General features: G+C 72.1%; 59 protein-coding genes and 1 tRNA gene (1 of these 60 only partly in view). 25 read left to right on the forward strand and 35 right to left on the reverse strand.

The window, feature by feature from the left end:
- From HEQ75_RS19680 to HEQ75_RS19695, 4 genes are all read right to left on the reverse strand, one after another.
- Positions 1-371: hypothetical protein (locus HEQ75_RS19680; protein ID WP_407925900.1), on the reverse strand; the 371-nt coding region annotated here is incomplete at its 3' end.
- 5 nt (positions 372-376) lie between these two features.
- Positions 377-799 carry an ExbD/TolR family protein gene (locus HEQ75_RS19685; RefSeq protein ID WP_168033829.1) on the reverse strand — a complete coding sequence of 141 codons (423 nt, stop codon included), beginning with the start codon at positions 797-799 and terminating at the stop codon, positions 377-379.
- 3 nt (positions 800-802) lie between these two features.
- The gene (locus HEQ75_RS19690; protein WP_168033830.1) at positions 803-1,477 is read right to left on the reverse strand and encodes a MotA/TolQ/ExbB proton channel family protein; all 675 of its coding nucleotides are present in this window, start codon (positions 1,475-1,477) and stop codon (positions 803-805) included.
- Between the two features lie 4 nt (positions 1,478-1,481).
- Complete coding sequence (locus HEQ75_RS19695; RefSeq protein WP_235961990.1) at positions 1,482-1,949, reverse strand: Tat pathway signal protein; 468 nt, start codon at positions 1,947-1,949, stop codon at positions 1,482-1,484.
- 213 nt (positions 1,950-2,162) lie between these two features.
- Here HEQ75_RS19695 and ilvD point away from each other — a divergent pair, with 213 nt between their 5' ends.
- Complete coding sequence (gene ilvD / locus HEQ75_RS19700; RefSeq protein WP_168033831.1) at positions 2,163-4,019, forward strand: dihydroxy-acid dehydratase; 1,857 nt, start codon at positions 2,163-2,165, stop codon at positions 4,017-4,019.
- Between the two features lie 169 nt (positions 4,020-4,188).
- On the opposite strand, the gene HEQ75_RS19705 is transcribed toward ilvD, so the two are convergent.
- Positions 4,189-4,401 (reverse strand): hypothetical protein, encoded by a 213-nt coding sequence (locus tag HEQ75_RS19705; RefSeq protein ID WP_168033832.1) that lies wholly within the window; start codon positions 4,399-4,401, stop codon positions 4,189-4,191.
- A gap of 368 nt (positions 4,402-4,769) precedes the next feature.
- Entirely contained in the window at positions 4,770-4,976 is a 207-nt protein-coding gene (locus HEQ75_RS19715; protein ID WP_168033834.1) for a cold-shock protein, read from the reverse strand.
- Between the two features lie 272 nt (positions 4,977-5,248).
- Between HEQ75_RS19715 and HEQ75_RS19720 the strand changes: the two genes are divergently transcribed.
- Positions 5,249-6,535: a hypothetical protein gene (locus HEQ75_RS19720; RefSeq protein ID WP_168033835.1), complete on the forward strand. Its 1,287-nt coding sequence runs from the start codon at positions 5,249-5,251 to the stop codon at positions 6,533-6,535.
- Positions 6,532-7,644, forward strand: a complete 1,113-nt coding sequence (locus HEQ75_RS19725) for a pyridoxal phosphate-dependent aminotransferase (RefSeq protein ID WP_168033836.1) — start codon at positions 6,532-6,534, stop codon at positions 7,642-7,644. The genes HEQ75_RS19720 and HEQ75_RS19725 overlap by 4 nt, the downstream gene beginning before the upstream one ends.
- Before the next feature lie 129 nt (positions 7,645-7,773).
- On the opposite strand, the gene HEQ75_RS19730 is transcribed toward HEQ75_RS19725, so the two are convergent.
- From HEQ75_RS19730 to HEQ75_RS28845, 5 genes are all read right to left on the reverse strand, one after another.
- Complete coding sequence (locus tag HEQ75_RS19730) at positions 7,774-8,964, reverse strand: MFS transporter (RefSeq protein WP_168033837.1); 1,191 nt, start codon at positions 8,962-8,964, stop codon at positions 7,774-7,776.
- 52 nt (positions 8,965-9,016) lie between these two features.
- A complete protein-coding gene (locus tag HEQ75_RS19735) occupies positions 9,017-9,988 on the reverse strand; it encodes a choice-of-anchor A family protein (protein WP_168033838.1) in 972 nt (323 codons plus the stop codon).
- A 140-nt stretch (positions 9,989-10,128) separates the two neighbouring features.
- Positions 10,129-10,626, reverse strand: coding sequence for a TspO/MBR family protein (locus HEQ75_RS19740; RefSeq protein WP_168033839.1), 498 nt, complete (start codon positions 10,624-10,626; stop codon positions 10,129-10,131).
- A gap of 66 nt (positions 10,627-10,692) precedes the next feature.
- The gene (locus tag HEQ75_RS19745; protein ID WP_168033840.1) at positions 10,693-10,944 is read right to left on the reverse strand and encodes a hypothetical protein; all 252 of its coding nucleotides are present in this window, start codon (positions 10,942-10,944) and stop codon (positions 10,693-10,695) included.
- Positions 10,945-11,082: 138 nt separating this feature from the next.
- Positions 11,083-11,946 carry an AraC family transcriptional regulator gene (locus tag HEQ75_RS28845; RefSeq protein ID WP_168033841.1) on the reverse strand — a complete coding sequence of 288 codons (864 nt, stop codon included), beginning with the start codon at positions 11,944-11,946 and terminating at the stop codon, positions 11,083-11,085.
- On the opposite strand from HEQ75_RS28845, the gene lpdA reads away from it, so the two are divergent.
- The 4 genes from lpdA (at position 11,940) to HEQ75_RS19770 (ending at position 15,692) form a co-directional block, all read left to right on the forward strand.
- The gene (gene lpdA / locus HEQ75_RS19755; protein ID WP_407925901.1) at positions 11,940-13,460 is read left to right on the forward strand and encodes a dihydrolipoyl dehydrogenase; all 1,521 of its coding nucleotides are present in this window, start codon (positions 11,940-11,942) and stop codon (positions 13,458-13,460) included. The genes HEQ75_RS28845 and lpdA overlap by 7 nt on opposite strands.
- Entirely contained in the window at positions 13,438-14,664 is a 1,227-nt protein-coding gene (locus HEQ75_RS19760) for a DNA adenine methylase (protein ID WP_209318662.1), read from the forward strand. The genes lpdA and HEQ75_RS19760 overlap by 23 nt, the downstream gene beginning before the upstream one ends.
- A 75-nt stretch (positions 14,665-14,739) precedes the next feature.
- On the forward strand, positions 14,740-15,021 hold the full coding sequence (locus HEQ75_RS19765) for a hypothetical protein (RefSeq protein WP_168033843.1): 282 nt from the start codon (positions 14,740-14,742) through the stop codon (positions 15,019-15,021).
- 116 nt (positions 15,022-15,137) lie between these two features.
- Entirely contained in the window at positions 15,138-15,692 is a 555-nt protein-coding gene (locus HEQ75_RS19770) for a DUF4142 domain-containing protein (protein WP_168033844.1), read from the forward strand.
- Between the two features lie 61 nt (positions 15,693-15,753).
- Here the strand turns inward: HEQ75_RS19770 and HEQ75_RS19775 are convergent, their stop codons facing one another.
- Positions 15,754-16,869, reverse strand: a complete 1,116-nt coding sequence (locus tag HEQ75_RS19775; protein ID WP_168033845.1) for a branched-chain amino acid ABC transporter substrate-binding protein — start codon at positions 16,867-16,869, stop codon at positions 15,754-15,756.
- Between the two features lie 116 nt (positions 16,870-16,985).
- Entirely contained in the window at positions 16,986-17,288 is a 303-nt protein-coding gene (locus HEQ75_RS19780) for a 4a-hydroxytetrahydrobiopterin dehydratase (protein ID WP_168033846.1), read from the reverse strand.
- A 69-nt stretch (positions 17,289-17,357) separates the two neighbouring features.
- Here HEQ75_RS19780 and HEQ75_RS19785 point away from each other — a divergent pair, with 69 nt between their 5' ends.
- A complete protein-coding gene (locus tag HEQ75_RS19785) occupies positions 17,358-17,756 on the forward strand; it encodes a metallopeptidase family protein (RefSeq protein ID WP_168033847.1) in 399 nt (132 codons plus the stop codon).
- 19 nt (positions 17,757-17,775) lie between these two features.
- On the opposite strand, the gene map is transcribed toward HEQ75_RS19785, so the two are convergent.
- The 4 genes from map to HEQ75_RS19805 all read right to left on the reverse strand — a co-directional run bounded on the left by map (position 17,776) and on the right by HEQ75_RS19805 (position 20,750).
- Positions 17,776-18,525, reverse strand: a complete 750-nt coding sequence (gene map, locus HEQ75_RS19790; RefSeq protein ID WP_168033848.1) for a type I methionyl aminopeptidase — start codon at positions 18,523-18,525, stop codon at positions 17,776-17,778.
- A gap of 193 nt (positions 18,526-18,718) precedes the next feature.
- A tRNA-Ile gene (locus HEQ75_RS19795) sits at positions 18,719-18,791 on the reverse strand.
- Positions 18,792-18,823: 32 nt separating this feature from the next.
- The gene (locus tag HEQ75_RS19800) at positions 18,824-19,492 is read right to left on the reverse strand and encodes an RraA family protein (protein ID WP_168033849.1); all 669 of its coding nucleotides are present in this window, start codon (positions 19,490-19,492) and stop codon (positions 18,824-18,826) included.
- 67 nt (positions 19,493-19,559) lie between these two features.
- Positions 19,560-20,750, reverse strand: coding sequence for an E22 family MetX-like putative esterase (locus HEQ75_RS19805; RefSeq protein ID WP_168033850.1), 1,191 nt, complete (start codon positions 20,748-20,750; stop codon positions 19,560-19,562).
- A gap of 157 nt (positions 20,751-20,907) precedes the next feature.
- On the opposite strand from HEQ75_RS19805, the gene ppa reads away from it, so the two are divergent.
- From ppa to HEQ75_RS19820, 3 genes are all read left to right on the forward strand, one after another.
- A complete protein-coding gene (gene ppa, locus HEQ75_RS19810) occupies positions 20,908-21,456 on the forward strand; it encodes an inorganic diphosphatase (protein WP_168033851.1) in 549 nt (182 codons plus the stop codon).
- Between the two features lie 193 nt (positions 21,457-21,649).
- On the forward strand, positions 21,650-23,782 hold the full coding sequence (locus HEQ75_RS19815; protein WP_168033852.1) for a sodium-translocating pyrophosphatase: 2,133 nt from the start codon (positions 21,650-21,652) through the stop codon (positions 23,780-23,782).
- A gap of 591 nt (positions 23,783-24,373) precedes the next feature.
- The gene (locus tag HEQ75_RS19820) at positions 24,374-24,529 is read left to right on the forward strand and encodes a type II toxin-antitoxin system RelE/ParE family toxin (RefSeq protein ID WP_168033853.1); all 156 of its coding nucleotides are present in this window, start codon (positions 24,374-24,376) and stop codon (positions 24,527-24,529) included.
- A gap of 6 nt (positions 24,530-24,535) precedes the next feature.
- On the opposite strand, the gene HEQ75_RS19825 is transcribed toward HEQ75_RS19820, so the two are convergent.
- Positions 24,536-25,318: an enoyl-CoA hydratase/isomerase family protein gene (locus tag HEQ75_RS19825; protein WP_168033854.1), complete on the reverse strand. Its 783-nt coding sequence runs from the start codon at positions 25,316-25,318 to the stop codon at positions 24,536-24,538.
- Between the two features lie 117 nt (positions 25,319-25,435).
- Here HEQ75_RS19825 and HEQ75_RS19830 point away from each other — a divergent pair, with 117 nt between their 5' ends.
- Entirely contained in the window at positions 25,436-25,951 is a 516-nt protein-coding gene (locus HEQ75_RS19830) for a pyridoxamine 5'-phosphate oxidase family protein (protein WP_168033855.1), read from the forward strand.
- On the opposite strand, the gene HEQ75_RS19835 is transcribed toward HEQ75_RS19830, so the two are convergent.
- From HEQ75_RS19835 to HEQ75_RS19870, 8 genes are all read right to left on the reverse strand, one after another.
- Positions 25,935-26,846, reverse strand: a complete 912-nt coding sequence (locus HEQ75_RS19835; RefSeq protein ID WP_168033856.1) for an NAD(P)-dependent oxidoreductase — start codon at positions 26,844-26,846, stop codon at positions 25,935-25,937. The two genes, HEQ75_RS19830 and HEQ75_RS19835, sit on opposite strands and share 17 nt — an antisense overlap.
- A 13-nt stretch (positions 26,847-26,859) precedes the next feature.
- Entirely contained in the window at positions 26,860-27,819 is a 960-nt protein-coding gene (locus HEQ75_RS19840) for a Bug family tripartite tricarboxylate transporter substrate binding protein (RefSeq protein ID WP_168033857.1), read from the reverse strand.
- Between the two features lie 77 nt (positions 27,820-27,896).
- A complete protein-coding gene (locus HEQ75_RS19845) occupies positions 27,897-28,655 on the reverse strand; it encodes a potassium channel family protein (protein WP_168033858.1) in 759 nt (252 codons plus the stop codon).
- 3 nt (positions 28,656-28,658) lie between these two features.
- Complete coding sequence (locus tag HEQ75_RS19850; RefSeq protein WP_168033859.1) at positions 28,659-29,537, reverse strand: 3-hydroxybutyryl-CoA dehydrogenase; 879 nt, start codon at positions 29,535-29,537, stop codon at positions 28,659-28,661.
- Positions 29,538-29,658: 121 nt separating this feature from the next.
- A complete protein-coding gene (locus HEQ75_RS19855) occupies positions 29,659-30,585 on the reverse strand; it encodes an electron transfer flavoprotein subunit alpha/FixB family protein (RefSeq protein ID WP_168033860.1) in 927 nt (308 codons plus the stop codon).
- A gap of 2 nt (positions 30,586-30,587) precedes the next feature.
- On the reverse strand, positions 30,588-31,337 hold the full coding sequence (locus HEQ75_RS19860) for an electron transfer flavoprotein subunit beta/FixA family protein (RefSeq protein ID WP_168033861.1): 750 nt from the start codon (positions 31,335-31,337) through the stop codon (positions 30,588-30,590).
- A gap of 165 nt (positions 31,338-31,502) precedes the next feature.
- A complete protein-coding gene (locus HEQ75_RS19865; RefSeq protein WP_168033862.1) occupies positions 31,503-31,697 on the reverse strand; it encodes a twin transmembrane helix small protein in 195 nt (64 codons plus the stop codon).
- Positions 31,698-31,821: 124 nt separating this feature from the next.
- On the reverse strand, positions 31,822-33,051 hold the full coding sequence (locus tag HEQ75_RS19870; protein WP_168033863.1) for an MFS transporter: 1,230 nt from the start codon (positions 33,049-33,051) through the stop codon (positions 31,822-31,824).
- A 104-nt stretch (positions 33,052-33,155) separates the two neighbouring features.
- On the opposite strand from HEQ75_RS19870, the gene HEQ75_RS19875 reads away from it, so the two are divergent.
- The 3 genes from HEQ75_RS19875 (at position 33,156) to HEQ75_RS19885 (ending at position 36,235) form a co-directional block, all read left to right on the forward strand.
- A complete protein-coding gene (locus HEQ75_RS19875) occupies positions 33,156-35,495 on the forward strand; it encodes a mechanosensitive ion channel domain-containing protein (RefSeq protein ID WP_168033864.1) in 2,340 nt (779 codons plus the stop codon).
- A 132-nt stretch (positions 35,496-35,627) separates the two neighbouring features.
- Entirely contained in the window at positions 35,628-35,927 is a 300-nt protein-coding gene (locus HEQ75_RS19880) for a hypothetical protein (protein ID WP_168033865.1), read from the forward strand.
- A 65-nt stretch (positions 35,928-35,992) separates the two neighbouring features.
- Entirely contained in the window at positions 35,993-36,235 is a 243-nt protein-coding gene (locus tag HEQ75_RS19885; protein WP_168033866.1) for a hypothetical protein, read from the forward strand.
- 7 nt (positions 36,236-36,242) lie between these two features.
- Here HEQ75_RS19885 and HEQ75_RS19890 read toward each other — a convergent pair whose 3' ends face one another.
- The gene (locus HEQ75_RS19890; protein ID WP_168033867.1) at positions 36,243-38,468 is read right to left on the reverse strand and encodes a primosomal protein N'; all 2,226 of its coding nucleotides are present in this window, start codon (positions 38,466-38,468) and stop codon (positions 36,243-36,245) included.
- A 100-nt stretch (positions 38,469-38,568) separates the two neighbouring features.
- Between HEQ75_RS19890 and fsa the strand changes: the two genes are divergently transcribed.
- The 3 genes from fsa to HEQ75_RS19905 are packed head-to-tail and all read left to right on the forward strand — an operon-like array spanning position 38,569 to position 40,863.
- Positions 38,569-39,225 carry a fructose-6-phosphate aldolase gene (gene fsa, locus HEQ75_RS19895; protein WP_168033868.1) on the forward strand — a complete coding sequence of 219 codons (657 nt, stop codon included), beginning with the start codon at positions 38,569-38,571 and terminating at the stop codon, positions 39,223-39,225.
- Positions 39,226-39,266: 41 nt separating this feature from the next.
- Complete coding sequence (locus tag HEQ75_RS19900) at positions 39,267-39,929, forward strand: GAF domain-containing protein (protein WP_168033869.1); 663 nt, start codon at positions 39,267-39,269, stop codon at positions 39,927-39,929.
- Position 39,930: 1 nt separating this feature from the next.
- A complete protein-coding gene (locus tag HEQ75_RS19905; protein WP_168033870.1) occupies positions 39,931-40,863 on the forward strand; it encodes a tyrosine recombinase XerC in 933 nt (310 codons plus the stop codon).
- Between the two features lie 291 nt (positions 40,864-41,154).
- Here the strand turns inward: HEQ75_RS19905 and HEQ75_RS19910 are convergent, their stop codons facing one another.
- Positions 41,155-42,117: a Bug family tripartite tricarboxylate transporter substrate binding protein gene (locus tag HEQ75_RS19910; RefSeq protein WP_168033871.1), complete on the reverse strand. Its 963-nt coding sequence runs from the start codon at positions 42,115-42,117 to the stop codon at positions 41,155-41,157.
- 68 nt (positions 42,118-42,185) lie between these two features.
- On the opposite strand from HEQ75_RS19910, the gene HEQ75_RS19915 reads away from it, so the two are divergent.
- Positions 42,186-43,748, forward strand: coding sequence for a sulfatase-like hydrolase/transferase (locus HEQ75_RS19915; protein WP_168033872.1), 1,563 nt, complete (start codon positions 42,186-42,188; stop codon positions 43,746-43,748).
- A gap of 99 nt (positions 43,749-43,847) precedes the next feature.
- Here HEQ75_RS19915 and HEQ75_RS19920 read toward each other — a convergent pair whose 3' ends face one another.
- The 3 genes from HEQ75_RS19920 to HEQ75_RS19930 all read right to left on the reverse strand — a co-directional run bounded on the left by HEQ75_RS19920 (position 43,848) and on the right by HEQ75_RS19930 (position 45,782).
- On the reverse strand, positions 43,848-44,348 hold the full coding sequence (locus tag HEQ75_RS19920) for a flavin reductase (protein ID WP_168033873.1): 501 nt from the start codon (positions 44,346-44,348) through the stop codon (positions 43,848-43,850).
- A 66-nt stretch (positions 44,349-44,414) separates the two neighbouring features.
- Positions 44,415-45,149 (reverse strand): DUF3047 domain-containing protein, encoded by a 735-nt coding sequence (locus HEQ75_RS19925; RefSeq protein ID WP_168033874.1) that lies wholly within the window; start codon positions 45,147-45,149, stop codon positions 44,415-44,417.
- A gap of 66 nt (positions 45,150-45,215) precedes the next feature.
- Complete coding sequence (locus tag HEQ75_RS19930; RefSeq protein WP_168033875.1) at positions 45,216-45,782, reverse strand: GNAT family N-acetyltransferase; 567 nt, start codon at positions 45,780-45,782, stop codon at positions 45,216-45,218.
- A 99-nt stretch (positions 45,783-45,881) separates the two neighbouring features.
- On the opposite strand from HEQ75_RS19930, the gene HEQ75_RS19935 reads away from it, so the two are divergent.
- From HEQ75_RS19935 to HEQ75_RS19960, 6 genes are all read left to right on the forward strand, one after another.
- The gene (locus tag HEQ75_RS19935) at positions 45,882-46,709 is read left to right on the forward strand and encodes a CoA transferase subunit A (protein ID WP_168033876.1); all 828 of its coding nucleotides are present in this window, start codon (positions 45,882-45,884) and stop codon (positions 46,707-46,709) included.
- Positions 46,706-47,467 carry a CoA synthetase gene (locus HEQ75_RS19940; RefSeq protein WP_168033877.1) on the forward strand — a complete coding sequence of 254 codons (762 nt, stop codon included), beginning with the start codon at positions 46,706-46,708 and terminating at the stop codon, positions 47,465-47,467. Before HEQ75_RS19935 ends, HEQ75_RS19940 begins: the two co-directional genes overlap by 4 nt.
- Positions 47,464-48,699: a CaiB/BaiF CoA transferase family protein gene (locus HEQ75_RS19945; protein WP_168033878.1), complete on the forward strand. Its 1,236-nt coding sequence runs from the start codon at positions 47,464-47,466 to the stop codon at positions 48,697-48,699. The genes HEQ75_RS19940 and HEQ75_RS19945 overlap by 4 nt, the downstream gene beginning before the upstream one ends.
- Positions 48,700-48,701: 2 nt before the next feature.
- Positions 48,702-49,232: a hypothetical protein gene (locus HEQ75_RS19950; RefSeq protein WP_209318663.1), complete on the forward strand. Its 531-nt coding sequence runs from the start codon at positions 48,702-48,704 to the stop codon at positions 49,230-49,232.
- A gap of 167 nt (positions 49,233-49,399) precedes the next feature.
- Positions 49,400-50,311, forward strand: coding sequence for a DMT family transporter (locus HEQ75_RS19955; protein WP_168033880.1), 912 nt, complete (start codon positions 49,400-49,402; stop codon positions 50,309-50,311).
- A gap of 40 nt (positions 50,312-50,351) precedes the next feature.
- Complete coding sequence (locus HEQ75_RS19960) at positions 50,352-50,525, forward strand: hypothetical protein (protein ID WP_168033881.1); 174 nt, start codon at positions 50,352-50,354, stop codon at positions 50,523-50,525.
- Positions 50,526-50,563: 38 nt separating this feature from the next.
- Here the strand turns inward: HEQ75_RS19960 and HEQ75_RS19965 are convergent, their stop codons facing one another.
- The 4 genes in view from HEQ75_RS19965 to HEQ75_RS19980 are tightly spaced (at most 57 nt apart) and all read right to left on the reverse strand, a layout consistent with a single transcriptional unit that may run on beyond the window.
- Positions 50,564-50,977: a protein-tyrosine phosphatase family protein gene (locus HEQ75_RS19965; RefSeq protein ID WP_168033882.1), complete on the reverse strand. Its 414-nt coding sequence runs from the start codon at positions 50,975-50,977 to the stop codon at positions 50,564-50,566.
- Complete coding sequence (locus HEQ75_RS19970; RefSeq protein ID WP_168033883.1) at positions 50,974-51,825, reverse strand: c-type cytochrome; 852 nt, start codon at positions 51,823-51,825, stop codon at positions 50,974-50,976. The genes HEQ75_RS19965 and HEQ75_RS19970 overlap by 4 nt, the downstream gene beginning before the upstream one ends.
- Positions 51,826-51,882: 57 nt before the next feature.
- On the reverse strand, positions 51,883-52,167 hold the full coding sequence (locus HEQ75_RS19975) for a DUF427 domain-containing protein (RefSeq protein ID WP_168033884.1): 285 nt from the start codon (positions 52,165-52,167) through the stop codon (positions 51,883-51,885).
- Positions 52,168-52,216: 49 nt separating this feature from the next.
- Positions 52,217-52,884 carry the 3' portion of a CDP-alcohol phosphatidyltransferase family protein gene (locus HEQ75_RS19980; RefSeq protein WP_168033885.1) on the reverse strand. Its footprint extends 205 nt past the window's final position, so only the last 668 of its 873 coding nucleotides appear in the window; the start codon falls outside the window, past its right edge; the stop codon is at positions 52,217-52,219.

The raw sequence follows: 52,884 nt of genomic DNA on the forward strand, positions 1-52,884 counted from the left end.
GCGGCGACAGCCTGGGCCGGGGGAGGCGTCATCGCTGGCGGTGGAGCAGGCGTCAGCGCCTGGGGCGGCGGCGGGCTCGGCAGGTCCGGGGGCGGCGGCGTGCCGGCGGCCGGGGCCTCGGCCAATGGATCGGGCGCCGCATCGGCGGCGGCGGCATCCGGCGCGCCGGCCGGCGCCAGGGGGTCGGGCGCCACCGCGTCCAGGCTGCCACCGCCCCCGCCGGCCATGCCGCCGGACAGCCCCACCACCAGCCCGCCGCTGCCGGCCGGCATGCTCAGCGGCGCCGGGCGCAGCATCAGCAGGGCGAGGCCCGCATGCAGCGCCAGCGCCACGCCCCAGGCGGCGGGGTGGACGGCCCGAGGCTCCCTCACCATGGTCAGGGCGCCGCTTCGCCGATCAGGGACGCCCGCCCGAAGCCAGCGGCGGCGACGGCCGCCAGCACGCGCATCACCGTGCCGTATTCCTGGCCCCGGTCGGCGCGGACGAATACCGGGCGGTCCGGCGCGGCGGCGGCCAGGGGGGCGAGCGTCGCGGCCAGCGTCGCCGGATCGGCCTCCGCCTCCTCGATGTACAGGCGGCCCTGGCGGTCCAGCGTCAGCACCAGCGGCTCCGTCACCTGCGCCACCGGGGCCTGCGGCGCCCGCGGCAGGTCCACCGGCACGCCCACCATCATCATCGGCGCCGCCACCATGAAGACGATCAGCAGCACCAGCATGACGTCGACGAAGGGGGTGACGTTGATCTCGGACATCACGCCGTCCTCCTCGCCGTCGCCTTCCTCCAGATTGCCGAAGGCCATGCGCTATTCCGCCGCCATGCGGGCGCGGCTGGCGCCGGCCAGGCCCAGGCGGCGCGAAAGCCGTTCCGCCGCCCCCTGCGCCGCACCCCGCGCCTCGCCCAGCATGGCGGACAGGCGGTTGAAGGCGAGCGCCGCCGGGATCGCCGCGACCAGCCCGAGCGCCGTGGCGAACAGCGCCTCCGCGATGCCGGGGGCGACGGCGGCCAGGCTGGTGTTGCCGCTGCGGGCGATGGCGGTGAAGGCGTTCATGATGCCCCAGACCGTGCCGAACAGCCCGATGAAAGGGGCCGTCGCGGCGACGCTGGCCAGCAGCGGCAGGCCGCGCCGGGCGGCGGCGATGCGTTCCACCACGGCCAGCCGGGCGGCGCTGGCGATGTGGTGGCGGCGCTCCGCCGGCGGTTCGCCTGCCACCTCCCGCGCCGCGTGCTCGGCGGCGACCAGCACCTCGGCCCAGGCATTGTCGCGCGCGGGGGGGGAGCCATCCTCGGCGAAGCGGCGCAGCGCGCGGGCGTCCCGCGCCAGGCGGCGGAAGCGCAGCGCGCGGTCCAGCGCCATGGCCCAGACCGCGACGGAGGCGAAGACCAGCATCAGCATCACCGCGCGCACCACCCAGTCGGCCGCCAGGAACAGGCCGATGGGGGACAGGTCGTGCGCGGGCGGCAGGGCGGCGGGGTCCATGGCGCTACAGACCGAAGCGGATGCCGGCGCGGCTGGACGGGGCCAGGCGGTCGGCGCATTGCGCCACCTCCTCGCCGCCGATCCGGCAGGCCAGCACGTCGTTCACCAGCAGCCGGCCGATCCGCTCGCAGGGCAGGCCGGCGAGGTCGAACAGGCGGACGGCGGTGCGCCCGGCGCCGATCGGGGCGAGTTCCACCGCGGCGCGGCGGGCGATCTGGCCATCGGCGCCGAACACCACCAGGTCCAGGCGCAGGGTCGCGATGGCGGCAGCCCCCGGTGCGTCATTGGCCAGCACCATCCACACGCGGCAGCCCTCGGCGGCGCCGGCCACCGTCTCCAGCCGGTTCAACTCCAGCGGCAGGCTTGGCTGGGCCGCGGGCTGGGCTGCCGATTGGGCCCGGGCGGGGGGGGCGGCAAGCCATGCGGACGCCATCGCGCCCAGCGCGGCGGCGGCCAGCTTCGCGAAAGCCATGCGGGAAATCCCTTCTGTCCGGCGCATGCATGGCATATTTGCGAATGACTCGCAATCACATGGCTTCGCGCCGGGTCCGGGCGCGATCCATCGCCCGCTTCTGGCCGCGGCGCCGCGAAGCCGCTAGAAGCGCGGGTCCGGGCGTCCGGCCCGGCAAGCCGCGCGTGGCGACATGCCGCGCCGGCGCAGGAAACGCGCAGCAGGACCCGCCCGATGCCCCAGTACCGCAGCCGCACCACCACCCATGGCCGCAACATGGCCGGCGCGCGTGGGCTGTGGCGCGCCACCGGCATGAAGGATGGCGATTTCGGCAAGCCCATCATCGCCGTGGTCAACAGCTTCACGCAATTCGTCCCCGGCCATGTCCATCTGAAGGACCTCGGCCAGCTGGTGGCGCGCCAGATCGAGGCGGCCGGCGGCGTCGCCAAGGAATTCAACACCATCGCGGTGGATGACGGCATCGCCATGGGGCATGACGGCATGCTCTACAGCCTGCCGTCCCGCGACCTGATCGCCGACAGCGTGGAGTACATGGTCAACGCGCATTGCGCGGACGCCATGGTCTGCATCTCCAACTGCGACAAGATCACGCCGGGCATGCTGATGGCGGCGATGCGGCTGAACGTGCCGACCATCTTCGTCTCCGGCGGGCCGATGGAAGCCGGCAAGGTGGTGCATCGCGGCCAGAAGCGCAGCGTGGACCTGATCGACGCCATGATCGCCGCCGCCGACCCCACGGTGACGGATGCCGAGGTCGAGGTGATCGAACGCTCCGCCTGCCCGACCTGCGGGTCCTGCTCCGGCATGTTCACCGCCAATTCGATGAACTGCCTGACCGAGGCGCTGGGCCTGGCGCTGCCCGGCAACGGCACGGTGGTGGCCACCCATGCCGACCGCAAGCGGCTTTTCCTGGAGGCCGGGCGGCGGATCGTCGAGATCACGCGCCGGCACTACGAGACGGAGGATTTCGCCGTCCTGCCGCGCAACATCGCGACGCGCACGGCCTTCGAGAATGCGATGACGCTGGACATCGCCATGGGCGGGTCCACCAACACGGTGCTGCACCTGCTGGCCGCGGCGCATGAGGGCGGCGTCGATTTCACCATGACGGACATCGACCGCCTGTCGCGCCGCGTGCCGGTGCTGTGCAAGGTCGCCCCCTCCGTCGCCAATGTGCATGTCGAGGACGTGCACCGCGCCGGCGGCATCATGGGCATCCTGGGCGAGCTGGATCGGGCCGGGCTGATCGACACCTCGGTCAGCCGCGTCGACGCGCCGACGCTGGCGGAAGCCCTGGCGCAATGGGATGTGACGCGCACCGCCGATGACGGCGTGCTGGAATTCTTCAAGGCCGCGCCGGGCGGCGTGCCGACGCAGGTGGCCTTCAGCCAGGCCGAGCGCTGGGAGAGCCTGGACACGGACCGTGAGAAGGGCGTGATCCGGTCGCCCGACCATGCCTTCTCGGCCGATGGCGGGTTGGCGGTGCTGGCCGGCAACATCGCCGCCGAGGGCTGCATCGTGAAGACCGCCGGCGTCGATGCCTCCATCCTCACCTTCACCGGCCCGGCCCGCGTGTTCGAGAGCCAGGACGCGGCGGTGGACGGCATCCTCGGCGGCAAGGTGGTGGCCGGCGACGTGGTGGTGGTGCGCTACGAAGGGCCCCGCGGCGGGCCCGGCATGCAGGAGATGCTGTACCCGACCAGCTACCTGAAGTCGAAGGGGCTGGGAAAGGTCTGCGCCCTGGTCACCGATGGCCGCTTCTCCGGCGGTTCCTCCGGCCTGTCGATCGGCCATCTCTCGCCGGAAGCGGCGGAAGGCGGGCCGATCGGGCTGGTGGAGGATGGCGACATCATCGAGATCGACATCCCCGGCCGCCGGATCGAGCTGAAGGTGGAGGCGGCCGAGATGGCCCGCCGTCGCGCCGCGATGGAAGCGAAGGGGGAGGCCGCCTGGCAGCCCGCCAGCCCGCGCAAGCGCCAGGTCTCCACGGCGTTGCGCGCCTATGCGGCGATGGCGACCAGCGCCGCGCGGGGCGCGGTGCGGGACCTGTCGACGCTGCGGCGCGGCTGAGGCAGGGCCGGTCGGGCGGCAACGCCAGAAACCCCCTTCCCCGGCCGTGAAGGGGGGAAGGGGGCTGGGGTTCAGGCGGCCATCGCCTCGCGGCGGCCATCCTGTCGGTCGGGAGGATCGCGCCCGCCTCGTCCTTCCCCACAGGGAGCCGGGCGTGGCGGGCCGCGGATCAGCCGAAGACGGCGGCGGACTGGCGCATCTGGCTTTCGCGGATGATGCGCTCATGCCCGTCGCGGCTGTTCTTCACGCGGTATTCGCGGTCGGCCGCATCATTCGGCAATTGCCGCACGACGGTATAGGCGCCGGGGGGCGCGGAACCATCGTAGCGGCCGGGCACGAATTCGATGTGCTGGCCCACGGTGTAGCGATGCTTCGGCGGCATGGCGTCTCTCCTCGCGCTGGGGCGGGGGCTGCGCGCCCGTCAGCCGATCAGATCGAGGACGATCCGTCGGATCTCGTCCCGCGTCAGGCCGGAAACCAGGGGCTCCCGCGTCGCGGTGGGGCCGGAAGTCTGCTCCGGCAGCATGGACCCGTTGGTGTTGAGCTGGGTCGGGGCTCGGTCGTTCGAAATATGCACTGTGTCCTTTGCGCAGTCGCGGCGCTGCCGTGCTGCGGAGTCTGGTTGGAAGGCGCGGCGCCGCGGGCGGGCCGTGCCGGTTGCGCACCCGGCCTATCCGGGGGCGCTCGGCCGGCGGGGCGGATGCCCGCGCCGGTCAGGCGATGGGGACGGCCGAGGCCGTCCCGCTCGGTTCAGGCGCGCTTCAGGTTGCCGGCAGAGGTCTTGCCCTGCTGGCCGTGCTGCAGCTCATACTCCAGCTTGTCGCCTTCGCGCGGCTCCTGCAGGCCCGAGCGCTGGACGTCGGAGATGTGCAGGAACACGTCCTTGGAGCCATCTTCCGGCTGGATGAAGCCGTAGCCCTTGGTCGCGTTGAACCACTTGACGGTGCCGATCGGCATGTTGGAATCCGCTTCGTAACTAAAGACCGCTCCGCGACATTGCCAAGCGGATCAGGCTTTGAGGGGAAACGGACACCAGGCTCGGCGCTCGATCGGAGCAGGGAGAGCAGGCCGAACCAAACAAGGCTGACCGGCCTCATATGCGCCCCCCACCCCGGTTCTGCAACCCAAATCGGTGTTTTCTCGCGCCATCCGGGCAGCATGGGTGATTCCGTCGCGCCCGCGGATGGCCTAGTCTCGCGCCAGGCGCGAAGACGGGAAGGCCTGTGGTCATGATGCAGCGAGCCGCCGCCCCGGCGGAGCCCGTCACGGAGGAGCCGGCGCTGCGCCTGCCGCCCGGGCCGCGCTTTGCCGCCGTCGGCGCCGAATTCGTCCGCGGCGCCGGCCTCGCCTCCGGCATCGAGCCGCGGCTGGCCGAACGCTTGGCGCTGATCGCGGAGGAGGTGCTGGCCGCCGCGCCGCCGCAGGCCGGCCTGGTCGGGCTGGCGCTGCGCGACCGCCGCCACGCGGTGCGGCTGGACGTGGAATTCACCTCGACCGAACTCGACCTCGCCGGTCTGGATCAGAGCCGCGTGCGCGACCTGGAGGATGGCGAGGATGTCGGGCTCTACTTGGCGGCGCGGCTGGCGGACCGCCTGACCACCGAGCCCGCCCGGCGCGGCGGCCTGGTGCTCGGCTTCGAGTTGGCGCGCAGCTACCCGCCCGCCCCGTCGGCCAGCGTGCCGGAGGCGCTGGGCCCGCTGGCCGGTCTGCCGGTGGACCCGGATGACGCGACCCTGGCGCTGCTGGTGGATTGGGCCGAGGCGGTGGGCGAAGGCGGCCCCGCCTTCCGCACCGCGCCGCGGGTGCTGGACCAGCGCCGGGTGGGCGATTTGTTCGCCCGCGTGGCACTGGATGCGCGGCGGCGGCCGGTGGGCGGCATCTTCTGGCAGCCCTTCGGCCGGCGGCTGATGGCCTTGTCCGGCCCGGCCCTGCTGCTGCCCGAAGGCGATGCCCGGCAGGCCCTGGCGGCGGCGCTGCTGGAGGCGGCGCTGGCCGCCCTGGCGCGCGGCGCCACCCAGGGCCTGGTGGTGCTGGAGCCGGCGCAGGTCCTGCCGGGGGCCTTCGAGGTGGTGGGCCACCTGCCGGGCGCCGCTGGCGGCCAGCATCCGGTGCTGTTCCGCGCCATGGAGGAAGACCCCGGCGGCATCGCCTGGGTTTCGCCGGGGCTGTCCGCCTGGGTCACCGCCATGGTCCGGCGGCTCGGCCTCGGCCGGGATATCGAGGCGCCGCCGCCGCCGGCCCGGGCCCTGGGGGCCGCGATGGCGGCGGAGACCGACCGCGCCGCAGCGCGCGTCACGCTGCGGCCCCTGCTGGCCGCCGGCGATGCCGCCGCGGTGGCGGAGCGCAATGTCGCGCTGTTCCGCGGCCAGGGCTTCGCGCAGATCCGCGCCCTGCTCGACCTCGGCCAGCCGGGCCACGCCGCCTTTGCCGAGGGGCTGATGCGGGCCGGGCTGGCGCCGGCGGCGCTGATCCCGGACGCGGCGGGCGACCTGCTGCTGCTGGCCGACGGGGCATGAAGGCCTTCGCGCTGGAGCGACTGGTTCCGGCGCATGTGCGGGCCTTCGAGGCCTATGTGCCGGCGCCGCCGGACGACGTGCTGCTGCGCCGCTTCGGCGTGACGCATCTGCACCGGCTGAACAACAACGAGAATCCGCTGGGCCCGCCGCCGGCGGCGCGCGCGGTGCTGGCGCGCCGGGATGCGGGGGAGGCGGCGCTGTACCCGCAGGGCGATGGCTGGCACCTGCGCCGCACCCTGGCCCGGCATTTCGACCTGGAGCCGGAGCAGGTGATCCTCGGCAATGGCGCCAGCGAGGTCATCGCCTTCGTCATCAAGACCTTCTGCGAGCCGGGCGACAACATCCTGACCGCCGACCGCACCTTCGCCGTCTATGAATGGATGGCCAGCTTCTCCGGCATCGAGCCGCGCCTGGTGCCGCTGCTGGACCATGGCTTCGACGATGTGGGGATGCTGCGCGCGATCGAAGGCCGGACCCGCGTGGTGTTCCTGTGCAACCCGAACAACCCGACCGGCAGCTGGTGGGACCACGCGCGTCTGGCCCGCTTCCTGGCCGCGGTGGACGGCCGCGCCATCGTGGTGGTGGACGAGGCCTATGCCGAATTCGCCGAGGCGCCCGGCTTCCCGGACAGCTTCGCGCTGATGCGGCAGCACCCCAACCTGGTGGTGTTCCGCAGCTTCTCGAAGATGTGGGGGCTGGCGGGGCTGCGCATCGGCTGGATGGCGGCCAGCCCGCCGGTGGCGGCCATGGTCCGCAAGACCAGCATCAGCTACAGCGTGAACCTGCTGGCCCTGGAAGCGGCGCGGGCGACGGTGTGGGACCTGGCGCATATCGCGGCGACGCAGGCCCATTGCCGCGCCATGCGGGCCGGGCTGGCGGCGCTGGCCGGGCGGCTGGGGCTGGAGATGCTGGGCGGCATCGGCAATTTCGCCATGCTGCGCATGCCCATCCCGGACACGGTGGTGCATCGGCGGCTGATGGCGCGCGGCGTCATGGCCCGCGCCATGACCAGCTTCCGCTACGCCGGCTGGCTGCGCGTGTCCTTCGGCGACGCCGAAGCCATGGCGGCCTTCGCCGCGGCGCTGGAGGCGGTGCTGGCCGAAGGCTGAGCCGGGCCCAGAGCGATATGCGTTCAGATGGAAACATCTGAACGCAGCCTGCCTGGCGGCGCCGCGCCATCGGCGGCCTGCCATCCGGCGGCCCTGCCCGGCCCGGATGGCGCCTGACCCGGCCCGGCATCATCGCGGCAGACGCAGCAGCGCCGGGATGGCCGGCGCCAGGCACAGCGCGGCGAGGGCGAAGGCGCCGGCATAGCCCGCCACGCCCACCGCCAGCCCGCCCAGCAGCGGCCCGGCCAGGTAGCCCAGCTGCAGCGTCAGCATCATCAGGTTCAGGTTGGCGCCACGGCGCTCGGGCGGCGAATGCCGGTGCATCAGCGCGTTCAGCAGCGGCAGCGCGGCGCCGAAGCCGAGGCCGAACAGCAGCGACGCCGGCAGCAGCATCCAGCCCGGCAGCGGCAGCGCCAGCAGCGCCAGCGCCACCACCACCAGCAGCGTGCCCAGCGCCGCCAGCCGGCGCTGGTCCACCCGGTCGAAGAACCCGCCGGCCAGCAGCCGCAGGCCCATGATGGTGAAGGTCTGCAGGCCGAAGAACAGGCCGATGAGCGGCGCCGCGCCAAGCTCCAGGGCGCGCGGCTTCAGCAGGCTGAACAGCAGCGCATGCGCCAGGAAGGCGGCGCTGTTCACCGCCAGCAGCAGCCATACCGGCTGCCCCTGCGGCATGATCGCGGGCTCGGCCGGGGTGGCCGGTGCGGCGGGCGCGTGGCGGGCGATCAGCACGGCCAGCAGCAGGGCGGGCGCCTGCAGCGCGGCCATGGCGGCGTATTGTCCGCTGGCCTCGCCGCCGAAGGCCGGCAGCGTCGCCTCCATGATCGGCGGCAGCAGCGCGAAGGGCAGCAGGTCCGCCACCCCGAACAGCGAGAAGGCCTCGCCCGCCCGGCTCGGCGGCACCAGGGCGACGAAGGCGGTGATGATGCCGACCAGCGTCAGCACGAAGCCGAGCCCATGCCACAGCCGCAGCGCCAGGATCGCGGCGAAGCCATCGGCCAGGGCATAGAGCGGCAAGGCCACCAGCGTCACGGCGAAGCCGGCGACGATGCAGCGCCCGGCGGTCGCCGGGGTGATGCGGGCCGAGAGCGGCGGGATCAGCAGCAGCGCCACCAGGGTGAAGACGGCGATGCCCAGGCCGGCCTCGGCGGCCGAAAGGCCGCGGCCGCGCAGCCAGGGCTCCAGCCCGTAGAAGGCGGCCAGGTTGGCGAAGCCGAGCAGCGTCAGCACCAGCATCCCGGCAAAGCCCGGCGTCCACAGCCGGGCCGGTGGCCCATCCTCCGTCGTCTCCATGCCGGCCCCCGCGAAAGCGGCCTCCAGCATGGCGGGCGGCGGGGTGGAGGGCCAGGGGCGACGCCGGCGCCGGGCCTCGGCTTCAGCCGCGCCGGCGCAGCAGCCGCAGGCTGGCCAGGCCCAGGCCGAACAGCGCCAGGCCGGCGGGTTCCGGCACCGGGGTGCCCGGATCGCCGCCCGGGTCCTGGGGCAGGTCGAAGCGGATCGGCTGGCTGTGCATCTCGCCGCGCCCGGCATAGCGGGCGGCGAACAGGCTGCCCTCGATCGGCGTGGCGTTGCCCACCACGGCCAGCGGCGCCAGCACCGTGCCGCCCCATTGGCGCTGGAAGTCCAGGCTGGTGGCCTCGGTGAAGTTCCAGATGATGTCGCGCGCCAGGCTGGTGGCGTTCAGGAAATTCGCCTGGCCGGTGTAGCTGGCGCCGGTGACGTTGAAGATGGCGCCGTCGCGCCCGTTCAGGTTCACGCTGAAGGAGGCGAAGGAGGCAAGCTGCGCCGTGGTGAGGGCGAACACCGCCAGCCCCTCGCCGGCGCTGGCGGTGACCGGCACGTTGTTCGGGAAGCCGGGCGTCGCCGCGCCCGGCAGCAGGCTGTTGGCCTCCAGCGCCGCCAGTTGCGCGGAAAGGCCGGTCAGCGGTTCGACGAAGCTGGTGGTGAAGTCCGGCAGCGGGTTCGGCGCCGGCGCGTCCGGCCCGCCGCCGATGGACCGCCCGCCGCCGCCATTGGTGTTGACCAGGCCGGCCGCCGACCCGCCGATGGTGACGCCGCCGCCACTGTTGACGTTCAGCGGATTGCCGGCCGTGGCGCTGCCATAGACCGTCAGCGCCCGGAAGCCGGAGGCCGCGGCCGCGCCGGGATTGTTGAAGAAGGTGGCGCCGCCGGTCAGGTCGCCGCCGACCACGCTGCGGCCCTCGATGTCCGAATTGGTGGTGAGGTCCCCGGTGGTGACCACGTTGAACTGCCGCAGGATGTCGAAGGCGGAAAGCGGCCCGGCATTGGCGGGCGCCGCCAAGCCGACCAGGGCGGCGACGGCAAGGAGGGATCGGCGCAGCGGCATGATTGGGCGTCCTGTCTCACGGAATGGATCCTGGACAGGCTTTTGCAACATTGGTGCCGCGCCGGCATGTCCGGCGGAATCAGCAGCTTGAAGGAGATGGCGCGACGCCGGCAGCGGCCGCCGTCAGACCCGCCGACAGGTCACCCTCGGGCGGCTTCCTGCCCCATCGCCGGCTGCGGCCCGGGGTTCAGGCGCCAGATGGTGAAGCTGAGGAAGGTGGCGAAGCCCACCCACACCAGGTAGGGCGCCATCAGCCACGCGGCGAGCGGGGAGATCGGCGCGAACAGCAACACGCAGGCGAGGATGGCGGCAAACATCGCCAGCGCCTCCGCCGTGGCCCAGCCCAGCTTGCGCAGGCCGAAGAACACCCAGGACCAGCCGGCATTCAGCACCAGCTGCACCAGCCAGGCCAGCATGGGCAGGCCGAAGCCGTCCTGCCGCCACACCAGGAACCCGGCGGCCGCGATCATCAGGTACAGCAGCGACCAGGCGATCGGGAACAGCCAGTTAGGCGGGTTCCAGGTGGGTTTGCGCAGCGCCTCATACCACGGCCCCGGCCTGAACACCGCCCCGGTGGAGGCAGCGACAAAGCAGGCGGCGAGGCAGGCGAGGGCACCGAGGATCAGGGTCCAGTCCATCAACACCAGATGGGCCCTTCCGCCGCCGCTGTCCACCGCGCGCGGCCGCGGCGAAGATGGCGAGGGTCAGCCCCGCCGCCGGCGTCGCCCAGAGCCGGCGCCCGCCCTTGCCGAAGCCGGCCAGCCAGGCAGCCCGTCGCCGGCCGGGATGACGGGCTGCGTCGCCGCGGCGATCCGGTCCCGCGGCAGCAGCTGCGGCTTGCCGATGCGACCGCCCCGCCGCGCCAGGTCGCGCAGCGTCGGCCGCAGGCCGGAGGCAGCCGATTTCGCGCCCGGCCGCAGGCCCTTCCATGCGAGCCGGTCGATGCCGAGCGGCACGAACAGCGCCTGCCCGGCAAATCCGGCAGGGACTGGCCGCCGCCGCGGGCGATCAGCGCGCCGAGCAGCGTGGAGCCGCCATGGGTCCAGCGCGTGCCGGGCGGCCGGCGAGCCGGGCAGGGCGGGCCGTCGCCGGACTCATGCCGCCGGCCGCAGCGGCAGCATCACCGCGGTCAGCCATTCGGCCGGCGGCAGGCTGCGGCAGTCGTTCAGGTATTCCTCGCGCGCCGGCTGGTCCGCCGGTTCCTCGCCGCTGCCGGGCAGCCAGTCCCGGTACAGCCGGCGATAGGCCCGCTCCAGCTCCGCATAGGGGCCGCGGAAGACCAGCACGGCCAGGCGCGTGGGCGGCAGGGTGCGCAGGATGACGCCATCCGACGCCTCGACCCCCTCCGGCACCGTCATCGCCGCCTCGGCCCGCAGGGCATCGGCCGGGACGCTGCCGGGGTCGTCGTGGAACAGGCCGATCCAGCGCGTCGCCGGCCCCTCCAGACCGCGCGCCCGCGCCCAGGCGGCCAGAAGGTCGAAGCGCGTGCCGATGCCCATATAGGGGCCGCGATGGGCGAGGGTGGCCAGGCGCAGCGCCGGCTCATCCCGTATCGTGACCTCGTTCATCCAATCCTCCTCGTCGCCAGGTTCGGGCCGCGGCCGGCCGATGCCGCCGGCATCGCGATAGGCGGCGGGCGGCACCCCGTAGGCGGCGCGAAACGCCCGGGTGAAGGCGGCGGCGGAGCCATAGCCGCAGCGCCGCGCCACGGCGGCGATCGGCAGCCTCTCCCGCGCCAGCAGCCCGGCGGCGCGCGACAGGCGCTCCCGCGCCAGGGTCTCGGCGGGCGTCTCGCCGGTGATCTCGCGGTAGATGCGGTGGAAGTGGAAGGGGCTGAAGGCGGCGGCCGCGGCCAGATCCTCCAGCCCGGGATTGCGCGCCGGGTCGGCGGCGATCAGCGCGATGGCCCGGGCGATGCGCCTTGCGTAATCCTGCCGGGTGGGAAGCTTCAATGCCATGGCGGCCCCTCTGCCGGCGGCATCATGCACCGGACGCAGTTGATCCGCCTTGCGATCCTGCCGCGGCTTGCACCGGGCCGGGCGCGGGCTATGGTCCGGCCAGCATTCGCAGGATCCTCTTCATGTCCGAGAGCTTCGACCTCATCGTCATCGGCGCCGGCCCCGGCGGCTATGTCTGCGCGATCCGCGCGGCGCAGCTCGGCATGAAGGTGGCCTGCGTGGAGAAGCGCGCGACGCTGGGCGGCACCTGCCTGAATGTCGGCTGCATCCCGTCCAAGGCGCTGCTGCATTCCTCGGAGCATTTCGAGGAGACCAAGCACAAGCTGGCCGACCATGGCGTGATGGTCGAAGGCGTGACCTACGACCTTGCGCGCATGCAGGCCCGCAAGGGGGAGGTGGTCTCGGCCAACGTCAAGGGCGTGGAGTTCCTGTTCAAGAAGAACAAGGTCACCTGGCTGAAGGGCGCGGCCAGCATCCCCGCCCCCGGCCAGGTGAAGGTGGGCGAGACCACCTATGCGGCGAAGAACATCGTCATCGCCACCGGCAGCGAGAGCATGCCGCTGGCCGGGGTGGAGGTGGACGAGAAGCAGATCGTCACCTCCACCGGCGCGCTGGAGCTGGAGAAGGTGCCGGGCCACCTGGTGGTGATCGGCGGCGGCGTCATCGGGCTGGAACTCGGCAGCGTCTGGCGCCGGCTGGGCGCCGAGGTGACGGTGGTGGAATTCCTCGACCGCTTGGTGCCGAGCATGGATACGGAGCTGGGCAAGCAGTTCGAGCGCGTGCTGGCCAAGCAGGGCATCAAGTTCAAGCTGAAGTCGAAGGTGACCAGCGCGCAGAAGGCCGATGACGGCGTGACGCTGACCATCGAGCCCGCCGCCGGCGGGGCGGCGGAGACGCTGAAGGCCGATGTGGTGCTGCTGGCCATCGGCCGCCGCGCCTTCACCGAAGGCCTTGGCCTGAAGGAGATCGGCGTGGCGCAGGATGAGCGTGGCCGCGTCATCACCGATGCGCATTTCGCCACCAATATCCCGGGCATCTACGCCATCGGCGATGCCATCGCCGGCGCCATGCTGGCGCACAAGGCGGAGGAGGAGGGCGTCGCGGCGGCCGAGATCCTGGCCGGCCAGCATGGCCATGTGAACTACAACGCGATTCCGGGGGTGGTCTACACTTGGCCGGAAGTGGCCAGCATCGGCGAGACCGAGGAACAGCTGAAGGCGCGCGGCGTAGCCTACAATGTGGGCAAGTTCCCCTTCACGGCGAATGGCCGCGCCCGGGCCATGGGCGATGTCGATGGCTTCGTGAAGATCCTGGCCGACAAGACCACGGACCGCATCCTCGGCGCGCATATCCTCGGGGCCGATGCCGGCACCCTGATCGCCGAGATTGCCGTCGCCATGGAATTCGGCGCGAGCGCCGAGGATGTGGCCCGCACCAGCCATGCGCATCCCTCGCTGAACGAGGCGGTGAAGGAAGCCGCGCTGGCCGTGGGTGGCCGCGCCCTGCACATCTAGTGCCCCCAGGCGGCGGGCGCGCCCTCCGGCCGCTTGCGCCGCCCGTGCCGATACGGCCGCCGCGCGCCGCCGCCCGCGCGTTGGCGCCGGGCCCGCGCCTCCTGCCCCGGATGGCCGGCCGCCTTGGCCGCCAGGCAGCGGCAGCCTGATAAAATACCTGGGATCGAAGAAGGCGCTGCTGGGGCCGATCCTGCGGGCGATCGGGGCGGCGGCGGGGGAGGGGGCGGTGGTGGCCGACCTGTTCTCCGGCTCCGCCCGCGTTGCCCATGCCGTGAAGGCGGCCGGATGGCAGGTGCTGGCGAATGACGAGCTGCGCTTCGCCCAGGTGCTGGCGCGCGGCGTGGTGCAGGCGGATGCGGAAGCCTGGGGTGCGCGGGCGCGCCGGCTGCTGGCCGATTTCGCCGACCTGCCGCCGGCGCCCGGCTGGTTCACCGAGACCTATGCCGGCCAGGCCCGCTACCTGCACCCGGCCAATGCGGCACGCATCGAGGCGGTGCGGGAAGCGATCCGGCGGCTGGAGGCGGAGCCGGAGCTGGAGGCGGTGCTGCTCGCCGCCCTGCTGCAGGCGGCGGACCGGGTGGACAGCAGCCCCGGCCACCAGATGGCCTTCCTCCGCGCGCTGGCGCCGCGTGCGCTGAAGCCGCTGGCCCTGCGGCTGCCCGACCTGCTGCCTCGCCCGGCTTCCGGCCCCTGCCTGGCGCTGGGGGAGGATGCGGTGGCGCTGGCCGCGGCCATCGAGTGCGACGTGGCCTATCTCGACCCGCCCTACGACCAGCACGCCTACCTGGCGAACTACCATCTGTGGGAGACGCTGGTGCGCTGGGATCGGCCGGAGGTCTATGGCCGGGCCTGCAAGCGCACCGATTGCCGCACCCGGCGCAGCCCCTTCAACCGCCGCGCCGCCATCGGCCCCGCCTTCGCCACGCTGGTCGCCGCGCTGCGGGCCCCGACGCTGGTGGTGTCCTTCGGCGCGGAGGGTTTTCTCGGGCGGGCGGAGCTGGAGCGGATGCTGGCCGGCCGCGGCTACCTGCATGTGCTGGAGGTGCCGCATCGCCGCTATGCCGGCACACGGCTGGGCATCCACAATGGCCGGGGCGAAAAGGTGGGGCGGCCCGGCCCCGCGGCGACGGTGGAGCGGCTCTATGTCGCCAGCGACCGGCTGCTGGACCTGCCGGCGGACCAGCCCTGGTGCCGGGTGCCCTGAAGCCCGGCGCGCTGCCCGGAAATGGCCGCTTTCCGGCCGTTGCAGCCGCCCCCGGGGAAGGCCATCTGCCGGATCATGATGGAATATCGCCCCTCGCTCCGCCGGAAATGCGCGGGCTGGTCGCTCATCGCGCTGGCGCCGGTCGGCGGCCTGCTGCCGGTGCTGCCAGGGGCGGTGTTCTTCGCGCTCGGCCTGTTCGTGCTGCGCCACCAGTATCTGTGGGCGCATCGGGGCCTGGGATGGGCTGCCTCCCGCTGGCCGACCACGGTGGAGAAGGTGGAGGCGATGGAAGTCCGCATGATCCAGCGCGCGGATCGAACCGGACAGCGCCTGCGGCGGCTGTTCCGCCTGGGTTGATCGGCTGGTGCTGAAGCAATTGTCACCGCCCCGGGCCTGACGATGCGGCAACCGGGGCAACCCGGTTGCGCCTGAGACGTTTCCTGGACCCCAACGATCAATCCAGGAGACGCGCGATGAACCGACGCAGCCTTTTTCTTGCCGGCGCCATGCTGGTTACGGCCCTGCCGCTCGCGGCGCAGACCGGTTCCCCCCCCACCAGCCGCCCGACCACCGTGCTCGACCTGCTGAGCAGCACCGGCATCGGCTCCAACACCTTCGTGGAGCGCGCGACGGTGGGCAACAACTTCGAAATCCAGTCCAGCCGGATCCTGCTGGAAAACAGCACCCACCCGCAGATCCGGGAACTGGCGCAGGAGATCATCGCCACCCACACCGCCATGTCGGCCGAGTTGCGCTCCCTGCCCGAGGCGACGACGCGCCAGCCGGCGGCGAGCAACGACGTGATGACCGCCAAGCTGGCGCGCCTGCGCGCCTTCGAGGGCGATGAGCTCAACCGCTGGTACGTGCAGATGCAGGTGGAGGAGAACCGGGAGGCCGCGACCTACTTCCAGTCCTACGCCGAGAATGGCGAGGTGGCGGCGTTGAAGAGCTTCGCCGCCAAGTACCTGCCGAGGCTGCGCGCCCACCTGGCACGTGCCGAGGCCCTGCAGGCGCCCCGCGCCGAGTAGTCTCGGGGGAACTCCCTCGCCGGACCCTCTCCCCCGGTGGGGGAGAGGGCTTCGGGCGAGCCTACATCTCGGCGTAGCTGCCGTTGCGCCAGACATAGAAGACGTAGTCCGGCACCGTCACATCGCCCTTGCGGTCGAAGCTGATGTCGCCGAGCACGCTGGCCCAGGGGCCGCCCGACTTCAGCAGCGCCGCGATGCGCCGCGGGTCGGTGCCGCCGGCCCGGGCCGCCGCCGCCGCCCAAATCTGCATGGCGGCGTAGGTGTAAAGGACATAGCCCTCGGGATCGATGTTCTTCGCCCGGAAGCGCTGCACCACCTGGGCGGCCGTCGGGCGCTTGCGCGGGTCGCTGCTGAAGGTCATCAGCGTGCCCTCGCCGGCGGCGCCGGTGATCTGCCAGAACTCGTTCGTCACCAGCGCGTCGCCGCCGATGAGCGTCAGGTTCATCCCCTGCTCCTTGGCCTGGCGCAGGATCAGCCCGCTTTCGGTGTGGTAGCCGCCGACATAGACCACGCCGATATTCGCCTGCTGGAGGCGGGAGACGATGGCCGAATAGTCGCGCTCGCCCGGCGTGTAGGCGGAGAACAGCGCCTCCTGCACCCCGGCCGCGTTCAGCGACTTCTTCGTCTCCTCCGCCAGGCCGCGGCCATAGGCGGAATTGTCGTGCAGGATGGCGATGCGCCGGTCCTTCATGGTCTGCGCGATGTAGCGCCCGGCCACCAGGCCCTGCTGGTCATCCCGGCCGCAGACGCGGAAGGTGTTCCAGTCGCCATTGTCGGTGTAGGCGGGGTTGGTGGAAGCCGGGCTGATCTGCAGCACGCCTTCCTCGCCATAGACCTTGCTGGCCGGGATCGAGCTGCCGGAGCAGAAATGGCCGGCCACCAGCGCGACGCGGCGGGAGGCCAGCTGGTTCGCCACCGAGACCGCCTGGCGCGGGTCGCAGGCATCGTCGCCGACTTCCAGCGCCAGCTGCCGGCCCAGCACGCCGCCGGCGGCATTGAGGTCGGTGATCGCCTGTTCGGCGCCGGCGCGCATCTGGCCGCCGAAGGCCGCGTACTGGCCGGTCATCGGCCCGGCGGTGGCGATGCGGATCGGGCCGGAGCCCTGCGCCATGGCACCGCGGTTGAGCAGCGCCGGCACGGCCAAGGCGCCGCCCAGCATGGTCCTGCGTTTCAGCATCCCAGTCACTCCCTGTTGCAACGCCGGGCACGGGCATTGCCGCCCCATGCGATGCCGAAAGGGTAGGCGGAAGCGGGTGAATTTGGCCAGCGCCGTCGATGACCGGCGGGGGATGATCAGCCCAGCCGGCCGGGCTCGATCGCGTCGATCGCCTGCGCCATCGCCACGTCGCGCGCGGACAGGCCACCGGCATCATGCGTGGTCAGCAGGATTTCCACCCGGTTCCAGACATTCGACCATTCCGGGTGGTGGTCCATCCGCTCCGCCAGCAGGGCGATTCGGGCCATGAAGCCCCAGGCGGCGGAGAAATCGGCGAAGCGGAAGCGCCGCCGGATCGCATCCCGGCCCTCCACCGCTTGCCACAGCGGCAGCAGGCTCGGCAGTTCGGCCCGCGCGGCCTCGTCCAGCGGTCGGATCACGGTGCTTCCCCCTGTGCGTCACACGGCCGGCCCTTGACGGGATCGTGCCACACGTGAAGGAGACACCGGATGACCCGGTTCAACCACCCCCCCGCGATCGAGGATATCGTGGAGATGGCCGAGCAGGCCTTTTCCGCCATCCCGAAGGAGCTGCGCGACCTTGTTCGCGGCGCCGCCATCCTGGTGGAGGAGGTGGCGGATGAGGCCACCGCCGCCGAGCTTGGCTTCGAGAGCCCCTGGGCGCTGACCGGCCTGTACCGCGGCACGCCGATGACCCGCCGCAGCGTGATGGACGCCCCGGGCGAGCCCGACACCATCACCCTGTACCGCGAGCCCATCCTGCTGGAATGGGTGGAGACCGGGGAGGATCTGTTCCGCCTGGTCCGCAACGTGCTGATCCACGAGATCGCGCATCATTTCGGCTTCTCGGACGACGACATCGACCGGCTGGAAGGCGAGGAGGATTGATGGCGACCGCCCGGGCCGCTCAGCCGGGCAGGGTCACCACGATGGCGCCGCGATCCGTGGCGACGACCGTGTGTTCATACTGCACCACGGGGGCGGCGGGCGCGCTGTACAGCGTCCATCCGTCACCCGCCTCCTCGGCCCACTGGCCGCCCCGGGACAGGAAGGGCTCCACGGTCAGCACCAGGCCCTTGCCGATCCGCCGGCGGTCGCCCTGGGTCGGCCAGGTTGCGATTTCCGTCGGTTCCTCGTGCAGCGACCGGCCCACGCCATGGCTGGCCAGGTTGCGGATCAGCGTGTAGCCGCGCGCGGCGGCGAAGCGCCCGATGGCCGCCCCGATGCCCGCCAGCGTCCTGCCGCTGCGGACCTCGCCGATGCCGATGCCGATGGCGCGCCGCCCGTCGCGGCACAGACGGTCCAGCGCCGGGGCCACGGGGGGCACCCGGAAGCTCGCGCCGGTATCCGCGAAATAGCCCTGCTTCGAGGCCGAGACGTCGATGTTCACCAGGTCGCCCTGCCGGATCACCCGGTCGCCCGGGATGCCATGGGCGATCTCCTCATTGACGCTGATGCAGGTCGCGCCCGGAAAACCATAGAGGGCCCGCGGCGCGGAGACCGCGCCCTCGCGCTCCAGCAGCGCCTGGCCGATCGCATCCAGTTCTCGCGTCGTCATGCCCGGCTCGATGGCGCGGGCCATGGCGTGCATCGTGTTGGCGACGATCCGGCCGATATCCTTCAGCCCATCCAACTCGTCCTGCTTGGTGATCGTCATCCGGCGTCTTTCGCGTGGGGGGCGTGGCGGGCGGCGATGGGCGCCGGGGGAATCCCGCCTCGCGCGGCAGTGCCGCGCGCCGCTTCGCGGGCGGAAGAAGAAGACGGAACCGCGCCGTGCGCGGAGCCGCATCCCTCCGGGGGATTCCGCCCTCGCGCGTCAGCGCCGCGCGCCGCTTCGCGGGCGGGCGGGATGGGCCCGGCAGGACTCGAACCTGCAACCAAGCCGTTATGAGCGGCCCGCTCTGACCATTGAGCTACGGGCCCGGCCCGCCCCCTGCATGGCAAGTGCGCCGCCGTCACGCAAGCCCGGCGAGCACCTTGGCCGAGGCGCCGCTGATCGCGCCCAGCTTCTCGCCCTTCGCCACCCGGTCCTGCGTCGCCAGCCCGCGTTCCTGGGTGGCGATGGCGCGCCGCGCCTCCTCCTCCGCCTCGCCGGGCGGCAGGATCAGCACGCCGCTTTCATCCGCCAGCACCGCATCGCCCGGCATCACCACCACGCCGCCGATGGAGACCGGCACGTTCATCCGCCCGCCCAGATCGTAGATGCGCGTGGTGATCGGCGCCAGGCCGCGGCACCACAGCGGGAAGTCGGAGGCCTCCACCTCCTCCACATCGGTGCAGGCGCCATCGACGATACCGGCCTTGGCGCCGGCCGCCTTGGCCGCGACGGTCACGCCGCCGCCCCAGCAGGCATGGCGGTCATCGCCCAGCCGGTCCACCACCAGCACGTCGCCCGGCCGCAGCAGGCCGAGCGCATGGTGCAGCAGCGTCGAATCGGCGCCCGGGATCTGCACCGTCACCGCCGTGCCGGCCACGCGCCGGCGCAGCAGCCCCTGCACCTTGCGGTCCACGAAGCCCCAGTGGCGCCAATGGCCGACCGTCGCCGTCTCGGCCTTCTCAAGCAGCGCCACCACCTCGGCACTGATCTGGGCGGGCATCGGCTCGACGACATAGCGCGGAGGCATGGGGTGTTCCTTCTCAATCCGGGCCGCCAGCATGACGCAGCCGGCGGCCCTGCCAAGCCGGGGGGCGCTATTCCGCCAGGAAGGCGCGGATCGGCGCCGCCACCTGGGCCATGCCGACCACGCCATTGAGGTGGCCGAGGGGCCCCGTCACCTCCACCAGCTCCGCCGGCCGGCCCAGCCGCCGCAGCGCGGCCACCATCTCCCGGTTGTAGTCCAGCATGAAGACCCGGTCGGTGGGGGAGGCGACGACCAGCCAGCGCGCCCGGCTGCGCCCGAGCGCTGCTTCCGTGCTGGCGTATTCGTTCAGATACAGCTGGTTGGCGCGCGTCAGGTACAGGAAGTGGTTGGCATCGGAGACCCGCGCCCGGGCCATCGCCGCGGCATCCAGCGCGGCCTCGGCCTCGAACCGGTCGGCCAGCCGCCGCGCCGGGTCCTGGCCTTCCGCCAACCGGCGGCCGAAGCGCGCCAGGCTGGGGCGGTCCTGCGCCTGCACGGTGACGATCTTCAGCGCCTCCGCCAGGCCGCGCAGCGGCGGCTCCCGCCCCTGGGCGTAGTAGTCGCCCTCCCGCCAGTTCGGGTCCATGCGGATCGGCGCTTCCCAGATGTCGAGCCAGGCGAGCATCCAGGGGTCCACCTCGCCGCTGCCGATCACCGGCATCACGCGGTCGATCATCTCCGGATAGGCGGCGGCCCATTCGATGGCCTGAAGCGCGCCCATGGAGGCACCGGTGACCAGCGCCAGGCGCTTCACGCCCAGGCTGTCCAGCAGGCGCTTCTGCACCTCGATGAAGTCGCGCATGGAGACCACCGGGAAATCCGTGCCCCAGGGCCGGCCGGTGGCGGGGTTCACGGAGGCCGGGCCGGTGGTGACGGTGCGGTTGTCGCGCACGTTCAGGTTCACCAGCGTGTCGGAGGAGATGACGAAGAAGCGGTTGGTGTCGATCGCCCGGCCCGGGCCGATGATGGCGTCCCAGTAACCCACCGGCTGGTCGGCCGCGTAGCGGCCGAAGGCGTGGCTGGTGCCGGAGAAGAAATGCGCCACCAGCACGGCATTGTCGCCCGCCGCGTTCAGCGTGCCGGCGGTCTGGTAGCCGATGCGGAGGTTGTCGATGGTTCCACCGTTGCGGGTGGTGTGGCTCGGCGCCTCGAACACCCTTTTCTCGACGATCTCCGTCGCGGCGGGTGCCGGCTGGGCGTGGGAGGCAGGGGCCGCCTGCCAGAAGGCAGCGGCGGCAAGGGCAAGCAGCAGCAGACGCATCGGACCTCATCTCCCCAGGTGTCTTCTTGCCCGCAGGTTGATCCCCGGAGCGGGCGCCGCGCAAGCGTCATGGCAAGACACCTGCCCCCCGGTCGCGCCCGCCGCCGGGTCGCGCTAGGATGGGCGCCGCAACCGCGATCCAGGGTCTCCCACCGCCATGAACCTCGCCAAGATCCCCACCGGCAAGGCGCCGCCGCACGACGTCAACGTGGTGGTGGAAATCCCCCAGGGCAGCCAGGTGAAGTACGAGCTGGACAAGGACAGCGGCGCGGTGGTGGTGGACCGATTCCTGTTCACCCCGATGGCCTACCCCGCCGCCTATGGCTTCATCCCCGGCACGCTGGCCGATGACGGCGACCCGGCGGATGTGCTGGTGCTGACCCCCGCCCCGGTGGTGCCGGGCTGCGTCATCCGGGCGCGGCCCATCGGCGTGCTGCACATGGAGGACGAGGCCGGTTCGGACGAGAAGCTGGTCTGCGTGCCGCACGACAAGGTGCACCCGATGTTCTCCGGCATCACCAGCGCCGAGGAACTGCCGCAGATCACCCGCGCCTCCATCGAGCACTTCTTCGCCACCTACAAGGACCTCGAATCCGACAAATGGGTGAAGGTCCGCGGCTGGGGCTCGGCCAGCGAGGCGGCGGACATCATCATCGCCTCCATGGAAGCCTACCGGAAGGCCGGCGAGGGCGAGGCGGCGGAGTAGCCCGCCCGCCCTTCCGGCCAACTTTTTCTCGGCCCCTGCACGGGCGGCGTGGACAGCGCTGCGGCCGCCCGGCAAGCTTTGGACCGCCCGCGCAGCGGGGCAGGTCCGCTGCGGCTCCCTCCGCGCCCCCGCCCCCGGACAAGGGCTGCACCCCGGACATCGGGGCACCAAACAAGGGGGAGTTCGTCGCTTGATGACGCTCGCATTGTTGCTGATCATCGTCCTGGGCACGTTATCCATCGCCTATGGCGTGATCACGGCGAAGGAGGTGCTGGCCCGGGACGCCGGCACCGACCGCATGCAGGAAATCGCCAAGGCGATCCAGGAAGGCGCCAATGCCTATCTGAAGCGCCAATACATCACCATTTCCATCGTCGGCGTGGTGTTGTTCTTCGTCATCCTGGCGGCCTTCGGCTTCGGCGGCCATGCCTTCGCCGTGGCGATCGGCTTCCTGATCGGCGCCGTGCTGTCGGGGGCCGCGGGCTTCATCGGCATGAACGTCTCGGTCCGCGCCAATGTGCGCACCGCCCAGGCGGCGACGCAGTCGCTGGCGGCGGGGCTGGACGTGGCCTTCAAGTCCGGCGCCATCACGGGGATGCTGGTGGCCGGCCTGGCGCTGCTCGGCGTCGCCACCTATTTCCTGATCCTGGTGCCGATCGGCGGCCTGGCGGCGAACAGCCGGCTCGTGATCGATGCGCTGGTGGCGCTGGGCTTCGGCGCCTCGCTCATCTCGATCTTCGCCCGCCTTGGCGGCGGCATCTTCACCAAGGGCGCCGATGTCGGCGGCGACATGGTGGGGAAGGTCGAGGCCGGCATCCCCGAGGATGACCCCCGCAACCCCGCCACCATCGCGGACAATGTGGGCGACAATGTCGGCGACTGCGCCGGCATGGCGGCCGACCTGTTCGAGACCTATGCCGTGACCATGGTGGCGACGATGGTGCTGGCCGCCATCTCCTTCACCGAGGAAGCCCGCATCGCCGGCATGCTGTTCCCGCTGGCCATCGGCGCGGTCTGCGTCGTGACCTCCATCGTCGGCACCTATTTCGTGAAGCTGCCGGCCAGCAACAACATCATGGGCGCGATGTATCGCGGCTTCATCGTCACCGGCGCGCTGTCGCTCGCGGTGCTGCTGCCGCTCTGCTACCTGGTCTTCGGCACCGGCACGGTGACGGCCGGTGGCCACAGCTTCGGCGCCTTCAGCCTGTTCCTCTGCGGTGCGGTGGGCCTGGCGGTGACGGCGGCCATCGTGGTGGTGACGGAATACTACACCGGCACGGATTTCCGCCCGGTGCGCTCCATCGCGGAAGCCTCGCAGACCGGGCACGGCACCAACGTGATCCGCGGCCTGGCCGTGTCCATGGAATCGACCGCGCTGCCGGCGCTGATCATCATCGCCGGCGTGCTGTCCTCCTACGGCCTGGCGGGCCTCTATGGGATCGCCATTGCGACGACGACGATGCTCGCACTCGCCGGCATGGTGGTGGCGCTCGATGCCTTCGGGCCGGTGACCGACAATGCCGGCGGCATCGCGGAGATGGCCGGCCTGCCGAAGGAGGTGCGCGTCTCCACCGATGCGCTGGACGCCGTGGGCAACACCACCAAGGCGGTGACCAAGGGCTATGCCATCGGCTCCGCCGGCCTCGGCGCGCTGGTGCTGTTCGCGGCCTATACGCAGGACCTGAACCACTTCATCGCCAATCCGGAGGTCTACCCGTATTTCGCCGGGATCGGCGTGATGACCTTCAGCCTGTCCGACCCCTATGTGGTGGTCGGCCTGCTGTTCGGTGGCCTGCTGCCCTATCTGTTCGGCGGCATGTCCATGACCGCCGTCGGCCGTGCGGCAACGGCGGTGGTGGAGGAGGTGCGCCGCCAGTTCCGCGAGCATCCGGGCATCATGACCGGCGCGGAGAAGCCGGATTACGGCCGCGCGGTGGACATGCTGACCAAGGCGGCGATCAAGGAGATGATCATCCCCTCGCTGCTGCCGGTGCTCTCCCCGATCGTGGTCTTCGGCGTGATCCTGGCGATCGGCGGCAAGGCGGCGGCGTTCAGCGCGCTGGGTGCCATGCTGCTCGGCGTCATCGTCACCGGCTTCTTCGTGGCGGTCTCCATGACCACCGGCGGCGGCGCCTGGGACAATGCCAAGAAGTACATCGAGGAAGGCCATTTCGGCGGCAAGGGGTCCGAGGCGCACAAGGCGGCGGTCACCGGTGACACGGTGGGCGACCCCTACAAGGACACCTCCGGCCCCGCGGTGAACCCGATGATCAAGATCACCAACATCGTGGCGCTGCTGCTGCTGGCGATCCTGGCGCATAGCTGAGGGCGCTCGGCGCCTGTCCCGGGCCGGCGGAGCGATCCGCCGGCCCTTTTTCTTGGATCCCGCGATGCGGTCGCCCGACCGCCACGGGCATCGTCCGGACCCTCCAGCTGACCGAGGAGCAACCCGAAGCCGAGCGACGCCTGGCGGAAGCCGGCGTGCCTGCGGGGCCGGGCGAGATCTTCTCCGCCGGCCTGCGCGCCCTGGCCGAGGAGGCCACGCGCGAGCGCATCATCCGCGAACAGATCGCCCCCTTGCCGAGGCCATGATGCGGGACCCGTCGGATGCGATCCCTGCCGGGCAGGTCTTTCGCGAATTGCGCGAACGCCTCCGCGCAGGCTGAAGCGCAGACGTGGCCTGTCTCGAATTCACCTGGGCCGCACGCCAGGGCCTGTTGGCGTTGCAGGCACAGATCGTCGCGGAGGGCGGCGAGGCCCGCGCGGCAGCCGATCTCGACCGCCTGCTACCGAACGCACGACGTTCCGGCCTGCGCCCGAAGGGCCGAGCGCGCGCCGCGGCCAGTGCCGCGAAGCGAAGGGCCGCGCAGGCGGCCCGCCGGGCGTGTGAGGGACACGAAGGTGAGACCTTCGTGTGGTGCTGGCGCTCTTCCCTGAGGCGGGGCGGCCATGCGGGCCGAACGGCAAGCGAGGCCTGGCCTTCGAGCGGCGGGTGGTGATGGTCTACCGCCTGCGTGGCGACAGCCTGCGCATCCTGCGCGTGCCCTATGGCGGCCGCGGCCTGCCCTGGTAGGGCGCCTCAGCGCCCGCGAAACACCGGCTTCCGCTTCTCGACGAAAGCCCGCGCCGCCTCCCGGAAATCCTCCGTGTACGGGAAGGTCCGGCTGGCCGCGTACTGCTCCGCGCTGATCGGCAGGGCGCCGCGCAGCTCCTGCAGCGCCCGCTTGTGGAAGCGGTTGGCCAGCGGCGCGCCCTGGGCGATGCGCCGGGCCATGGCCAGCGCCTCCTCCTGCACCGCCTCATCCGGCACGAGGCGGGACAGCAGGCCCTTTTCATAGGCTTCCGCGCCGGTGAAGACGCGGCCTTCCACCAGCATCTCCATCGCCACGCCATAGCCCACCGACTGCAGGATCGGGTCCAGCTCGTCATAGGCGTAGAAGATGTTCAGGTTGCGCGCCGGGATGCCGATGCGCGTGGCCGGGCCACCCACCCGGAAATCCGCCATCGTCGCCAGGCCGGCGCCACCGCCCATGGTCCAGCCGCGGCAGGCGGCGACCACGGGGTGGCGGCAGGCCCGCAGGGATTGGAAGCTGCGGCCGATCTCCGCCGCATACACCGCCTCCCGCTCCGGCGTGCCGCGCTCGGTCGCGAAGGCGGCGATGTCGGCGCCGGCGCAGAAGGCCTCCTCCCCGGCGCCGCGCAGCACCACGCACCCGAGGGCGTCATCGGCGGAGCACGCCTCCATCGCCTCCGCCAGGGCGATCCACATGGGCAGGTCCATCGCGTTGCGCTTGGCCGGGCGATCGATGGTGAGGATGGCGATGGCGCCGTCGCGCTCATGCCGGATCAGGGGGTGTGGCATGGCACCAGCCTATCCGCGCCGCCGCCATCCCGCCAGATGGCCGAACCCGCCCGGCCGTCGCGCAACCGCCGCCCCGCCCGGCCGTTCTGACCCCGACCGAGAAGGGATCTCCAAGCCATGACGCAGACACGCACCGACCAGGCCGCCCGCGACAAGGTGTGGGAACTGATCCGCGACATCGAGGTGGCGACGCTCGTCACGGTGGATGCCGAGGGCCATCTGCGCGGCCGGCCGATGCGTGCGGTGGAAACCGAGCAGTTCGACGGCACGCTGTGGTTCTTCACCGCCGCCGGCTCGCCCAAGGTGGAGGAGATCCGCCAGGATGAGCGGGTGCTGCTGGCCTATGCCGAGCCGTCCGACCAGAACTACGTGTCGATCTCCGGCACCGCCCGGGTGGTGCGGGACGCGGCGCAGCAGAAGGCGATGTGGTCCGAACCGCTGCGCGCCTGGTTCCCCGGCGGCCCGGAGGACCCCAAGGCGGCGTTGTTGAAGGTGCAGGTGGAAGGCGCCGAGTACTGGGACGCCCCTTCCTCCACCCTGCTGCACGCCTATGGCTATGTGAAGGCGCGCCTGGGCGGGGAGGCGCCGGAGGCCGGGGAGAACGACAAGGTGGCCTTCAAGCGCCCGGCTTGAGTCCGGACAGCTCGGCCACCAGCGCCCCGACCGAGGCGCTGTCCAGCCCGCCACGGCCGGAGGCGACCAGCGCCTCCAGCATCTGAGCCGTCAGCGCCGTGGCGGGGGCGAACACCGCGTGGTCACGCATGGCGGTTGCCGACAGGCGGAGGTCCTTGCGCATCAGCTCCGCCCGGAAGCCCGGCGCGAACTGCCCGGCCAGCATCCGCGTCGCGTGGTTTTCCATGACGAAGCTGGCGGCGCTGCCGCCGCGCAGCGCCTGGCGCATCTTCTCCCCGTCCAGCCCGGCCTTGGCGCCCAGCGCCAGGGCCTCCGCCACCGCCAGCATGGTGGTCGCGACGATCAGCTGGTTGGCCGATTTGCAGACCTGCCCTGATCCGGCCGGGCCCAGATGCGTCAGGGTCCGGCCCATGGCCCGGAAGCAGGGCTCGGCGCGGGCGAAGGCCTCGGCGTCGCCGCCCACCATGCAGGTCAGCGTGCCCTCCAGCGCGCCCTTCGGGCCGCCGGAGACCGGGCTGTCCAGCAGGATGGCGCCGGTTTCCGCGGCCAGGCGGGCGGCGAAGCCGGCGGCGGCGGCGGCGGCGATGGTGGAGAAATCCACCACCACCGTCCCCGGCGCAACGCCCCTGGCCACGCCATCGGGGCCGAACAGCACCGCCTCCACATCCGGCGTGTCCGGCAGGCAGAGCGCCACGAAGGCCGCGCCGCGCGCCGCTTCCGCCGGCGTTGCCGCCCAGCGCGCGCCGGAAGCCTCCAGCGCCGCGGCCTTGCCCCGGCTGCGGTTGTTCACCGCCAGCGCATAGCCCGCCTTGGCGAGGTTGGCGGCCATGGCGGCGCCCATCACGCCGAGGCCGATGAAGGCGGCGGGGGCCGGCGGCTGGATGCTGTCGGTCATGCTGTTTCCCTGTTCAGGCGCGGCGCATGGCGGCGCGGATATTGTCCAGCAGCGTGTCCATGTCGCGCTGGAAGCCGGAGCCGTCGGCATAGCCATCGGCTTCCCCGGTCTGTTCCATGAAGCGCTGCCAGCCGGGCGTCGCCATGCCGCGGCGGAAGCGGTCGTGCAGGTATCCCACCATCGCCGGCGGCATCCCGGCCGGGCCGACCCAGCCCTTCATGTTGTCCGCCACCAGATCGATCCCCAGCTCCCGCAGCGTCGGCACCTGTGGGTAGGCCGGCATCCGCTGGGCCGAGGCGCAGGCCAGCGGCACGATATCGCCCGAGGCCGCCAGGCCGCGCAGCTCGTCGGAGGCCTGCACCACCAGATCCACCTGCCCCGCCAGCAGCGCCTGCTGCTGCGGCCCGCCGCCGGTATAGGGCACGTGCAGCAGCTCCGTCCCCGTCGCCCGGCCGAGCATGATGAAGATGGAATGCGACAGCGTGCCGACGCCGGAGGAGCCATGCGTCACCGCCTCCGGCCGCGCCTTCGCCGCCTCGATCACCTGCTGCATGCTGGTGAAGCGGCCGCCCTTGCCGCGGGCGCAGATGAAATGCGCGTTGCGGGTCAGGCGGATGACCGCGGTGAAGGACCGCTTGGGGTCGTAGGGCAGGTCGCGATGCGCGGGCAGGGAGGTGCTCTCGGAGCCGCCCGCGATCAGCAGCGTGTGGCCATCCGGCGCCGCGCGGCTGACGAATTCGGCGGCGATGGCGCCGCCTGCGCCGGGTCGGTTCACCACCACCAGCGGCTGCGGGAACAGCGGTGCCGCGGCTTCGGCGATGGTCCGCGCGATGATGTCGGACCCGCCGCCCGGGGCGAAGCCGACGATGAGCTGGATGGGGCGGCTCGGCTGCCAGCCGGGCTGCGCGCGTGCGGTGCCGACGAAGGGCAGGGCGAGGGTGGCGGCCAGCAGGCCACGGCGGCTCAGCGTCATGGAAACTCTCCCGGTTGCGGCCGTCTGCGCGGCCTCTGCCGGCAGCATGCCGACGCGCCCCGCCCCGGGCAACCGGTTCAGCTTTCGTCGTCGGGGATGTTGAGCTGGATGCCGCAGGCCTTGCAATGCACCGCATCCGTATCATGCCGGCCGAGGCCGCAGCTCGGGCAACGGAAGCGCACCTTCACCGGCCGGAACAGCGCCTGCGCCAGGCGCAGGAACAGCGTCACGCCGCACAGCATGATGAAGACGGTCAGCAGCCGGCCCCAGCTGCCCTCCAGCGTGATGTCGCCGAAGCCGGTCGTGGTCAGCGCGGTGACGGTGAAATACAGCGCATCCGCCCAGTTCGCGATTTCCGGGTTGCGGGCGTATTGCGTGGCGTGGACGATGCCGGTCATCACCGCGATGAAGACGACGAGGTCGGCGGCGGCGATCGGCGCATCCGGGTTCACCCGGAACAGCCTCAGGTCGCGCCGCAACTGCGCCAGGAGCCGGGCGGAACGCAGCAGCCGCAGCGTGCGCAGGCTGCGCAGGAATCCCCAGCCGGGCGCGAAGGGCGCCAGCAGGAAGGCCAGGACGGCCAGGATGTCGGCGATGCCCGCGGGGTGGGTGGCATCCTTCCAGGGGGTCGGGCTGGCGCGCAGCCGCAGCACCAGCTCGGCGCCGAGCACCAGGCCGAAGCCGAAATCCACCAGCCGCAGCGTCGGGCCCTGCGGCAGGAAGCTTTCCGCGATCACCCAGGCGAGCGCCGCCAGATCCAGCGCCAGCAGGCCGTAGCCGGCGCCGAGCCCGACCCGCCCGGCGACCCGGTCGAAGGGCCCCAGCCGCTCGCCCATGCCTCAGCGGGTCGGCTTCGGCGGCGTCACGCCATAGTCGTAGAAGCCGCGGCCGGTCTTGCGGCCCAGCCAGCCGGCCTCGACATACTTCGTCAGCAGCGGGCTCGGGCGGTATTTCGGGTCGCCCATGCCCTCCTGCAGCACGCGCAGCACGGCGAGGCAGGTATCGAGGCCGATATAGTCCGCCAATTCCAGCGGCCCCATCGGGTGGTTGCAGCCCAGCTTCATGCCGGAATCGATGGAGACGACATCGCCCACCCCCTCATGCAGGGCGAAGCAGGCCTCGTTGATCATCGGCAGCAGGATGCGGTTGACGATGAAGGCCGGGTAGTCGGCGGCATAGGCCACCGTCTTGCCCATTCTTTCCGCCAGCGCCGCCACCGCCTGCACGGTGGCGTCATCGGTCGCCAACCCCCTGATGACCTCGACCAGCTTCATCAGCGGGACGGGGTTGAAGAAATGCATGCCGACGAAGGCGCCCGGCCGGTCGGTCGCCGCCGCCAGACGGGTGATCGGGATGGAGGAGGTGTTGGAGGCGATCAGCGCGCCGGCCTTCAGATGCGGCGTCAGCGTGGCGAAGATGCGGTTCTTGATGTCCTCGCGCTCGGTCGCGGCCTCGATCACCAGGTCGCAAGCGCCGAAGGCGGCATAGTCCGTGCTGGTGGCGATGCGGGCCAGCGCCGCGTCGCGGTCGGCCTGGGTCAGCGTGCCCTTGGACACCTGGCGGTCCATGTTCTTCGCCAGCGTCGCCAGGCCCTTGTCGAGCGCGGCCTGCGCCACGTCCAGCATCACCACGGCGAGCCCCGCCTGGGAGGCGACATGGGCGATGCCGTTGCCCATCTGCCCGGCGCCGATCACGCCGAGAGTCTCGATCCCCGCCATCACGCTGTCTCCGCCTGAAAAACCGCAACGGCGCGTTGGAGCATGGGCCGGCCGCGCGGGTCGACCACATGCGCCGGAAGCATTTGCGTCAGATGCATGTGCATCCGGCGCCACGCGGCGCCTACTTCTTGTCGAGCGCCGCTTCCAGTTCCGGGATGATCTTGAACACATCGCCGACCAGGCCGTAATCGGCCACCTGGAAGATCGGCGCCTCCTCGTCCTTGTTGATGGCGACGATCACCTTGCTGTCCTTCATGCCGGCCAGGTGCTGGATGGCACCAGAGATGCCGAAGGCCATGTAGAGTTCCGGCGCCACGATCTTGCCGGTCTGGCCCACCTGCATGTCGTTCGGCGCATAGCCCGCATCGACGGCGGCGCGGGAGGCACCGATGGCCGCCCCCAGCCGGTCCGCGATGCCGTCCAGGATCTTGAAATTGTCGGCCGAGCCCATGGCGCGGCCGCCGGAGATGACGATTCGCGCCGCGGTCAGTTCCGGCCGCTCCAGCTTCGCGATCTCGGCGCCGACGAAGATGGAGACGCCCGGATCGGCGGCGGCGGCGGCGGGCTCGATCGCCGCGGCGCCACCCTCGGCCGGCACCGGGTCGAAGCTGGCGGCGCGCACGGTCAGCACCTTCTTCGCATCCGCCGTCTTCACCGTGGCCAGCGCGTTGCCGGCATAGATGAAGCGGCGGAAGGTGTCGGGGCCCTCCACGCCGGCGACGTCCGAGATGATCTGCACATCGAGCAGGGCGGCAACCCGCGGCATCACGTTCTTGCCGGCCGCGCTGCCCGGTGCCAACAGGTGGTCATAGGCGGGTGCCAGGCTGACCAGCAGCGCCGCCACCGGCTCCGCCAGCCCCTGGGCCGTGGGGCCGCCCTCGGCCACCAGCACCTTGGCCACGCCCGGCAGCCGGGCGGCGGCGGCGGCATCGGCCTCCGCCAGCACCAGCACATGCACATCCCCACCCAGCAGCTGCGCCGCGGCAACCGCGCTGCGCGTGGGCTGGGAGACGGTTTCGCCGCGATCGGCGAGAACGAGCACGGCCATGGTCAGATCACCTTCGCTTCGTTGCGCAGCTTGTCCACCAGTTCCGCCACGCTGCCCACCTTCTTGCCGGCGCTGCGCTTCGGCGGCTCCTCCACCTTCAGCACGGTCAGGCGCGGGCTGGCATCGATGCCGAGATCGGCCGGCTTCACCGTCTCGATCGGCTTCTTCCGCGCCTTCATGATGTTGGGCAGCGAGGCGTAGCGCGGCTCGTTCAGGCGCAGATCGGCGGTGACGATGGCCGGCAGGGTGAGGGAGACGGTCTCAAGGCCGCCATCGACCTCCCGCGTCACCTTCGCGCTGCCATCGGCGATCTCCACCTTGCTGGCGAAGGTGCCCTGGCCCCAGCCGAGCAGCGCGGCCAGCATCTGGCCGGTGGCGTTCATGTCGTCGTCGATCGCCTGCTTGCCCATGATGACGAGCTGCGGCGATTCCTTGTCCACCAGCGCCTTCAGGATCTTGGCGACGGCGAGCGGTTCCACCACCCCGTCCACCTCGACCAGCACGCCGCGATCGGCGCCCATGGCCAGCGCGGTGCGGATCTGTTCCTGCGCCGCGGTCGGGCCGACGGAGATGGCGATGATTTCGGTGGCCGCGCCCTTTTCCTTCAGGCGGACGGCTTCCTCCACCGCGATCTCGTCGAAGGGGTTCATCGACATCTTGACGTTGGCCGTTTCGACCCCCGTCCCATCCGCCTTCACGCGGACCTTCACATTGTAGTCGACCACCCGCTTCACGGGGACGAGGATTTTCATTCGGTGCCGGGTCCCTGGTCGTCGCGCGGCGCGCCAGACGGGCGCCGGGCGCATTTCGCGTCTGCGAAACAAGCTGCCAAAACGGCGCCGACCATAAGGCCGGCCTTCAATCGCGGCAAGCCGGCCTGCTCCGCCGAACACCACGTGGCAGGCTGGCGGGCCGGCTCAACCGCGTGACATCAGCAGCAGCAGGAACAGCACCAGGGTCAGGCCCTGCAGGGCCACGCGCCAGCGCATCAGCCGGTTGGACCGGGCGCCGCCGGCGCTTTCGCTGCGTGCCAGGCCCAGCATGCCCGCGAACATCACACCGAGGGTTGCCAGCATCGAAACGCCCACCAGGGCCATCAGGAAGGTCTGCATGACGGCAATGTGGCATGTCCGGCCACCGGGGCAAGCCGCCGCGCGCGCGGCCTCGACGCCGTGCGCCGTCCCGAGATCAACGCCGTGCCCCGTCCCGAGATCAACGCCGTGCCCCGTCCCGAAATCAACGCCGTGCCCCGGCGATCGCGACCGCGCCGACCAGCACGGCCGCGACGCACATCAGGAACCCCGCGCCATAGCCGCCGGTCACGCCGATCAGCACGGAAAAGGCCGGCGGCGCCACCAGCATCGTGATGCCGAAGGCGAAAGACAGGGCGGCGGTGGCGCCGCCGACCTGGCCGGGCGGGGCCAGCCGCGCGGCCTCGGCCAGCATCACGCCGTTCCAGCCGACCGCCGTGGCGCCCATCAGGATGCCGGCGCCCGCCACCAGCGCCCCCGGCCAGTCCGGCCCGGCGAGCGCCAGCGCCAGCCCGGCCGCCGCCGCGCCCAGGCCGCAGGCGACCATCACGCGGGAAGCGCCAAGCCGGTCCGCCAGCAGCGCCCAGCCGATGCGGCCCACCACGCCCGCCGCCTGCGCCAGCGCCAGCCGCAACCCGGCCTCGGCCAGGGGGGTGCCCAGCGAGGCCACCTGGAAGGCCACGAAGAAGGTGGAGAAGCAGAACTGCGCAATGCCATAGCCGCAGGCCATCACCGTCAGCCGCGCCAGCGCCCCATTGCTGCGCAGCATTCCCACATTGGCCGCCGATTCGCGCAGCACCGCCAGCAGCCCCGCCCCGGCACCGGGCCGGTCGCGCTCCGTATCCAGCCCGGCACGCAGTGGCTGGATGGCGATCGCCACCAGGAAGGCGATGCTCGCCATGGCCAGGATGCTGACCCGCCAGCCCGCCAGCAGGGCGAGGGCCGGCGCCAGGGCGGCGACGAACATCGCCCCCAGCGGCACGCCCGCCTGCTTCAGGCTGAACACCAGCGCCCGGCGCCGCGCCGGGGTATGGGCGGCGATCAGGTGGCTGCCGCCCGGCGTCACCGGCCCATGCCCCATGCCGGCCACCAGGGCGGAGGCCACCAGCGCCACCGGGTGGCCGAAGGCCGCCAGGGCGATGCCGCAGCCCACCGTCACCATCGCCACCTGCAGCATGCGCACGCCACCCCAGCGGCGGATCAGCGGGCCGGTCAGCGGCCCGGTCACCAGCGCGCCGGCATAGACCAGCGCGGTGTGCAGCCCGGCCAGGCTGGCCGGCACGCCGGTTTCCGCCGCCATGGCGGGCGCCAGCACGGGAACCGTCAGGAAGGCGCCCATCCCGGCCAGGTGCGCCGCCATGAGGGCCAGCATGATGAGCGGGAGGGAGGGGGAGGGCTGGATCACCACCGCATCCTCCGCCCGGATGCGCTGCACCGCAACATCCCCCGGTCACGCCGGAGGCATCCGCGCCGGCCCGTGTGCAACGGCGGCAGGTTCAAGGGTTGACCCGGTGCGGAGGACACGGTTCTACCCAGGGCATGCGCGCATTCCTCCGTCTCCTGCCGCTTCTTGGCCTGCTGCTGGCCGCACCGGCCCTTGGCCAGTCCCCCGCCACCACGCCCGCCCAGGCAAGCCCCGGCCCGGCTGCGGCGGCGGATCTGGAACGGCTGCTGGCGACGCTGCGCGACGACGCCGCGCGCGCCGCCCTGCTGCGCAACCTGGAGGCGCTGGTCGCCGCCCAGCGCGGCACCGCCCCCCCGACCGGGCCGGCGGCCGGCGCGCCCGCCGCAACGGCCCCCACCGCCGCGGCCGCCACCCCGGCCGCCCCCGCCCCGGCGGCGGAGCCCGCCCTGCTGGCGCCGAACACGCTCGGCGCGCAGTTGCTCATGGGTGCTTCCCAGCGCCTGCAGGGCATCTCGGAAAGCCTGGTGGCGGCGGCGGAAGCGGCGACGGACCTGCCCTCGCTGGCGCGCTGGGCGTCCGACTTCGCGCGCGACCCGGTGACGCAGACGCGGGTCGTCGATGCCGCCTGGAAGCTGGCGCTGCTGTTCAGCGCCGGGCTGCTGGCGGAGATGCTGGCCCGCCGCCTGCTGCGCCGCTTCTCCGACCGGCTGGACCGCATGGCGCCGCAGGATGGCGATGCCTGGACGCGGATGCGCCGCGTGCCGCTGGTGGTGGGCCGTTTCCTGCTGGACCTGGTGCCGCTGGCCGCCTTCGCCGTCATTTCCTACGGCATGATCGGCGCCGTGCGGCCGCTGCCCACCACCGAGCTGGTGCTGCTGACGGCGAACAACGCCTACATCGCGCTGCGCGTGGTGATGGCGATCTCCCGCATGGTGTTCTCCCCGGCCTCCGCCCATCTGCGCCTCGTGCCCTGCCTGGACGAGACGGCGGCCTATGTCACCATCTGGGTCCGGCGCATCGCCGCCGTCGGCATCCTCGGCTATGCGGTGGCGGAAGCCGGTCTGCTGTTCGGCCTGCCCTGGGCCGCCTATGACGCCATCCTGCGGTTTTCCGCGCTGGTCGTCTCGCTGCTGCTGATCATCGTCATCCTGCAGAACCGCCAGGCCATGGCGGATCTGCTGCGCGCGCCCGACCTGAAGGCGGGGGAGCAGCCGGACCGCATGCGCCGGACGCTGCGCAGCCTGCGCAACCGCATCGCCGACCTCTGGCACCTGCTGGCCATCCTGTGGCTGATGGCATTGTGGGGGGTCTGGGCGCTGGAGGTGCGCGACGGCTTCGAGCGCCTGATGCGCGTCTCGCTCGCCACGCTGCTGATCCTGGGCCTGGCCAAGCTGGTGGACGAGCTGCTGCGCCGTGCCATCTCCGGCGGCTTCCGGATCGGGCCGGACATGGCGCGCCGCTACCCGGGGCTGGAGGCGCGGGCCAACCGCTACCTGCCGGTGCTGAAGGGCATCGTCAGCGCGCTGGTGATGGTGATCGCCCTGCTGTTCCTGCTGGAAACCTGGGGGATGGAGGCCTTCGCCTGGTTCCGTCGCGGCCAGCTCGGCGCCATGCTGCTCTCCTCCCTCGTCTCCGTCGGGCTGACCCTGGTGGTCGCGCTGACGGTGTGGGAGGTGGCGAACGCCGCCATCGCCCGCTACCTGGCGCGGCTGTCGCGCGATGCGCAGGCGGCGCGCAGCGCCCGGGTGCGCACCCTGCTGCCGATGCTGCGCACCATCCTCTCCGGCGCCATCATCGTCTTCGTGGCGCTGAACGTTCTGACCGAGATCGGCGTCAACGTCGCGCCCCTGATCGCCGGCGCCGGCGTCATCGGCCTGGCCATCGGCTTCGGCTCCCAGACCCTGGTGCGGGACGTCATCACCGGCATCTTCCTGCTCTTCGAGGATGCCGTCGCGGTGGGCGACGTGGTGGCGGTGGGCGGGCTTTCCGGCGTGGTGGAACAGCTTTCCATCCGCTCCATCCGCCTGCGCGCGCTGGATGGCAGCATCCACATCGTGCCGTTCAGCGCGGTGACGACGGTGACCAACATGACCCGCGACTTCTCCATGGCGGTGCTCGACGTCTCCGTCGCCTATGGCGAGGACACCGACCGCGTGGTGGGCGTGATGAAGGAGGTTGCGGCGGAAATCCGGTCCGATCCGAAATTCGCGCCGCTGGTGCGGGACGAGCTGGAGGTGATGGGCGTGGAGCGGCTGGCGGATTCCGGCGTGGTGATCCGCGCCCGCATCAAGGGCGAGCCGATGGCGCGCTGGAGCCTGAGCCGCGAATTCAACCGCCGCATCAAGCAGCGCTTCGACAAGCTGGGCATCGAGATCCCCTACCCGCACCAGAAGCTGGTCTTCGAGCGCACCGAGGGGCGCGGCGGGGCGGAGGACTTCCCTCCGCTGGCCGAAGGCGCTAAGCCTGGGACGTGACGACCTTCCGGATCCTCACGGGCCGAATTACCGGCCCGGCCGCCTGACCCGATCCCCCCATGCCGGGGGAAGGGTGCCTGTGCGGCCGGGTGCCTTGACGGTTCTTCGCCACCCGATCCGGAGCTTCCCCCGATGGCCTTCTACGATCCCGAGCCGCTCTGCGCGGCGCGCTTCACCGTCACCGCCGACGCCTTCCCAGGCCTGCTGCCCCGGCTGCTGGAACCCTTCGCCAAGCGCGACCTGATCCCCGACCTGGTGCGCGCGACGCGCGAGGGCGATGCGATGCGCGCGGAGGTGGCGCTGCACGCCATGCCGCTGTGCATGGTGCACCTGGTGGCGGGCAATCTCGGCCAGATCGTCGGCGTGCGGCGGGTGGAGGCGATGGAGGGAAGGGTGGTGCGCAAGGGGCTGGAACTGGCCACGGCGGCGTGACCGAACGGGGCGATTGCAGCCGGCCGATTGAACCCGGGCCTGGCTGAAACGATATGGAGGGAACCATGATGTACCTCCTCGCCCTGCTGTTCCCGCCGCTGGCCATCCTGTTCTCCGGCCGGCCCTTCCAGGCCGTGTTCAACGGCATCCTCTGGGTCGGCGGCCTGACCTTCATCCTGCTGCCCTTCGTCGCCGGCCAGGCCGCCTGGGGCATCGCCGTGATCTGGGCGCTCGCCGTGGTGCACGGCCGCCGCAGCGAGGAGCGCGACCGCCGCCTGGTCGAGGAAGCGGTGCGCCGGCGGGGGTAGCCTCCCGCTACATGAACCCCACCGGGTCCACATCCACCTGGACCCGCACGGAAGGCGGCAGCGTCACCCGCGCCAGCCAGTCGCGGATCAGCGGCTGAACCGGCACCTCCTTCCGCGCCTTCAGCAGCAGCCGCCGGCGGTGGCGGCCGCGCAGCAGGGCCAGCGGGGCGGGGGCCGGGCCCAGCACCTCCACGCCTTCGGCGCGTGGCGCGGCCAGGCCCAGGTCGCGGGCGGCGCGGTCGGCCTCCCGCTCATCCTCCGAACTCACCACCAGCGCCGCCAGTCGGCCGAAGGGCGGCCAGTGGCCGGGGCGCCGGCCGGCGGCCTCGGCGGCCATGAAGGCCTCCAGGTCGCCGGAGACCAGCGCCTGCATCACCGGATGGTCCGGGTTGAAGGTCTGCAGCAGCACCAGGCCAGGCGCCTCCGCCCGCCCGGCGCGGCCGGCCACCTGGTGCAGCACCTGCAGCGTGCGTTCCGCCGCCCGCAGGTCGCCACCCGCCAGGCCGAGGTCCGCATCCACCACCCCCACCAGCGTCAGCCCGGGGAAATGCCAGCCCTTGGCGACGATCTGCGTGCCGATGATGAGGTCCACCTGCCGGTCCGAGATCATCGCCGCCGCCGCCGCGGCCGCCGCCGGGCCGGGGATGGTGTCGCTGGCCATGACGATGCGCCTGGCGTCGGGGAACAGCAGCGTGGCTTCCTCCACCACCCGTTCCACGCCCGGCCCCACCGGCGTCAGCGTGCCGGGTGCCTGGCATTCCGGGCAGGTGGGGGGGATCGGCTCGGCATGGCCGCAATGGTGGCATTGCAGGCGCTTCTGGGCGCGGTGCTCCACCAGCCAGGCGGTGCAGTTCGGGCAGCGCATGCGGTGGCCGCAGGCGCGGCACAGCGTGAGCGGCGCATAGCCGCGGCGGTTGAGGAACAGCATCGCCTGTTCCCCCCGCGCCAGCGTCTGCCCGATCGCCGCCACCAGCGGCGGCGCCAGGAACCGCCCGCGCTCGGGCGGCGACTTCCGCAAATCCAGCGCCTGCACCCGCGCCATGCCGGCCGCCCCGTGGCGTTCCGGCAGGTCCAGATGCCGGTAGCGGCCGGATTCCACGTTGTTCAGCGTCTCCAGCGAGGGCGTGGCGGACACCAGCACGATGCTGGCCTGCGCCAGACGGGCGCGCACCACCGCCATGTCGCGGGCGTGATAGACCACGCCTTCCTCCTGCTTGAAGGCGGTCTCGTGTTCCTCGTCCACCACCACCAGGCCGAGGTCGGGGAAGGGCAGGAACAGGGCGGAGCGGGCGCCGACCAGCACCGGCACCTCGCCCTCCGCCACTGCCCGCCAGGTTTTTGCCCGCGTCTTCGCGCCAAGTTCCGAATGCCACAGGGCGGGGTCAACGCCGAAGCGGCGGCGGAATCGTTCCAGCCATTGCGCGGACAGCGCGATCTCCGGCAGCAGCACCAGCGCCTGGCGGCCCTGTGCCAGGCACTCCGCCACGGCATCCAGGTAGACCTCCGTCTTGCCGGAGCCGGTGACGCCGGTCAGCAGGGTGACGGAAAAATCCCGCGCCGCCACCTGCGCCCGCAGCGCCGCCACCGCCGCCGCCTGTTCCGCCCCCAGCGCGGGTCCGGGCAGGGAAAGGTCGGGCGGGGCGAAGGCCGGGCCGCGTGGCAGCAGCGCCGGCAGCAGCAGCCCGGCATCGGCCATGCCGCGGAGGACGGCGGGCGAGACGCCGGCTTCCTGCGCCAGTTCGGCCCCCGCCCGCACCTGGCCGGCGGCCAGGGCCGCCAGCACGCGCGCCCGGCCGGGGGTGAGGCGGGCGGGCGGTGGCCCCGGGGCGGCCTGCCAGCCGGCATGCGCGGCCGGCGGTTCCAGCCCGCCGGGGCTGCTCATCGCCATGCGCAGCACCGCGCCGGGCGGGCTGAGTGTATAGGCGGCGACCCAGGCGATGAATCGGCGCAGGGTTTCGGTCATCGGCGGCGCGTCCAGCACCTGTTGCACGTCGCGCAGCCGGGAAGCCGGCAGCGCCGCATCCGTCGCCCCGTCCCAGGCCACGCCCACCAGCTGCCGCCCGCCCAGCGGCACCACCACGAAATCGCCCGGCGCCACCTGCAACCCCGGCGGGATGCCGTAGTCATAGGCGCCCGCGGCCAGGGGCAGGGGCAGCAGCACACGGATTCGTGGCCTGGAAGCCACGCCCGGCAGTTGGTTCGGTGGCGACGACTTCCACCCGGGCGGGTGCATGCTCTATGCTCCGAGACGAACGAAACCGAAACAAGTTTACGCGGGACGCAGCGCGCCACCCTTACCACCGCGCCTGCCGCACCCGAGGGAATTGAGGCCGATGAAATTCTTCGTGGACACCGCCGATGTGGCAGAGATCCGGTCCCTGGCCGAAACCGGTCTGGTTGATGGTGTCACCACCAACCCCAGCCTGATCGCGAAATCCGGGCGCAAGATGGCGGATGTGATCGCCGAGATCTGCGCCCTGACCTCGGGGCCGGTGAGCGCGGAGGTCACCGCCACCGATTTCGCGGGCATGCTGGCCGAGGGCAAGTACCTGCGCGACATCGCCGCCAACGTCGCCGTGAAGGTGCCGCTGACGGAAGCCGGGCTGCGCACCTGCCGCGCCCTGGCGAATGAGGGCACGCCGGTCAATGTCACGCTCTGCTTCTCCGCCGCCCAGGCGCTGCTGGCGGCCAAGGCGGGGGCGGCCTTCATCTCCCCCTTCGTCGGCCGGCTGGACGACATCGCCACCGACGGCATGGGGCTGATCGCGGACATCGTGCAGATCTACCGCAACTACCCGGCGCTGAAGACGGAGGTGCTGGTGGCCTCCGTCCGGCATCCGATCCACCTGGTTGAATCCGCCAAGCTCGGCGCGCATGTGGCGACGCTGCCGCCGGCGGTGATCCGCCAGCTGCTGAAGCACCCGCTGACCGATAGCGGCCTTGCCGCCTTCCTCGCCGACTGGGCCAAGACGGGGCAAAGCATCCTGTGAGACGCAGCGCCGCCTCCATCCCCGGCCCGGCTGCAGATCCGATGGCCGCGGAGGTCGCGGCGTATCTGCTTGAGAATCCCGATTTCCTGGCGCGTCGGCCGGAGATCTATCGCGCCCTGGCCCCGCCACGGCGGGTGCATGGGGAAAACCTGGCGGACCACATGGTCGCCATGGTCGCCGCCGAGCGCGCCAGGACCAGGGCGCTGGAGGCGGAGGTGCAGGCGGCGATCGACGATGGCCGCGCCGGCGCCACGCTGGTGATGCGGGTGCGGCTGGCCGTGCTGGCCCTGATGCGCTCGCGCGACGTGGTGGAAACCGTCACCCAGGAATGGCCGGCGCTGCTGCGGGTGGAAAGCTGCGCCCTGCTGGCGGAGCCGGCGCCCGCCAGCGGCGGGCCGCAGACCGCGCTGGCTTTCGGCTTCCGCCGCGCCGGCATCCTGCCGCTGCCCGTCGGCTCTGTCACCCGCCTGGTCGGCCGCGGCCGGGACGCCCGGGTGCGGGCGGAGGTGACGGAGGCGGCGTTGCTGCATGCGGAAGCGGCGGCGCTGGTGACGCGCGATGCGCTGGTGCGGGTGCCCCTGTGGTGCGGCACGCCCTGCCTGCTGGCGCTGGGGGCGCGGGAAGCCGCGGCCCTGCCGATCCGCCAGGCCGCCACCACCCTGGCCTTCCTCGGCCGCGCCGTGGCCGCCGCGCTGACGCGCTGAGATGACGGCCAGCGAGGCCCTGGCGGATTGGCTGGCGATGCTGGCCGGTGAACGCCGGTCCAGCCCGCACACGCTGGAGGCCTATGGCGCCGATCTGGCGCTGTTTCTCGGCTTCCTGACGCGGCATCTGGGTGAGGCGCCGGACCTGGACGCGCTGGGCGCGCTGCGGCCGGCGGATCTGCGCGCCTTCCTGGCGCAGCGCGCGGCGGAAGGCGACGGCAATGCGACGCGGGCGCGGCGGCTGGCCGCCCTGCGCAGCTTCCTGCGCCACCTGGCGCGCCGGCATGGGCTTCCGGTGGACATGCTGGCCGGGCTGCGCGGCCCGCGGGCGCCGAAGCCGGTGCCCCGCGCGCTGACGGTGGCCGAGGCGAGGGAGGTCGCCTCCGGGATCGGCGCGGTGCACGACCCCGACCGGGCGGAGCAGCCGCGGATGCAGGCGGCGCGCGACGTGGCGCTGTTCACCCTGCTGTATGGCTGCGGCCTGCGTATCGCGGAGGCGCTGGCGCTGGATGTGCGCGACGCGCCACGCCCGGGCGGGGAGGGGGCGCTGCGGGTGGTGGGCAAGGGCTCGAAGCAGCGGCTGGTGCCGGTGCTGCCGGCGGTGCGCCAGGCGATGGGCGCCTGGCTTACGGAACACCCGGACCCGCAGCCGGACTCGCCCCTGTTCCTGGGCGCCCGCGGCGGGCGGCTGGACCCGGCGGTGGCGCAGCGCTCGGTGCGGCACTGGCGGCGGCTGGCCGGCCTGCCGGAACACGCGACACCGCACGCGCTGCGGCATTCCTTCGCCACGCATCTGCTGGGCGCCGGTGGCGACCTGCGGGCGATCCAGGACCTGCTCGGCCATGCCAGCCTGTCCACCACGCAGCGCTATACGCGGGTGGAGGCGGGGGCGCTGCTGGAGACATGGCGTCGCGCGCATCCGCGCGCGGATTGAGGGCGCGCATCCGCGCGCGGATTGAGGGCGCGCATCCGCGCGCGGATTGAGGGCGCGCATCCGCGCGCGGATTGAGAGCAGCAAAGCCGCCCGCCGGCAGTCCGGCGAGCCAAGGCCGCGGAGGGGCCGCCCGGCGCCTGAGGGCAGCAACGCCGCCCGCCGGCAGTCCGGCGAGCCAAGGCCCCGGAGGGGCCGCCCGGCGCCTGAGGGCAGCAAAGCCGCCCGCCGGCAGTCCGGCGAGCCAAGGCTCCGGAGGGGCCGCCCGGCGCCTGAGGGCGGAAAAATCCCCCCTCAATCCACCTTCATGCCGGTGGCCTGCACCACTTCCCGCCACCGTGTGGAGGCGCGGGCGACCCAGGCCTCGGCGGCGGCGCCGTCGCCGGCTTCCGGCGTCACGGCCCAGTTGGCCAGCCGCGCCCGGGCTGCGGGGTCGGCGAAGACCGCCGCCACCAGCCGCGCCGCCGCCGCCCGCGCCGGCTCCGGGATCGCGCGCGGGGCCATCAGCAGGTAGGCGAAGCGGATGTCGAAGCCGGCATGGCCCTGTTCCGCCACGGTCGCGACATCCGGCAGCATGGCGATGCGCTGCGGCCCGCTGATCGCCAGCGCCCGCAGCCGGCCATCCTTGACGAAATCCGCGCCGCCCGAGATGGCGATGAAGCCGGCCTGCACGCGGCCGGCCAGCAATTCCGTCACCGCCTGGGCGTTGCCGCGGAAGGGCACGTGTTCCAGCTGCCCCGGCCGCAGGCCAAGCGAATGGCCCAGATGCTCCATCGCCAGATGCCCGGGTGAGCCATAGCCGGCCGAGGCATAGAGCAGCGGCTGCCGCCGCGCCGCGGCGAGGAATTCTGCCAGCGTGCCGATGCCGGAGGTGGGATGCACCAGCAGCACCACCGGGTAGGTGCCGGCCACCGCCACCGGGCGCAGCGCCGCCGGGTCGAAGCCGAGATTGCCGTAGACGAAGGGGTTCACGGTGAAGCTGCTGTCGATCGCCAGCAGCAGGGTGCGTCCGTTCGGTTCGGCCCGCGCGGTGATGGCGGCAGCGATATTGCCATTGGCACCCGGGCGGTTGTCCACGATCGCGTTGCCCAGCCCGTGCCGCGGGGCGGCCTCCGCCAGCAGCCGGGCGATGCCGTCCAGCGCGGCGCCGGGCGGGAAGGCGGCGATGATGCGCAGCGGGTCGCCGGGCTGTGCCAGGGCAGGCGCGGCCAGGCTGGCGAGGCCGGCGGCAAGCGCGGTTCTCCGGGTAATCTGCATGGCTCATGCCTCCCAAGTTTGGTTGTTGGTGCCTATGCTGGCGGCTGGGGAACGGGGGAACAAGGCCGATGACCGTGCGCAACGTGCTGTTCATCATGTGCGACCAGCTGCGCTGGGACCATCTGGGCTGCGCGGGCCACCCCTTCCTGAAGACGCCGAACCTGGATGCGCTGGCCGCGCGCGGCGTGCGCTTCGCGCAATCCTACGTGCAATCCGGCATCTGCGGGCCTTCCCGCATGTCCTACTACACCGGCCGCTACGTCTCGACGCATGGCGCGACGCATAACCGCGTGCCGCTCTCGGTGGGGGAGGTGACGCTGGGCTGGCATTTGTCCGAGTCCGGCCGGACGCTCGCCCTGGCGGGGAAGACCCATGTGCTGCCCGATGCCCACGGCATGAAGCGCCTGCAGCTGGATGGGCAGGACGACCTGGCGGCGCTGCTGCGCGAAGGCTGGTTCACCCTGGTGGACCGGCATGACGGCCACCATGCGGAGACCGACAGCGCCTATGCCCATTGGCTGCGCGCGCAAGGCTATGACAGCCAGGATCCCTGGACCGACTACGTCATCGCGGTGGAGGACGAGGCCGGGCAGATCCACGATGGCTGGAAGATGCGCAACGCCCGCCTGCCCGCCCGGGTGCGGGACGAGCACAGCGAGACGGCCTACACCACGGACCAGGGCATCCGCTTCATGGAACAGCAGGGCGAAACGCCCTGGGTGCTGCATCTGTCCTATGTGAAGCCGCACTGGCCCTACATCGCCCCCGCCCCCTGGCATGCGATGTACACGCCCGAGCAATGCCTGCCCGTCTCCCGCCACCCCGCCGAGCGCGGGCCGGACATCCACCCGCTGTTCCGCGAATGGCAGAAGGAGGAGGTGAGCGAGAACTTCCAGAACGATGCCTGCATCGAGACCGTCCGCCCGGCCTATCAGGGACTGATCAGCCAGCTCGACCACCATCTTGGCCGGGTCTGGGCGGCGCTGGAGCGGCTGGGGCGGTGGCAGGACACGCTGGTGGTGTTCTGCTCGGACCACGGGGACTACCTGGGCGACCATTGGCTGGGGGAGAAGGAGCTGTTCCACGACTGCGTGCAGCGCGTGCCGATGATCGTGGTGGACCCCTCCGCCGCGGCGGAGGCCACGCGCGGCACGGTCGATGACCGCTTCGTGGAGGCGATCGACCTGGTGCCCACCTTCCTCGATGCCCTGGCGCTGGACCCGGCGCCGCATCTGCTGGAGGGGCGATCCCTGCTGGGTCTCACCCGCGGCACGGCTGTGGGTTGGCGCGACGCGGTGGTGTCCGAGCTGGACTGGACCTTCCGCGGCGCCCGCCGCCGGCTGGGCGAGCCCACCGGCCAGCACCACGCCTGGATGCTGCGCGACAGCCGCTGGAAATACATCCACTGGACCAGCGGCTACCGCCCGCAGCTGTTCGACCTGGCGGCGGACCCGCAGGAGTTCTTCGACCTCGGCGCCGATCCGGCGCTGGAGGGGGTGCGGCAGCAGATGCGGGAAAGGCTGCTGGCCTGGTTCACCGGCCTGAAGCGCCGCACCACCCTGACCTGGGCGGAGGCGGAGCTGCGCACGGACAGCCACAAGCGCGCGGGGGTGTTACTCGGCGAGTGGTAGGCGCCGCGGTCTGCACCGGCACCGGCACCTGCACCGGCACCTGCACCCGGCCCCGGCGGCCCGCGCGCGTTGACGGCGGGCGGGCCGCGCTGGCGGTCCCTACGCCACCACCTCATGCCCCACGGGGTGGTAGCCGCGGCCATACCAGATCAGCGCGCGGCCCGGCAGGCCCTGTCGGATGGCCAGGATCTCCGCGAAGAAGACACTGTGCGTGCCCTTCTCCAGCACCTCCGCGATGCGGCAGTCGAAGGACACGGCCGCATCCTCCAGCACCGGGGCGCCGGTGGCCATGGTGGACCAGTTGCCATGGGTGAAGCGGGCCTCCCCCGTCAGGCCGCCGACGCCGGAGAAGGCCTCCGAGATCGGCCGCTGCCCGGCGGCCAGCGTGTTCACGCAGATCACGCCATTCGCCTTGAACACCGGATTGCCGGAGGAGGTGCGGTTCAGGCAGACCAGCAGCGTGGGCGGGTCGTCCGTCACGCTGCAGACGGCGCTGGCCGTCACCCCGGCGCGGCCGCCCGGACCGGCGGAGGTGACGATGTTCACGGCGGCGCCGAGGCGCGCCATGGCATCGCGGAATTCGGCGCGGCTGACGGTCATGGGCTGATCCTGCATCTCTCGCGCAAGATGGGTGGTGACGCGGCGCTTGGGAAGCCGGTCCGCGCTTCAGCAGGGCTCCAGCCGGATCGCTTCCACCCGCGCATCCACCGCCGCGCCGGTATCCTCCGTGTCGGTGGCGATCGCCACTTCCCGCAGCGGCGGCACCGGGGCGTCGCCGAAGGCGCGGCGCCAATCGGCCGCCAGATCCACCCTTTCCTCCTGCCACACGCCGCGTGGCGTGCCGGCCGGGCGCAGCACGCGCAGGCGGCTGATCGCCGGCGCCCAGGGGCTGGGCTGGAAGCCGGGCCGGGCCTCGCCGCCCCAGACATAGGACAGCACGCTGCGCGGCAGCACGTGGTCGCCGGCGGCCGCCTGGGCCAGGCCATGCTGGGCGCGGGCGGCGAAGCCCGCGGCCGGGCCGAAGCCGGTGAAGCCCACCGCCACCGCCAGGGCCCGGTCGTCGCCGCCACGGCGGGCGAGGTCGGTGGCCGGCGGCCCGGCATCGACGCGCCAGCGCCAGGCCAGGCAGGTCGCCTGGCCCTGCACAGGCCGGTAGAGGAAGGCCGCCTGGCCGCGCCCCTGCACGCGTACGCCGTCGCCCGGCGTTGCCGTGAAGGCCGGCGGCGCGATGCCCTGCCACAGCACCTTGCGCCAGCCCAGCCGTTCCAGCTCCGGCGCCGTGCGGCCGGGGGCGATGGCGGCCGCCAGCAGGGGCGCCAGGGCCAGCAGCAGCAGGATGCGAAGGGCAGGCCGGCGGCGGGCAGGGGGCGGGTCGGGGCGCATGGCCGAAGGCTCGGGCATCCAATGGCCGGCGCACAAGACAAATATTACCAAAAAATGAACCGACCGCGCGATGATCGGCTTGGCTCAATCCTCCAGCCGCGCCGCCATCCAATCCTCCCGGGTGATCCGGTACCAGAGATGCGGGTTCAACCGGTGGTCCGCCGGCAGGCGCGGATGGGTGAATTCCCCCTGCCGCGCCAGGCCCAGCTTCTCCATCAGCCGCCAGGAGGGTTCATTGGCCGGCGGGGTGAAGGCGACGATGCGGTCGAGGCCCAGCGGCCCGAAGCCATAGGCCAGCGCCAGCCGCGCCGCCTCCTCGGCCAGGCCCTGGCGCTGCTGCGCCGCGGCGATACGCCAGCCGATCTCGACCGCGGGGGTGAAGGGCGCCTGCCAGGGGATGTGCATCAGCCCGACCACGCCGGCCAGCGATGCGTCCGGCGTCTCCACCACCCAGAATCCCCAGCCATGCTGGGTGAAATGCCCGTCCAGCCGGCGCGCCCAGGCATCGCTGGTGGCGCGGTCCATCACCTCCGGGAAGTGGCGCATCACGGCGGGGTCGCCGTTCAGCGCGTGCAGTGGCGCCAGGTCGTCCGGCAGGCGCCAGGGGCGCAGCGTCACCCGCGGCCCGTGCAACGTCACCATCCCCGCCATCGCCCTGCCTCCGCCTTCGGATCGGCGGCTGTAGCATGGCTTCGCCCCCTTCGCGCGGGCGGCAACAGGGGTTAGGTAGGGCGCACGAAGGAGAGAAGCATGAACGCCCCCACCGTCGATGCGCTCGCCGCCACCGTGCCGGATGGTGCGCTGGTCGCCCTGCCGCCCGACAATTCGCTGCCCTCCCTGGCGCTGGCCCGGGCGCTGGTGCGGCGTGGCGCGAAGCGGCTGCGGCTGCTCGGCGTGCCGGTGTCGGGCTTCGCGACGGACCTGCTGATCGGCGCCGGCTGCGTGGCGGAGGTGGAGACCAGCGCCGTCTCCCTCGGTGAGGCCGGCTTCGCGCCGCGCTTCACCGCCGCGCTGAAGGCCGGCACCATCAAGGTGCGCGATGCCACCTGCCCGGCGATCCATTCCATGCTGCAGGCGACAGAGAAGGGCATTCCCTTCATGCCGCTGCGCGGGATCATCGGCAGCGACATTTTGCGCAATCGCCCGGACTGGCGCGTTGTTCCGAACCCCATGGGTGATGGCGTCCCCGACCCCATCGTGCTGCTGCCGGCGCTGTCCCCCGACGTGGCGCTGATCCATGGCGCGATGGCGGATGAGGCCGGCAATGTCTGGCTCGGCCGGCGCCGCGAATGCGCCACCCTCGCGCATGCCAGCAAGCGCGTGCTGGCGACGGTGGAACGCCTGGTCGCGGGCGACATGCTGGAGGATGAGCGCCTGGCGCCCGGCTGCATCAGCGGCACCTATATCGAGGCGGTGGCGGTGGCCGAGCGCGGCGCCTGGCCCGTGGCGCTGCTGGACGAATATCCCTTCGATGCCGCGCATCTTTCCGAGTATGCCCGGCTGGCGAAGACCGAGGCGGGGTTTGCCGAATATCTGGACCGCTACGTCCTCGCCCCGCGCGCGCAGGCTGCCGAATGACCATCAAGCTCGAAGAACGCCTGGCCGCCACGCTGGCGCGGCTGATCCTGGACCCGGCGGCGCCGCCGGCGCGGCACATCGCGGTGGGGGCGGCGAGCCCGATGCCGGCGGCGGCCTGCTGGCTGGTGAAGAAGCAGGGGCACCCGATCCGCCTTTCCCTGCTGCACAAGCGCAGCGGCAATCCCTTCTCCGAAGGCTCCCGCGAATTGTTCGACCTGACGGGGCAGGGGCGGATCGACCTGTTCTTCCTCGGCGGCGGGCAGATCGACGGGCAGGCCAACCTCAACCTGGTCGGCACCGGCGAATGGCCGGGCGGCTCGGCGCAGGGCGGCGTGCGCTTCCCTGGCAGCTTCGGCAGCGCCTTCATGTATTTCATGACGCCGCGCACCATCCTGTTCCGCGAGGAGCATTCGCCCCGCGTGCTGGTGCCGCAGGTGGACAACATCTCCGCCCCCGGCGTCTCCGCTCCCGGCGTGTTCCGCCGCGGCACGGCGCAGGCGCTGGTCACCGGCAGATGCGTGTTTGCGTTCCATCCGGATCGCGCGCGCTTTTCGCTGGCCAGCCTGCATCCGGGCGAGACGGTCGAGAGCATCCGCGCCGCCACCGGCTTCGACTTCGACGTGGCGGAGGAGGTGCCGCAGACGCCGGACCCCACCGAGGCCGAGCTCGCGCTGCTGCGCGGGCCGGTCTGCGACGAGATGCTGGAAACCTATCCGGAGTTCTGTGCCCGCGTGTTCGACAGGAAACTGGCCGCATGACCGATGCGCTTCCCATGACCCAGGGCAAGGGCCTGGCCCTGTCCCCCGGCGCGCTCGCCGGCCTCAAGGTCATCGACCTCACCCGCGTCCTCGGCGGCCCCTACTGCACCATGATCCTCTCCGACCACGGGGCCGAGGTGGTGAAGATCGAGCCGCCGCAGGGCGACGAGGTGCGCGACTGGGGCCCGCCCTTCGTGGAGGGCTCCGCCAGCTACTTCATCGGCGTGAACCGCAACAAGCGGTCGCTGGCGCTCGACCTCGGCAAGCCGGAGGGGCGGGAGGTGCTGATGCGCCTGCTGGAAGGCGCCGACGTGCTGATCGAGAACTACAAGCCCGGCGCCATGGAGAAATGGGGCATGGGCTATGCGGATGTCCTGTCCAAGCGCTTCCCTGGCCTGGTGCATTGCCGCGTCTCCGGCTTCGGCGCGGATGGCCCCCTGGGCGCGCTGCCGGGCTATGACGCGGTGATCCAGGCCATGGTCGGCCTGATGTCGATCAACGGCAACGAGACCACCGGCCCGCTGCGCATGGGCACGCCGATCGTCGACCTCGCCACCGGCCTCTATTCCGCCATCGCCATCCTGATGGCGCTGCAGGAGCGCACGCGCAGCGGCCAGGGCCAGTTTCTCGACATGAGCCTGCATGATTGCGGCATGGCGCTGCTGCATCCGCAGGCCGCCAATTACTTCCTGAACGACAAGCGCCCCAAGGCCACGGGCAACCCGCACCCAAACATCTCGCCCTATTCCAAGTATCGGACCAAGACCTGCGAGATCTTCCTGGCGGTGGGCAACGACCCCACCTTCCGCAAGGTCTGCAGGTTCCTGTCCCTGGACAGCCTGCCGGATGATGTGCGCTTCAGGACCAATGGCGATCGCCTGAACAACCGCGACACGCTGACGGAAATACTGGAAGCGCGGCTGGCGGCGGAGGATGGGCACGACCTCTGCGACCGCCTGCTGAAGGCCGGCGTGCCCGCCGGGCCGGTGATGCATGTGGACGAGGCGATGAATGCGCCCCATACCGCACATCGCCAGATGGTGACGGAGCTTGGCAGCTACCGGGGCCTGGGCACGCCGATCAAGATGAGCCGGACGCCGGGCGGCACACGCGCCGCCCCGCCCCGCTTCAATGAGCACGGTGACGACATCCTCGCCCGCCACGGTTTCACGGCGGAGGAGGTTGCTGAGTTGAAATCGAAGGGGATTGTGGTGGCGGCACGCCGGACATGAGCATGAGCAAGGACCCGCCGCGCAGCCTGCGCGCCATCGAGCAGCCGGCCGAGATCGAGCGCCTTCTGGGCCTCTGGGCCGCTGCCTTCGAGGAGAAGTCGATCCCCGCCCGCGCCCGGCCGCGGCTGCGCCCCGCGGCCACCGGCCGCAAGGCCGGGTGCACGCTGTGGCAGGCCAAGGTCGCCGGGCTCGACATGCATATCTGCCTGGAGGAGGTGACCAGCGATCGCTGGCGGCTCGACCACGGCACCCAGGGGGCGCTGGCGCTGCGCGACGGCGCGCCGGTGCTGCTGCGGCAATGGTATGTGAAGCGCGCCCCGGCCGATGCCTCGCTCTCCGCCGCCGAGATCGCCCAGGTGACGGAGGAGCCTCCCTTCTACGTCACCCCCGGCGTGCATCGCGGCGCCCCCTCCGAACGCCGGCTGTACCAGCTGGTGGCGGACCTGACCGCAACGCCGGAGGAGATCCGCGCCCAGACCGGCGAGGCCATCGCCCGGCAGACGGCGGCGACGGAGAAGTTCGGCTTCGTCTGACCACGCCCGGAAGCCCTCTCCCCCCCCCCAGGGGAGAGGGTTGGGAGAGGGTTGGGTGAGGGGCGCGCCGAAATCCGGCGCCAAGGCCCGTCGCGCGGCAGACCCGCGCAACCACCGGATGGCGCCGCCCCGGCCCCGCCGCCTATCCAGGCGGCATGACCCAGCCGATGACGCCCCGCTCCTGGCTCCTGCTCCTTGCCCTTTCAGTGGTCTGGGGCGGGTCCTTCTTCTTCATGGCGGTGGCGCTGCGGGGGTTTCCGCCCTTCAGCATCGTGCTCGGCCGCGTGGCGCTGGCCGCCCTGGTGCTGGCCGCCGCCTGCCGGTTGCTGCGCCTGGCGCTGCCCGCGACACGCGCCGGCTGGCTGGCCTGCGCCGGGATGGGGCTGCTGAACAATGCCATCCCCTTCACCCTGATCGTGCTGGGCCAGCGCTTCATCCCCTCCGGCCTCGCCGCCGTGGTGAATGCCGCGACGCCCGTCTTCGCCGTGCTGGCCGCGCATGCCCTGACGACGGATGAGAAGCTGACGCCGCTTCGCCTGGCCGGCGCGCTGCTGGGCCTGGCCGGCGTCGCCATCCTGGCCGGCCCCGCCGCCTTCGGCCTGGCCGGGGTGGGGGAGGCGCTGGGCATCGCGCTGTGCCTGGGCGCCTGCCTGTCCTACGGCCTTTCGGGGGTGTGGTCGCGCCGGGTTCGGGCGGCGGGGCTGGCGCCGCTGCCGGCGGCCGCCGGGCAATGCATCGCCTCCTCGCTGATGATGCTGCCGCTGGTGCTGGCCTTCGACCGGCCCTGGACCCTGCCGGTGCCGCCGGCGGAGGCGGTGGCGGCGCTGCTGGCGCTCGGGCTGCTGGCCACCGCGCTCGCCTATGCGCTGTTCTACGCCCTGCTGGCCGCGGCAGGCGCCACCAACACCATGCTGGTGACGCTGCTGGTGCCCGTCACCGCCCTGCTGCTGGGCCATCTGGTGCTGGGGGAGGTGCTGGCCCTGCGGCACCTGGCGGGGATGGCGGTGATCGGCCTGGGGCTGCTGGCGATCGATGGGCGCCTGCCGCGAAAGGCCGGCGCGGTCTTCACCCGCCGTTGAGCTTTTCCTGCCAGGATGGGGCCTTACCAGGATGGTCCCGATGGAGATCGTCAACGGCTATCCCTGCCGCGACTGCGCCGATGTGGCGCGGGCGAAGCGGAACATCGACCCGGCCAAGCCGGAACAAGGTGCCGCGCCGAAGCCGGAACCCGCCTGGGTGGCCGCCGCCGCCGCAGCCGGCGTGCCGCAAAGGCTGCTCGACCTCTACGCCTGAGCGGCCAAGGCCGGGGCGGCCATGCGGGAGGCAGGCCCTCAGGGCCAGCGGAAATCCCGCGCCATCGCCTGCTGGGCGGGGGTTTCCGCCGCATGCGGCAGGTAATGGGCGCGAACATAGTCCAGCGCATCGCCCTCCACCCCCGCGGCGCGGGCCAGGCAGGCCATGAACAGGCCGGTGCGCCCCACCCCGGCGCGGCAGCCGACATGCAGCGGCCGGTCGGGTTCCGCCTGCAATTGCCGCAGCGCCGCCCCCACCGCCTGGCGCAGCGCCACCGGGTCCGGCAGGCCGAAATCCGCGGTCGGCAGTTGCACATCCGCCAGCCAGGCCTTCTCCGCCGCCATCTCCAGGCACACGCCGAAGGCGCCCTCGGGGAGGGAATCGAAGGGCCCGCCGGTGACCGTCACCGCCCGGCCCGCCACCACCAGCGGCAGATGCCCGCGAATGGTCATTCCTGCGGCTTCAGGCTGCGCAGATAGGCCACCAGGTCCGAAAGCTCCGCCGGCGTCATGGCGCGATAGGCCCAGAAGGCCATGGGCGGGGCCAGCGGCCGGTCATTGGCGGAGATGCCCTGGGTGATGGCGCGGATGATCTGCGCATCGGTCCAGCCACCCAGCCCGTTGGCATGCGGCGTCAGGTTGCGGGCGACCGAGACGCCCCAGGGGCCGCGGAACTCCATGCCGCCGGCACCGAGGCGGGTGTGGTCGTTCTGCCCGGTGGGCAGCATCGGCGTGTGGCATTCCATGCAATGCGCCACCGCATTGGCCAGGTATTCGCCACGCGCCACGGGGTTGTTCGCCGGTTCCGGCACGCTGGTCACCGGGGGGCCCCAGGCGGGCGGCAGGGTGATGCGGTAGACGCTGCGCTCCACCGGGTTGCGCACCGGCGGCACGGTGCGGAGAAAGGCGACGATCGCCGCCAGGTCGCGATCGGACAGGCCGCGATACAGCGCCATGGGCATGGGCGGGCCGATCAGGCTGCCATCGGGGCGGATGCCCTCGCGGATCGCGCGGGCCAGCTGCGCATCGGTCCAGCGGCCGATGCCGGTTTCCGGGTCCGGCGTGATGTTGGGGGCGACGGCGCGGAAGGGCGGCTCGTCGAACACCGTGCCACCGGCCAGGGTGCGGCCGGCCACCGGCCCCTGCGGGCCCATCGGCGTGTGGCAATTGCCGCAGGCGCCCGTCACCTCGACGAGGTGCCGCCCGCGTTCCAGCAGCGCCGCGTCCTGCGCGCGCGCCGGCGGGGCGCAAACGATTGCCACGACCAGTGCGGCACACGCCGCTTTCAGCCAGACCGACATGAAGCGCATCCCCTCCAAGGCGGTAAACCCTGCCTCCGGAACGGAATGCCGGCAAGACTACCTTTCCACGCGGACACCCTGCCAGAAGGCGATGTGGCCGCGGATCTTCGCGGCATCCGGCTTGGGATCGGGATAATACCAGGCGGCCGCGGCGTTCACCTGCCCTGACACCACGACATCGTGATAGCGCGCCGTGCCCTTCCAGCCGCAGACCGTGGTGCGGTCGGAGGGCTTCAGGTGTTCGGGCTTCACCGCCTCCGGCGGGAAATAGACATTGCCCTCGACCAGCTCGAACCGGTCGCTCTCGGCGATCACCGCGCCGTTCCAGATCGCCCGCGCCATCATCCTGCCCCCATGCTGCCGGTCTGAGGTGGCGGCGCCGGGGCGGGCGTCAAGCCGCGGGCGGCTCCGGCACCGGCTCCATCAGCGACTCCGCTTCCTTCTTCAGGCTGATGTAGGAGCGCAGGGAAAACGGCAGCATGCCGAGATAGATCAGCCCGCCCGCCGCCAGCGCCGCCCAGGGCTCCGCCACCAGCAGCGCCACATACAGCCCAGCGCCCAGCAGCACCGGCAGCACCGCGGCGCGCGGGATGCGGAAATTCTTGAACGACCAGGTGGGCAGGGTGGAGACCATCAGCACGCCCACGGCCACCAGCACCGTGCCCACCAGCACCGGGTGGCGGATGGCCGCCCCGGTGCCGATCCAGCCCCATTCGGAAAAGGCCAGCGCGCCGAACAGCGGGAACAGCGCGCAGCCGGCCCCGGCCGGGGCGGGGACGCCGGTGAAGAAATTATACGCATAGGCCGGCTTCGGCGCCGGGCCGATATCCAGCGAGGCGTTGAAGCGGGCCAGCCGCAAGGCGGAGCAAACGGCGAACAGCAGGCAGGGCACGAAGCCCAGCGGCCCCATGGTCTGCATCGACCACAGATACAGCACCATGGCCGGCGCCACGCCGAAGGACAGGAAATCCGCCAGGCTGTCAAATTCCGCGCCGAAGCGCGACGTCGCCTTCAGGAGCCGCGCCAGCCGCCCGTCCAGCCCGTCGATCACCGCGGCCG

The organism is Falsiroseomonas selenitidurans, assembly GCF_012103215.1.
Lineage (GTDB): Bacteria > Pseudomonadota > Alphaproteobacteria > Acetobacterales > Acetobacteraceae > Falsiroseomonas > Falsiroseomonas selenitidurans.

Coding starts and splice junctions, on each gene's coding strand:
- HEQ75_RS19685 (WP_168033829.1), bottom strand. CDS start 799: ATGGCCTTCGGCAATCTGGAGGAAGGCGACGGCGAGGAGGACGGCGTG.
- HEQ75_RS19690 (WP_168033830.1), bottom strand. CDS start 1,477: ATGGACCCCGCCGCCCTGCCGCCCGCGCACGACCTGTCCCCCATCGGC.
- HEQ75_RS19695 (WP_235961990.1), bottom strand. CDS start 1,949: ATGGCTTTCGCGAAGCTGGCCGCCGCCGCGCTGGGCGCGATGGCGTCC.
- ilvD (WP_168033831.1), top strand. CDS start 2,163: ATGCCCCAGTACCGCAGCCGCACCACCACCCATGGCCGCAACATGGCC.
- HEQ75_RS19705 (WP_168033832.1), bottom strand. CDS start 4,401: ATGCCGCCGAAGCATCGCTACACCGTGGGCCAGCACATCGAATTCGTG.
- HEQ75_RS19715 (WP_168033834.1), bottom strand. CDS start 4,976: ATGCCGATCGGCACCGTCAAGTGGTTCAACGCGACCAAGGGCTACGGC.
- HEQ75_RS19720 (WP_168033835.1), top strand. CDS start 5,249: ATGATGCAGCGAGCCGCCGCCCCGGCGGAGCCCGTCACGGAGGAGCCG.
- HEQ75_RS19725 (WP_168033836.1), top strand. CDS start 6,532: ATGAAGGCCTTCGCGCTGGAGCGACTGGTTCCGGCGCATGTGCGGGCC.
- HEQ75_RS19730 (WP_168033837.1), bottom strand. CDS start 8,964: ATGCTGGAGGCCGCTTTCGCGGGGGCCGGCATGGAGACGACGGAGGAT.
- HEQ75_RS19735 (WP_168033838.1), bottom strand. CDS start 9,988: ATGCCGCTGCGCCGATCCCTCCTTGCCGTCGCCGCCCTGGTCGGCTTG.
- HEQ75_RS19740 (WP_168033839.1), bottom strand. CDS start 10,626: ATGGACTGGACCCTGATCCTCGGTGCCCTCGCCTGCCTCGCCGCCTGC.
- lpdA (WP_407925901.1), top strand. CDS start 11,940: ATGCCATGGCGGCCCCTCTGCCGGCGGCATCATGCACCGGACGCAGTT.
- HEQ75_RS28845 (WP_168033841.1), bottom strand. CDS start 11,946: ATGGCATTGAAGCTTCCCACCCGGCAGGATTACGCAAGGCGCATCGCC.
- HEQ75_RS19765 (WP_168033843.1), top strand. CDS start 14,740: ATGATGGAATATCGCCCCTCGCTCCGCCGGAAATGCGCGGGCTGGTCG.
- HEQ75_RS19770 (WP_168033844.1), top strand. CDS start 15,138: ATGAACCGACGCAGCCTTTTTCTTGCCGGCGCCATGCTGGTTACGGCC.
- HEQ75_RS19775 (WP_168033845.1), bottom strand. CDS start 16,869: ATGCTGAAACGCAGGACCATGCTGGGCGGCGCCTTGGCCGTGCCGGCG.
- HEQ75_RS19785 (WP_168033847.1), top strand. CDS start 17,358: ATGACCCGGTTCAACCACCCCCCCGCGATCGAGGATATCGTGGAGATG.
- map (WP_168033848.1), bottom strand. CDS start 18,525: ATGACGATCACCAAGCAGGACGAGTTGGATGGGCTGAAGGATATCGGC.
- HEQ75_RS19800 (WP_168033849.1), bottom strand. CDS start 19,492: ATGCCTCCGCGCTATGTCGTCGAGCCGATGCCCGCCCAGATCAGTGCC.
- HEQ75_RS19805 (WP_168033850.1), bottom strand. CDS start 20,750: ATGCGTCTGCTGCTGCTTGCCCTTGCCGCCGCTGCCTTCTGGCAGGCG.
- ppa (WP_168033851.1), top strand. CDS start 20,908: ATGAACCTCGCCAAGATCCCCACCGGCAAGGCGCCGCCGCACGACGTC.
- HEQ75_RS19815 (WP_168033852.1), top strand. CDS start 21,650: ATGACGCTCGCATTGTTGCTGATCATCGTCCTGGGCACGTTATCCATC.
- HEQ75_RS19825 (WP_168033854.1), bottom strand. CDS start 25,318: ATGCCACACCCCCTGATCCGGCATGAGCGCGACGGCGCCATCGCCATC.
- HEQ75_RS19830 (WP_168033855.1), top strand. CDS start 25,436: ATGACGCAGACACGCACCGACCAGGCCGCCCGCGACAAGGTGTGGGAA.
- HEQ75_RS19835 (WP_168033856.1), bottom strand. CDS start 26,846: ATGACCGACAGCATCCAGCCGCCGGCCCCCGCCGCCTTCATCGGCCTC.
- HEQ75_RS19840 (WP_168033857.1), bottom strand. CDS start 27,819: ATGACGCTGAGCCGCCGTGGCCTGCTGGCCGCCACCCTCGCCCTGCCC.
- HEQ75_RS19845 (WP_168033858.1), bottom strand. CDS start 28,655: ATGGGCGAGCGGCTGGGGCCCTTCGACCGGGTCGCCGGGCGGGTCGGG.
- HEQ75_RS19850 (WP_168033859.1), bottom strand. CDS start 29,537: ATGGCGGGGATCGAGACTCTCGGCGTGATCGGCGCCGGGCAGATGGGC.
- HEQ75_RS19855 (WP_168033860.1), bottom strand. CDS start 30,585: ATGGCCGTGCTCGTTCTCGCCGATCGCGGCGAAACCGTCTCCCAGCCC.
- HEQ75_RS19860 (WP_168033861.1), bottom strand. CDS start 31,337: ATGAAAATCCTCGTCCCCGTGAAGCGGGTGGTCGACTACAATGTGAAG.
- HEQ75_RS19865 (WP_168033862.1), bottom strand. CDS start 31,697: ATGCAGACCTTCCTGATGGCCCTGGTGGGCGTTTCGATGCTGGCAACC.
- HEQ75_RS19875 (WP_168033864.1), top strand. CDS start 33,156: ATGCGCGCATTCCTCCGTCTCCTGCCGCTTCTTGGCCTGCTGCTGGCC.
- HEQ75_RS19880 (WP_168033865.1), top strand. CDS start 35,628: ATGGCCTTCTACGATCCCGAGCCGCTCTGCGCGGCGCGCTTCACCGTC.
- HEQ75_RS19885 (WP_168033866.1), top strand. CDS start 35,993: ATGATGTACCTCCTCGCCCTGCTGTTCCCGCCGCTGGCCATCCTGTTC.
- HEQ75_RS19890 (WP_168033867.1), bottom strand. CDS start 38,468: ATGCACCCGCCCGGGTGGAAGTCGTCGCCACCGAACCAACTGCCGGGC.
- fsa (WP_168033868.1), top strand. CDS start 38,569: ATGAAATTCTTCGTGGACACCGCCGATGTGGCAGAGATCCGGTCCCTG.
- HEQ75_RS19900 (WP_168033869.1), top strand. CDS start 39,267: ATGGCCGCGGAGGTCGCGGCGTATCTGCTTGAGAATCCCGATTTCCTG.
- HEQ75_RS19905 (WP_168033870.1), top strand. CDS start 39,931: ATGACGGCCAGCGAGGCCCTGGCGGATTGGCTGGCGATGCTGGCCGGT.
- HEQ75_RS19910 (WP_168033871.1), bottom strand. CDS start 42,117: ATGCAGATTACCCGGAGAACCGCGCTTGCCGCCGGCCTCGCCAGCCTG.
- HEQ75_RS19915 (WP_168033872.1), top strand. CDS start 42,186: ATGACCGTGCGCAACGTGCTGTTCATCATGTGCGACCAGCTGCGCTGG.
- HEQ75_RS19920 (WP_168033873.1), bottom strand. CDS start 44,348: ATGACCGTCAGCCGCGCCGAATTCCGCGATGCCATGGCGCGCCTCGGC.
- HEQ75_RS19925 (WP_168033874.1), bottom strand. CDS start 45,149: ATGCCCGAGCCTTCGGCCATGCGCCCCGACCCGCCCCCTGCCCGCCGC.
- HEQ75_RS19930 (WP_168033875.1), bottom strand. CDS start 45,782: ATGGCGGGGATGGTGACGTTGCACGGGCCGCGGGTGACGCTGCGCCCC.
- HEQ75_RS19935 (WP_168033876.1), top strand. CDS start 45,882: ATGAACGCCCCCACCGTCGATGCGCTCGCCGCCACCGTGCCGGATGGT.
- HEQ75_RS19940 (WP_168033877.1), top strand. CDS start 46,706: ATGACCATCAAGCTCGAAGAACGCCTGGCCGCCACGCTGGCGCGGCTG.
- HEQ75_RS19945 (WP_168033878.1), top strand. CDS start 47,464: ATGACCGATGCGCTTCCCATGACCCAGGGCAAGGGCCTGGCCCTGTCC.
- HEQ75_RS19950 (WP_209318663.1), top strand. CDS start 48,702: ATGAGCAAGGACCCGCCGCGCAGCCTGCGCGCCATCGAGCAGCCGGCC.
- HEQ75_RS19955 (WP_168033880.1), top strand. CDS start 49,400: ATGACGCCCCGCTCCTGGCTCCTGCTCCTTGCCCTTTCAGTGGTCTGG.
- HEQ75_RS19960 (WP_168033881.1), top strand. CDS start 50,352: ATGGAGATCGTCAACGGCTATCCCTGCCGCGACTGCGCCGATGTGGCG.
- HEQ75_RS19965 (WP_168033882.1), bottom strand. CDS start 50,977: ATGACCATTCGCGGGCATCTGCCGCTGGTGGTGGCGGGCCGGGCGGTG.
- HEQ75_RS19970 (WP_168033883.1), bottom strand. CDS start 51,825: ATGTCGGTCTGGCTGAAAGCGGCGTGTGCCGCACTGGTCGTGGCAATC.
- HEQ75_RS19975 (WP_168033884.1), bottom strand. CDS start 52,167: ATGGCGCGGGCGATCTGGAACGGCGCGGTGATCGCCGAGAGCGACCGG.